The following is a 55,792-nucleotide window of genomic DNA, read 5'->3' on the forward strand; positions in this document are numbered from 1 at the left end:
CACCCAGCGCCTTCGCCCAGGCCGTGGTCGACGCCGACCGCCTCTGAGCAACGCTCGGCCCGGCCCGGGAGGAGCTCCCGACGAACGAAGCCGAAGGAGCCGTCCGGCCGCCACCGAGCGCGCGCGCCATCGAGCCGCGGGGCAGCTTTCGGACGACGCCCGTGAGCCCGGGACGGGAGCGGATCACACGAAAAGGGCCTCCACAGGCTCTCGCCTGCGAAGACCCTTCGCACCGTCGGGACGACAGGATTTGAACCTGCGACCCCTTGACCCCCAGTCAAGTGCGCTACCAAGCTGCGCCACGTCCCGGTGCCTGTCTGACCTGGGGTTTCCCCTGGCCGAACGCGCAGAGAAACCATACCGCACTCGGGTCGGTGGTCGCGCACTCCTTTCCCGCTTGACCTCGAGTTCGGTTGAGGTTGCACGATCGTCCGCATGACGATCACCGAGGAACGCGGACGGACGTACGACTACGAGGACCTGCCCCGGCTCATGGGGCTGATGACGGGCGACGAGAAGCACGGACCGGCGGCCACGTCCACGCTGGACGTGCTGTGGGTGCTCTACGACCGCGTGCTGCGGGTGCGCCCCGAGCGACCGGACGACTCCGGGCGGGACCGGTTCCTGCTGTCCAAGGGGCACGGGCCGATGGCGTACTACGCGGTGCTGGCCGCGAAGGGCTTCGTGCCCGTGGACTGGCTGCCCGGGTTCGGCTCCTACGACTCGCCGCTCGGCCATCACCCGGACCGCGTGCTGGTGCCGGGAGCCGAGATCGGCAGCGGGTCGCTCGGCCACGGACTGCCGATCGGCGTCGGCACCGCGCTGGGGCTGCGTGCCCAGGGCATCGACGATCCGCGGGTGTGGGTGCTGGTCGGGGACGCCGAGCTGGACGAGGGCAGCAACCACGAGGCGATCGCCTTCGCCGGGCCCGCCGGACTCGACCGCCTGAACACCGTCATCGTCGACAACTCCTCCGCCAGCCACGCCCGGCCGGGCGGGATCGCGGCCCGCTTCGAGGCCGCGGGCTGGTCCGCGGTCACGGTGGACGGCCGTGATCACGAGGCGCTGTTCGCCGCCTTCACCACGCCGCATCCGGGCCGTCCGCACGTGGTCGTGGCCCGCGTAGAGCCGAAGTCCGCCTGAAGATCCCGCTTCCGAGAGAGGTTCACAGCTCCATGGACACCATGCGTGAGCGTTTCACCACCGTCGTCTCGCGGCTGCTCGACGAGGATCCCCGGGTCGCCGTCGTCCTCGCCGAGATCGGCAGGGACGGCTTCACCGAGGCGGCGCACCGGCACCCCGACCGGGTCGTCAACGTCGGCATCCGCGAACAGCTCCTCGTCGGGGCGGGCGCGGGCCTGGCGCTGACCGGGCTGCGGCCCGTGCTGCACACGTTCGCCAGCTTTCTCGTCGAGCGGCCCTTCGAGCAGGTCAAGCTGGACCTCGGCCACCAGGACGTGGGGGCGGTTCTGGTGAGTGCGGCCGCGTCCTTCGACTGGCCCGCGGGCGGATACACGCACATGGCACCCGGCGATGTGGCCCTGCTGGACACGCTCGACGGCTGGACGGTCCATGTGCCGGGGCATCCGGACGAGGCCGAGACCCTGCTGCGGCACGCCGTCGCCGCGGGCGACGACAAGGTGTACGTACGGCTGTCGCTCCAGGCCAACCGGGAGGCGCTCCCCGTCGACGCCGAGCGGTTCCACACCGTGCGCCAGGGACGCTCCGGAGTGGTGGTGGCGGTCGGGCCGATGCTCGACAACGTGCTCGCCGCCACGGAGGGCCTCGACGTGACCGTCCTGTACGCGACGACCGTACGGCCCTTCGACGCGGCCGCGCTGCGCCGGGCCACCGGGGCGGCGGGCGCCGATGTCGTCCTGGTCGAACCGTACCTGGCGGGCACGTCGACCGCGGCGGCGAACGACGCCCTGGCCGACGTACCGCACCGGGTGCTGGGCCTGGGCGTGGGCCGCGGTGAGCTGCGGCGGTACGGCACGATCGAGGAGCACGTCACCGCCCACGGGCTGGACGTACGGTCGCTCCGGGAGCGGGTCGGCGCCTTCCTCATCCCCTAGGCAGCCCCAGCTCCGGATAGGCGTCGAGCAGCCGGGACGAAGCCGCCTGGCGCCAGGAGTCGGCGAGGATGTCCCGCAGTTCGCCCTCGTCCTCGATCGCGGAGAGACGGGCGCGCACCCACGCGAACTGCGCCTCGTGGCCGGCGATCCAGAACTTCCCCGGTTCGGCCAGCACCAGCTCGTCGCGCTCCTCCTTGGGGCAGCGCACGGCGATGGAGGTCTCGTCCTCGGGCAGCGTGGCGAACATCTTGTCCGCGACCCGGAACGTGGGCATGCCCCAGGCGATCTTCTCCGTCGTGTCCGGCAGGGACAGGGCGATACGGCGTACGTCTTCGGCGTCCGGCATGACAGGCACCGTAGCCGCTGCCTCTGACAATCACCTGGTCGGAGCGGTCGCCCCGAGCCGCTTGTAGTAGAGGGTGGCCGGCCGCAGCACCCCGGCGGGATCGGCCGCGTAGTCGGGGATGACACCGGCCCGGGTCCAGCCGGCCGAGCCGTAGAGGCGCTCGGCGGGGCTGTCGGTCTCGGTGTCCAGGTGGAGCAGGGTGATTCCGGCCGCGCGGGCGGCCTCCTCCGCGGTGCCGAGGAGCCGGCGCCCCAGGCCCTGCCCGCGCGCGTCCCGGCGCACCATCAGTTTGACCAGCTCCGCGCGGTGGCGGGAGTTGGGCTTGTCCGGGAAGGCGAGGCTGACGGTGCCGACCGCGCGGTGACCGTCGTACGCCGCCCAGACCACCAGGTGCCCCGCGGCCACCGCGCCGACGCGCTCCTTCCACCAGGCGACGGCCGCCGCGCGGTCCATCGGTGCGAGGAAGCCGATGGAGGAGCCGCCGTCCACGGTGTCGACCAGAAGATCGGCCAACTCCTCTATTCGATCCGACAGTTGGGCCTCGTCGAGGCGGGTGACGTTCACGGCAGGACCACCGCCAGCACGTATCGCGCCGCGTCGGGGCCCGCGCACCGGAACCGAGTCGGTCCCCACACCCGCAGCCGCAGACAGTCCCCGGTGCCGAGGTGGTGCCTGACGTCCTGGGCGGTGACGTCGAGCGCGCCCTCCAGAACCCAGATGTGCTGCTCCAGGCCGGGCACGGGCGGCCGGTCGTAGGCGATGTCGGCACCGGCGGCGAGCCGGCCCTCGACGAGTTCGCCGCGCAGCCCGGAGTGCGGCGGCGACACGGACCGCCGTACGAACCCGGAGGCCCGGTCCTCCCACACCGGCTGGTCGGCGCCCCGGACCAGCAGTGCGGGCTCGGCCTCGACCTCGCTGAGCAGCTGGGACATGGTCCGCCCGTACACCCCGCACAGCCGGTTCAGCAGCGCGGCGGTGGGGCTGATCTCGGCGCGCTCGGCGCGGGAGAGGGTGGACTTGCTGACTCCGCTGCGCTCGGCCAACTCGCCCAGGGACCAGCCGTGTTCGGCCCGCAGCTCGGCGAGCCGGACGCCCAGGCGGGTGTCGACGGGGTCGGGCCCGGACTCATCGTGTTTCACATTCGGGATGTTATCCCAAGTACGAGACCCCTTCTACTCCCTGCCTCCGAACGCCGCCAGCGTCCGCTCCAGTGCGGGCATCGCGCGCACCACCCGCTTCGACCGGATCAGCAGATCCCACGCGGGCTCGAACTTCTTCCAGCCGCCCGCGTACGCGAGGTGCCGCAGCCGTTCGTGGCGGCCCGGCTGGGCGGCGGAGCCCCGCCAGATGTTGGACCAGCGGTAGAAGTCGCGGTACGCCCGCCAGTAGCCGTCCTCCAGCTGACGCGGCGTCATGCCCTTGGGCCGGTAAACGACATGGCGGGTGTCGTACAGATCCCAGTCGCGGTGCACGATGCGGTCCTCGGACTCCAGCTGCTTCCAGAGGCCGGTCGAGGGATACGGCGTCATGATGTGGAAGGTCGCCGTTTCGATGCCCTGCTCGACCGCCCAGGCCACGGTCCGGTCGAAGACGTCGGGGCCGTCCTGGTCGAGCCCGAAGACGAAGCTGGCGTTGACCATGACCCCGGCGTCGTGCAGCCGCCGTACCGCGGCCGCGTAGTCGGCGCCGATGTTCTGGTTCTTGCGGCGCTCGGCGAGGTTGGCGTCGTTGACGGTCTCGAAGCCGACGAACAGACTGCGCAGTCCCGCCTCCACCGCCCGCTCCAACAGGTCCGGTGCCAGTACCGAGTTGACCGTCCCCGCCGCCTGCCACAGCCGCCCCATGCCCTTCATGCCGTCGAGCAGGGCCTGCGCGAAGCGCCGGTTGCCCAAGAGGTGGTCGTCGAGGAAGTAGAGGTGGCGGCCGGGCAGTCGGTCGATCTCGGCCAGGGCGTCGTCGACGGCCTGGGTGTAGAAGGACTTTCCGCCCTCGAAGAATGCGTCCTTGTAGCAGAAGTCGCAGTGGTGCGGGCAACCGCGGGAGACGACGATCGAGTTGGGGACCAAATAGAGGTGACGCTTGATCAGGTCCCGTCTGATCGGCGGCAGTCCGGCGAGGGAGCGCTGCTTCGAGTCATAGCGACGGGCCGGGACGCCGTCGCGGAAGTCCTTGAGGAACAGCGGCCAGGTGTCCTCCCCCGGGCCCGTGAAGATCGTGTCGGCGTAGGCGGCCGCCTCCTCGGGCAGCGAGGTGACGTGCAGGCCGCCCATCGCGACATGCACACCCCGGGCACGGAAGTGGTCGGCGATCTCGTAGCTGCGGCGGGCCGAGGTGATGTACGGCTGGACGACCAGGAGGTCGGGGGTGTCGAGGGCTTCGAGATCGATCCGCTCGACGTGCTCGTCGTGGAGGGTGACCTCGTCGCCGGGGTCCACATAGCCGGCCAGGGTCGCGAGGCCGAGCGGCGGGAACAGCGAGTACTTGATGGGCCGGAACAGCGGGCTGGTCGCCTCGGTCAGGGCCGGAAGGATCATCGTCACACGCATGACAACCCAGACTGCGTTCGAGTCGTGGCTGGTTCCCTACCCCTCGGATACGGCTGCGAGCGCGTCGAGGACGGGACGGATCAGGGGATGCTCCTCGGCTCCGCGCCGTACGGCGGCGAAGACCCGGCGGGTCGGCGCCACCCCGTCCACCGGCCGTACGACCACTCCGTCGAGGTCCATCCCGATCAGTGCCGAACGCGGCACCAACGCCACTCCCGCGTCGGCCGACGCCAGCGCGACGACCGCGCGGAAGTCGTCGGAGGAGTGCTCCAGGCGTGGCTGGAAACCGGCGTTCTCGCAGGCGAGGACGACGACGTCGTGGCAGGGGTTGCCCGGGTAGGGGCCGATCCACGGGTCCTTGGCCAGCTCCGCCAGCGGCACCTCGCCCGCGTCGGCCAGCCGGTGGCTCACCGGCACCACCGCGTCGAAGGGCTCGGCGTACAGCGGCACGTGCGCCAGGCGGGGGTCGTCGGCCGGCGGGGCCCCGCGGTACTCCACCGCGACCGCCACGTCGACCTGCCGGTCCAGGACCATCGGCAGACTGGCGTCGCCCTCGGCGTCCTGGACGCGGAGGTGGATGCCGGGGGCCGTCGATGCGAGGCGGGCCACCGCGGGCGCCACGACCAGGGCGATCCCGGTCGCGAAGGAGGCGACGGTGACCGTGCCGGCCGCGCCCGAGCTGTAGGCGGCCAGCTCGGCCTCGGCCCGCTCCAGCTGGGCGAGGACCGCGTTGGTGTGGCTGAGCAGGATCTCCCCCGCGGGAGTCAGCCGTACGCCCTTGGCACCACGCTCGACGAGCCGGTGGCCGGTCTCCTGCTCCAGGGCCGTGAGCTGCTGCGAGACCGCCGAGGGCGTGAGATAGAGCGCGGCGGCTGCCGCAGTGACCGTGCGGTGGTCGGCCACCGCACGGAGGATGTGGAGCCGCCGCGCTTCGATCATGGGATCGATTATCGCAAGACGTCTGTCGCGATACGTCCGGACTAGGCCGCCAGCTCGGCCCTGGCCGCGACGAAGGCGTCCACCGCGCGGTTCACGTCGTCCGTGGAGTGCGCGGCCGACAGCTGCACGCGGATGCGCGCCTGCCCCTGCGGTACGACCGGGTACGAGAAGCCGATCACGTACACGCCCCGCTCCAGGAGCAGCTCCGCGAGGCGTCCCGCCTGCGCCGCGTCGCCGATCATCACCGGCGCGATGGCGTGATCGCCGGGCAGGACGTCGAAGCCCTCCTCGGTCATCCGGCGCCGGAACAGCGCGGTGTTCTCCCGCAGCCGCACCCGCAGGTCGTCCGCGGACTCCAGCAGGTCGAGGACCTTGAGGGAGGCCGCGGCGATCACCGGGGCGAGCGTGTTGGAGAACAGGTACGGCCGTGAGCGCTGGCGCAGGAGCGCGACGATCTCGGCGCGGGCGGCCACATAACCGCCGGAGGCGCCGCCGAGCGCCTTGCCGAGGGTGCCCGTGATGATGTCGACACGGTCCATGACGCCGTGCAGCTCGGGGGTGCCGCGGCCGCCGGGGCCGACGAAACCGACCGCGTGCGAGTCGTCGACCATGACCATGGCGTCGTAGCGGTCGGCGAGGTCGCAGACGTCCTTGAGCGGCGCGACATAACCGTCCATCGAGAAGACCCCGTCGGTGACGACCAGCTTGCGGCGGGCCCCCGATGCCTCCTTCAACTGCCGTTCCAGATCGGCCAGATCACGGTTGGCGTAGCGGAAGCGGCGGGCCTTCGACAGCCGGATCCCGTCGATGATCGACGCGTGGTTCAGGGCGTCGGAGATCACCGCGTCCTCGGGGCCCAGGAGGGTCTCGAAGACACCGCCGTTGGCGTCGAAGCAGGAGGAGTACAGGATCGTGTCCTCCTGGCCGAGGAAGGCGGAAAGGCGCGCCTCCAGCTCCTTGTGGACCTCCTGGGTGCCGCAGATGAAGCGAACCGAGGCCATGCCGTAGCCCCAGCGGTCCAGGGCCTCGTGCGCGGCGGCGACCACCTCGGGGTGGTCGGCGAGTCCGAGGTAGTTGTTGGCGCAGAAGTTGAGGACCTCGCCGGGGCGGCCGCCCGCGGAGACCCGCACGGTCGCGGACTGCGGGGTGTCGATCACGCGCTCGGGCTTGTGCAGTCCGGCGGCGCGGATCTCGTCGAGGGTGGCGCGCAGGTCGTCGCGCACGGAGTCGAACATCGTCAGTCCCTAAGTCAGTTGGTCCAGTCGAGGATGACCTTGCCGCCGCGGCCGCTCGCCGCGTCGGCGAACGCCGCCTCGAAGTCGCGGTAGCCGTACCGGCCGGTGATCACGGGGGCGAGGTCGAGGCCGCCCTCCAGGAGGACCGACATCGCGTACCAGGTCTCGAACATCTCACGGCCGTAGATGCCCTTGATGGTGATCATGGAGGTGACGATCCGGGCCCAGTCCACCGGGAACTCCGCGGCCGGCAGTCCCAGCATCGCGATCCGGCCGCCGTGCGTCATGTTGGCGATCATGTCGCGCAGGGCTTCGGGCCGCCCGGACATCTCCAGGCCGATGTCGAAGCCCTCGCGCAGCCCCAACTCCCGTTGCCCGTCGGCGATCCGGGCCTCGGACACGTTCAGGGCGAGACTCACGCCGATCTTGCGGGCCAGTTCCAGGCGCTCCTCACTGACGTCGGTGACGACGACGTTGCGGGCACCCGCGTGCCGGGCGACCGCCGCCGCCATCAGTCCGATCGGCCCGGCACCGGTGATCAGCACGTCCTCGCCGACCAACGGGAAGGACAGCGCGGTGTGCACGGCGTTGCCAAACGGGTCGAAGATCGCGGCCACGTCGAGTTCCACGGGGACCCGGTGCACCCACACGTTGGCGGCGGGCAGGGCGACGTACTCCGCGAAGGCTCCGTCCCGGCCGACGCCGAGCCCGACCGTGGCCCGGCACAGGTGTCGCCGCCCGGCGAGGCAGTTGCGGCACTTGCCGCAGACCAGGTGCCCCTCGCCGCTCACCCGGTCCCCGAGCTCGATCTCCGTGACATCGCGCCCGGTCTCCACGACCTCGCCGACGAACTCGTGCCCGAGCACGAGCGGCGTCCGGATCGCCTGCTGGGCCCACCCGTCCCAGGACCGGATGTGCAGATCGGTGCCGCAGATGCCGGTGCGCAGCACCTTGATCAGTACGTCGCCGGGCCCGACGGCCGGCTCCGGGACGTCCGCGAGCCACAGCCCGGGCTCCGCCTTCTCCTTGACCAGCGCCTTCAAGGTACGGCTCCTGTGGGTGCGAGGGGTGGAAACGCCCAGCAATCTGCCGTACGACACCGTCCTGGTCCATCGAGGATTTCTTAAGCGCCGCCACAGCTCCGCTTCACGCCGGGTGGGCGCCGTGGAAATGGGCGGCCGGGTGGGAGAGCGGGGGCGGGGTCTCACGTACGGGCGCCCGGACGGCGGTCACGGCGTGGTTCCGGGCGACTCACTCCTCGCGGACGCAGCCCGCCCCCCACACGAACCTCAGGAACTCGTCGACGATCAGCGGGCCCGCGCCGCTGGGCTCGGCGTCTTGCTCCGCTGAGGCGGCCGGCGCCCGTCCCGCGCGTGCCCGTCGGCCACCGCCGGCTCGCCCGGCACCCGGGTGTCGTCGCCGTACACCAAGGGGTCGCCGAACGCCCGCACCTGCCGGGTGTGTCCACCGGCCCGTCTGCCCGCGAGCAGCGCCTCGCGGGCGAGGTCGGTGCGGGTGTGGTCCGGGGCCAGGACGCAGACGGCACCGGCGCCCGGCCTCGGTCACCCGCCGCCGGTCGTCGATGCGGCGATCCGCCTCGGCCCGCCGTCCCAGGTCGTGTCGGCGACGCGGTCACGCGCGGTTCCCCCGGCCGGTTCGGTGGAGATTCCGGCCGGGGGAACCGCGCGGCCCATGGCCGAATGACACCGGGGCGCAGGCAGGGCATGCAGGAACATTCCGTGGCCGTGCGCCTCGGGCCGCTCGGCCAGGACGGCCCTAGTCGAGGCGGGAGACCTGATAGTGGCTGATGTACCAGCCGTCCCCCGCACGGGTCAGGAGAACCGCCAGTTTGACCGCGAGCGTGGGCCGGTCCGTGAAGGAGAACTCGACGTCCAGGTAGCCCAGGACCAGGCCGTCGGCGGGTCGCCGGGTCTCCAGGATGCGGTAGGCCGCCTTCATGCCGAGCGGCTGGGACTCGTAGTACTCGGCGACGCCCTGCCGTCCGACGCTGTAGGGATGCAGTCCCTGGAAGACGGCGTCCTCGGTGAAGAGGGCGGCCACGCGCGCCGGTTGGTGGGCGTCGACGCCGGACTTCCACCGGTCCAGGACTCCGCTCAGGATCGCCTTGTCGTCGACCGGGGTGGTCATGTCGGGGGTGGCTGGGGTGATCATGTCGGCTCCTTGGTGAGCGAGTTGACGATCCGTCAATGTCCGGCGCTCATACCGCCGTCGACGTGCAGGATCTCGCCGGTGACGAACGGCGCCGTCTCCAGGAAGAGCACGGCGTCGACGATGTCGCTCACTTCGCCCATCCGTCCGACCGGGTGCAGGGCGGCGAGGAACTCATGGGTCTCCTCGGCGTGCATGGGCGTCTTGACGGTGCCGGGCGACACGGCGTTGACGCGGATGCCGCGGGTGGCGTACTCGACGGCGAGGGACTTGGTCGCGGACTGCACACCGCCCTTGGTCAACGAGGCCAGGACGGACGGGACGTTGGAGTCGGCGTTGTCGACCAGGCTGGTCGTGATGTTGACGATGTGGCCGCCCCCCTGGGCGAGCAGGTGCGGGACGGCCCGATGGGTGAGCTGGAAGACACCGGCGACGTTGATGCCCGTCATGGTGGCGTAGTCCTCGGCCGTGTACTCGGTGAACGGCTTGGCGACGAAGACGCCCGCGTTGTTGACCACGGTGTCGATGCGGCCGAACCGCTCCACCGCGGCCGCGACAACGCGCTCCGCGGTGGCCGGGTCGGCGATGTCGCCCTGAACGGTGAGGACGTCCGCGTCATCGACGGGTGCGATGGTGCGCGAGGTGGCGACGACGGCGTACCCGAGCTTGCGGTAGCCCTCGACGAGGGCGGCGCCGATACCCTGCGAGGCACCCGTGACGATGGCGACCTTCTGGCTCTGCGTGCTCATGGTGACCTTCTTCGAGTCGGTGACCGGTACTAGCCGACCGGTCGACTATTTGGAAGGTAGGCCGGCCCACCGGGAGACGGAAGGATCGGCTTCCTCCCGTCTGGAAGGCGCTGGCTCCCAGGGCAGGTCAGCGCAGGTCAGAGGGCTTCGCGTACGGATCGTCGGCGGGCAGCCAGACGTCCGGGGCATGGATGCCGAGGTCGCCGACGCCCTCGCACAGCGCGTCGACGACGGCCTGGACACCGGCCCGGTCCTCCTTCTCGCGCCACACCAGGGACCAGGTCCAGTAGACCTTCGGCGCGACGATCTCGCGGCGGACCAGATCCGGCGGGATCGGACTGGTCTGCCCCTTGGGCGAGTTGACGACCGGGCGGGTGCAGCGGCGCACATGGTCGAAGAAGGCGGGGCCGGTGATCGCGCCGTCGCTGATGCGTACCGTACGGGCGCCGGTGGCCTGCGCGAGCTCCTCGGCGTACACGTTCCAGGCGGCCCAGGCCGTGAGGTCGTCGTCGACAAGCACATCAGTGTCGCGGGCCGTCACTTCGGGTACGTCGCCGCTGTCGCCGCCCCTGGACACGGCGTAGAGCCGGTCGGCGCCGATCAGCCGGGCCCGCAGCCCGAGCCGCTGGAGGTCCTCGGTGCGCAGCCAGCACACGGCGAGGTCCAGGCTGCCGTCGGCGACGCGCGCGGCCTGGGTGTGGGAGGGGGCGACCCAGGCGTCGATGTGCACCTGGGCCACCGCAGCCGTACGCGACATCAGGTCCGCGGGCAGCCAGTTGACGTATCCGAGCCGCACCGCCTGCGAACCGGACAGGCGGCCGGCCCGGCGTTTGAGGTCGTCGGCGCGGTCCAGCAGGGCGCGGGTGTGCGGGAGGAGGGCGGCACCGGCCGGGGTGAGGGAGACCTTGCGGCGGTCGCGGTCGAACAGCCGGACACCCAGATCCCGTTCGAGCGCCTTGATCTGCTGGGAGAGCGAGGGCCCGGCGATGAGCAGCCGCTCGGCGGCCCGGCCGAAGTTCAGCTCCTCGGCGACCGCGACGAAGTACCGCAGCTGGCGCAGTTCCACGGGCGCCATCGTACGCGCGCTGGGAGGCTGCGCCTATCAGCAGCGAGGCAGCCGGTCGTGGCATCGGTGCAGGTGACGCGAGCACGATGGGCTCACCAACGACGAGCGGAGCGCGTCATGCGAGAGTTCCTGGTCGAGATCACCACCACCGTTCCCGAGGGCACCGCCCAGGAGGAGGTCGACCGGCGTCGGGCCGCCGAGGCCGTACGCGCGAAGGAACTGGCCGCGACCGGCAACCTGGCCCGACTGTGGCGTCCGGTGGGCGAGTTGCGGAGCATCGGCGTGTGGCGGGCCGCCGACGAGGAGGAACTCCACGCGAAGGTGCTCGGCACCCTGCCGCTGCGCCCGTGGATGACTCTCACCGTCACTCCACTGGAGTCGCACCCCAACGACCCCGGTACGAAGTGAGCGCTCCGTCCCCCTGGGGTCATGTCACCCGGGCCGCGGCCGCGCTCGCGGCGGCCATGGGAGTGGGCCGCTTCGTCTACACCCCGATCCTGCCGCTGATGCACACCCAGGCGGCCCTGTCCGCCGGGGCCGGCGCGAACCTGGCCACCGCCAACTACGCGGGCTATCTCGTCGGCGCCGTCGCGGGCATCCTGGCCCCCGTACTGGTCCGGTCCCGCGCCGTACTGCGCGCCTGTCTGCTCCTGCTGACCGGCACGCTCGCCGCGATGCCCCTCACCCACAGCACCCTCGTCTGGGGCCTGCTGCGGCTGGCGGCCGGTGTGGCGAGCGCCCTGGTGTTCGTCGTCGCGGCCGGATCCCTCCTGCACCACCTGCGGGAACACCCGCCGCACCGGTCCGGCTGGGCGTTCGGCGGGGTGGGCGGTGGCATCGCGCTGTCCGGTCTGCTGGTCCTGGTCGTGCGGCCCGTCGCCGACTGGCGCACCGCCTGGTGGGCCGCCGCCGTACTTGCCGCGCTGCTCGCCGCCGCCTCATGGAACCTACGGCCGGACGAGGGGCCGGCCGCCACCGCGGGCGGGGGCAGCGCGAGGCCCCGCACACGCCGCTGGTTCGGTGCGCTGTTCGTCAGCTACACGCTGGAGGGTGTCGGCTACATCGTCGCCGGAACCTTTCTGGTCGCCGCCGTCGGACAGAGCTCCCCCGGCTGGGTCGGCAGCGGCGCCTGGGTGCTCGTCGGCCTGGCCGCCGTACCGTCCTCCGCGCTGTGGGCCCGGCTGGGCCGCCGCTGGTCACGTCCCGGACTGCTGCTCACCGCACTCGTGGTCCAGGCGGTCGGCATCGCCCTGCCCGCCCTGGTCGGCGGTACGGCCGCGGCTCTCGGCTCGGCGGTGCTGTTCGGCGCCACGTTCATCGGCGTCAGCACGCTCGTCCTGGCCACCGGCGCCCATCTGCGCTTCCCCCGCTCGGTCGCCCTGCTGACCGCCGGATACTCGGTCGGCCAGATCCTCGGCCCGCTGGTCGTCGCCCCGCTCCTCCACCACGGCTACGACTGGGCACTGCTCCTGGCCGCCCTCACGGTTCTCACCGCGGCCGCGGCCGCCGCCGTGCTGCGGGTCGGCTTCCCGCACCACATGGTCGTAGAAGGACACGCGGTCCCCGAACAGCAGCGAGAATCGACCGAGGACGCCCGGCCCGCCGCGCCGGGCCCCTGAGCAACACCGCCGAACCCGGCCAACCGACGTGGAGCCGCTGATGACCACCGCACGGGACCTCGCGATCGTCGCCCTCGACGTGACCGCCGACAAGCCGGTCGAGCAAGGTGATCTCTCGCTCGCGCTCGCGGGAGCCGAACTGTTCGACCTTCTCGACGCCCACGCCCTCGTCCTGGACGGCGACCGCATCCTGCCCAATGCCCAATCCCCCACGGGTGACCGGCTGTTGGACGAAGCCGCAGAGTCGCTCGTACGGCAGGAGCCGTACGAGTCGGTCGAGGACTGGCTGTGGCGCCGGGGCCGCGGGCTGTCCTCCGCCTACGTCGACGACCTGGAGCGGGTCGGGCTGACGACCCGCTCGCGGGGCCGCCGGTTCCCGCTGCGGACCGGGCGGACGGAGCTGGTGGACTCGGCGGCCAGGCGACAGGCCCAGGAGCGGCGGGCGGCGGGCGAACCCGTCCTCGCCGCCCTGGCCGCAGCCGCCGGGGTCGGTGACGATCCGGCCGGGGAACTCGCCGACGTTGCGGCCACCGTGCTGGCCGCGGTCGGGGACGCGGTGATGGAACTGGAGGCCGTACGCCAGCGGAAGGTCATCGAGGACGCCGCGTTCGACAACGTCTGGCGCGGTTACTAGGAACCGGTGACACCCAGCAGGGCACGGCAGTTGTCCCACAGAGGGCTCAGGCGCTGGGGGCTGTTGTAGAGCTTGGCGAACATCACCTGGCCCTCCAACTGGGCCACCACCGCCCGCGCCGCCCCCCGGGCGTCGGACACGGTGACGTCGCCGCGGTCGAGGGCCTCGGCGACGACCGCCTCGACCATGTCGACCTGGGCGTCGAAGATTTCCTGCAGCCGCCCGCGCACGGGCTCGGCATGGTTGCTCAGCTCCAGAGCGAGGTTCCCGAACAGACAGCCCGACACCGTGCCGCAGCCCTCCTGTACGGCGCGCTGACCGGCCTCGGTCTGCTCGAAGAGGCCGCGCAGCCGCTGCAGGGGGGTGGTGTCCGCGCCCAACGCGTCTTCCCACTCCCGGCGTTGGGCCGCCCAGTGCTCGTCGACGACGGCGAGCGCGAGGGCCTCCTTGGATTCGAAGAAGTAGTAGAAACTGCCCTTCGGCACCCCGGCCGCCTTGCAGATCTCGGCGACGCCCAGCGCCGAGTAGCCGCGCCCCTCGATGAGCGAGCGCGCGGCACCGAGGATCTTCTGCCTGGCGTCACTGGTGCGTCCCACACCACGAGTGTACGTAGGTACTGGACCGGTCGGCTAGCTGTGGGCCGTCTCGCCCGTCACAGCACCGGGAGCCCGTCGGCCTCCCGTCGCTGCAGGCGTGCGACCAGTTCCGCCGCCGACGACTTGATGGTCTCCAGGCCGGACCTCCCCCAGGTCCGTGGCTCCACGTCCGCCGCGCACACCGTGCCAAGCACCATCCCCGTGGAGTCGATGAGCGGTGCGCCCAGATAGGAACGGATGCCGAACTCGTCGACGACCGGGTTGCCCGCGAACCGCGGGTAGTCACGGACGTCCTCCAGGACCAGCGCCTTGCGCCGGGCGACCACATGAGGGCAGAACCCATGGTCGCGCGCCATATAACGGCCCACTTCCGGCTTGGCCTCCTCGCCGTCGGCCGGGGGCCGGGCCGCAGGAATCCTGAGGCCGGCGAAGAACTGCCGGTGCTCGCCGAGGAAGTTGACCATCGCGTACGGCGCACCCGTGCGCTCGGCGAGCCGCTCGGCGAAGGCGTCGAGCACGGGCTCCGGATGCTCCCCCAGCCCGAGCAGGCGCAGCCGTCGCGTCCGGTCCGGGGCCTCCTTGTCCTCCGGGGTGAGCAGCAGTCGACCGGCCGGGCGCGGTGGGTCGTAGCTCATGGGCGGCCGTCGCTGTGGACGTCGGTCATATGCGGCTCCGTAGCGGTGTGTGCGGGGGTCACATGTGGGCGCCGTGGCTCGGCGCTGGCGCCGGGCTGTGGGCGATGAGATGCCGTACGAGGGTGAGCAGGGTCTGCACCCCGGAACTGGAGATCCGGGCGTCGCAGCGCACGATCGGGATCTCCGGCGGGAGGTCGATGGCGGCGCGGACCTCCTCGGGGTCGTAGCGGTACCCCCCGTCGAACTCGTTGATCGCGACGATGAATCCGAGGCCGCGCTGCTCGAAGAAGTCCACGGCCGCGAAGCAGTCCTCCAGTCTGCGGGTGTCCGCGAGGATCACCGCGCCGAGCGCACCCTCGGAGAGTTCGTCCCACATGAACCAGAACCGCTCCTGGCCGGGCGTACCGAACAGGTACAGGACGTGTTCCGGGTCGAGGGTGATCCTTCCGAAGTCCATGGCCACCGTCGTCTCGACCTTGTTCTCGATGCCTTCGAGACTGTCGGTCGCGGCGCTGACCGTGGTGAGCAGTTCCTCCGTGCTGAGCGGGGCGATCTCGCTGACCGCGCCCACGAAGGTCGTCTTGCCTACCCCGAACCCTCCCGCCACCAGGATCTTCAGTGCGGTGGGGAAGGGATCAGAGCTGTCGTCGTAGTCCATCGAGCACTGCCTCCAGAAGAGCCCGGTCAGTCGGGTTGTGGGTGAACTCGGGGGGCTTGGTGGTCAGCGCCCCGCAGTCGACGAGGTCGGACAGCAGCACCTTGGTGACCACCGCCGGCAGCTTGAGATGGGCGGCGACCTCGGCGACCGAGACGGGCGCACGGCACAGATCCAGCGCCTGCGCGTGCTCGGGGCCGAGATAGCCGATCGGGGTGGCACCGGTGGCCATCACGTGCGACAGGAGATCGAACGCGATGGACGGCCGGGTGCGGCCGTTGCTGACCGTGAAGGGCCGCACCAGCCGCCCGGCCGCGTCGTCGAGCCAGGGCCCGTCGCCGACCGCCGCCACGCTCAAGGCCTCATCGCCGGGGATTCGACGGCGTGCTGCCGGGGCGCGGTCACCAGGTAGGGGCGCACGCTCTTGACGAGCATCGCCATCTCGTAGCCGAGGACGGCGGCGTCGGCCTCGCGTCCCGCCAGCACGGCGAGACAGGTGCCGGAGCCGGCGGTGGTGACGAACAGCAGCGTCGAGTCGAGCTCGACGACGACCTGGCGGACGTCTCCGCCGTCGCCGAAGCGGACGCCCGCACTGCGGCCGAGGGAGTAGAGGCCGGAGGCCAGGGCCGCCATGTGGTCGGCGCTGTCCCCGTCGAGGCCGTGGACCGACTTCACGAGTCCGTCGCAGGACAGCAGAACCGCGCTGTTGGTGTGCGGCACGCGCTGCACGAGGCCGCTCATCAGCCAGTCGAGATCGGATACATGGCCGGTCGGCGCTTCGCTCGCCATGGTGGATCGACTCCTTGAGGTACGAAGGTCTGCGGGAGCGCTGGGGGGTGGGGTGAACGCGGGGGTGGTCATCCGGCGGGTGCGCTCCCGTCGTGCCGGGGGGTGGTGCGGTCGTGATCGAGCCGTTGCGTCTCGGGTATGTGGGGCCGCTCCATGGGGGTTACGTCGATGGCGGCGGCGTCGGTCGTGGGTGCGGCGTTTGTGTGGCTCGCGTCCGTGTGGCTCGCATCCGGGCCGATGTCGAAGTCGAAGGCGGCGGACGGGTCGGGGGACGGGGCGGGGCGGGGCTTTAGAGGGACGGATGCCGAGGAGCCGGTGTCGGTGCCGGCCGTGGCTGTGTAGGCGGTGTCCGTATGCGCGCGGCCCGTTGTGGCCGGGTCGGGGTGGGCCGAACCCATGTGGGCGGGGTCCATGTGGGCCGCGTCCACGGGAGCGGGCCCCATGGGGGTGAGGCCCATGGGGGCGGGCGCTGTGTGCGCCGAGTCCATGGGGCCGGCCTCCCTACGCGGCGACGGCAACGGCAACGGCGCAGTCCGGTCACCGTGCTCCGGCTCCAGGTGTTGCCGGGCCTCGGCGAGGCTGATCCCACGCTGGAAGGCCGCCATCAGTCCCGGGTCGTGGCCGGCGGGATACTCGGCGTCCTGCCGTGGTGCCGGTCCGCCGCGCAGTTGGGGTGCGATGTGCTCCTGGGCGCGGCGGCGCGGCAGTTGGGGCTTGCCCATGGTGCCGCGCACGGTCCCGGTACGCGGAGTGGGCGGCGCGACCACGTGCTCGGCCACCAGCCTCCGGTCGTCGGGCCTGATCCCGGGCACGGCTTCGGCCGGATTGGGCCGCGCCCCGCGGGCTCCGCGCACGGGCAGCGGAGCGGGACGCCCGGAGTGCGCTCCACCGCCGTTCGGCCCGCCTCCGCCACCGGGCTGCCGATCGGTCACCGTTCCCTTGCCACCGGCCAGGGGCCCGCTCCCGCCGGATACGGCCCCGCCCGCGACGTGCCCTTGCCCGCCGCCACTCGGTAGGACCGAGCCACCGTTCAGGGAGGACCCGCTGCCACTCGACAGGGAACGCCCGTCAGGCATCGGGCTACCACCGCCCGGTCCCCCCGAGCCGTTCAGAAGGGCTCCGCCGCCACCCGGCTGGGTATCACCGCCGGACACCCGACCGCCGCCCCCCGGTACGTCTCCGTCGCCGTTCGCGTGGGCTCCGACGCCACTGTGCAGGGAGTCGCCGCCAGGCATCTGGCCGCCGCCATCCGGCACGCCCCCGGGACCGTCCAGGGAAGAGCCACCGGACCCAGCGGGCGAGCCGTCACCCGGCAGGCGCCCGCCCTCAGTCGAAACGCTCCCGCCGCTGCCCGGTGCCCCCGAGCCGCCGTTCAAGAAGCGCCCGTCGCCACCGGGCTGAGGGTCACTGCCGCCAGCCCCACGCCCCGCACCACTCGACACGGCTCCGCCGTCGTCCGTCGCAGCCCCGTCGCCGACGAGTACGGCTCCGCCGCCACCCGGCGCGCGACCACGCCCGTTCAGACCCGGCCCATGGCCATGGTCTCCGTGCCGGGCGCCCTGCGGCACCGCCGCGCCGCTCTTCGCCGTCGGCGTCGCCCTGCCGTTCAGGCCGGACACCGTGCCTCGGGACTCCCGTCGTTGCGCATCGGCCCCGGGACGCGGCTCGGCGGGCACTCCCCGGTGTCGTGCCTCGTGCCCGGGCCGCGAACGGCCCGTCGCCTGCGGTGATACGGCCGCCCCCGCTGCCCCGCCCGTACCCGCCGCTTCCGGTGGCTGCGCACCGACAGCTCCCGGCGTCGAACCCAGCAGCGCCTGCGGCACGACGAGGACGGCCTGGACACCGCCGTAGATGTTGGTCTGGAGTCGCACATGGATCCCATGCCGCTTCGCGAGCTGCGAGACCACGAACAGTCCGATGCGCCCGTCCGCCAGCAGACTCGCGACGTTGACCTGGTCCGGGTCCGCCAACAGCGCGTTCATCCGATGCTGTTCGGCGACCGGCATGCCGAGCCCGCGGTCCTCCACCTCGACGGCGAGCCCGGAGGTCACCAGGTTGGCGCGCAGCAGCACTTGGGTGTGCGGCGCCGAGAACACCGTGGCGTTCTCGACCAGTTCGGCCAGCAGATGGATGACGTCGGCGACGGCGTGCCCGCGCAGCGTGCCGTCGATCGGCGGCACGAGCTTGACCCGGGAGTACTGCTCGACCTCGGCGATGGCGGAGCGCAGCACCTCCGTCATGGAGACGGGGTTGCTCCACTGGCGACGCGAGACGGCACCGCCGAGGACGGCGAGGTTCTCGGCGTGCCGGCGGATCCGGGTGGCGAGGTGGTCGACGTGGAAGAGCCCCTTGAGCAGGTCGGGGTCCTCGATCTCGTTCTCCAGCTCGTCGAGGATCGAGATCTCGCGGTGCACCAGCGACTGAAGCCGCCGCGCGAGGTTGACGAAGACCTCCAGTTTCTGTTCGCTGCCCGCCTGGCTGGAGAGCTGGGCGGCCTGGACGACGGCGGTGACGGCCCCGTCGTGGGCACGGGCCAGGTCGGCGGCGAGCAGTTCGAAGTCGTCGGCGTCGTCGGGCGGACCGCTGTGCGGGCCGCGCCCCTGCGGAACCTCGCCGCGACGCAGTCCCTCGACCAGGGCCCGCAGGTCGGCCTCGCGGCGCGCGCTGCTGCGACGCAACGCGCCGACGCGGTCGCTCACCGTTTTCGCGGCGCGGTCGGCCGCCACGGCGGCGATGAGGACGGCCGCGAGGGCCACCGAGACCGCGCCGGCCAGGACACCCCACAGGATGAGGCCGGGCTGTGCCCCGGTGGAACGGACGGTGAACAGGACGGCCGCGCAGCCGCTGAGGGCGACCGCGATCGGCGGCAGCACGGCCAGCCGCAGCAATTGCGGCCGTATGTGCGTCTCAGGCAGCGAGGGGGCGGGGCGGGCGACCGGCCGCCCGTGCCGCCCGCCCTCACGGCGGTCTGCGCGTGCGGCCGGTGCGCGGAGGTGAGACATCGGTGTCCTTGTACTGGTCCGTCGGTCCTGTCGGCCGGAGGGCTCCGGGCCGGCCGGCCCGGGTCGGCGGGCTCCGGCGCGTGCTCCTACGGGCTTCGGGGCGGGTTGCCGGGCGGCTCGCGCGGCGGCATGGTCGTCGGTCACCGGCGCGTCGCCTCCCTCCTCCCCGCACCTCGGCTGTTCGCCGTGGGCATGCGTCATGGCGTACCGGTCGCGGGAACCGAAGACTTCAACCCCTCGTCGCCCGGCGGACACTCACAGTAGTCGGCAACGCATCATGTGCGAGCGGCAGTTGACAAACTCCCCCGTGGAGCATCCCGCTCTGGTATGAGGACTCGCACGACAGACCGACAAGCCGACCGACCGAGCGTCCCCGAACGAGTGAATACCGATCACCACTGGTCAGAACCGGTCACGCGCGACCGACGAGGACTCAGGGCGTCCGCGCACCTCGGTCGTCGCGTCAGCCAGTTCCCCGGGTACGACGGCTCGCCGGTACCCCTCCAGAGCCTTGGCCCGAGCCTTCCGGATCGTCACTGAACGTGGCAGTCCGCCAAAGTGCCCGACCGCCTCGGCCACCCGGCCGCGACGCGTCGGCATCCCCTGCGCGTGAACGAGGCCGAGGCCCATCAACGCGTGCGCGCCCCTCCGGGTAGTCGGTGTCCTCACCCCCGGCACGGCAGGACGAATGTCCCGAGCCCGGTGTGGATCACACGCAATGCAGCTCTTGTTCGGCGCCACCCGCCCACCTCTCCCGCAGCGCGGACGGGGCGGGGCGCGGCGGGTGCTGCGGGCGTGGCACTGCCCCGGGATGGGCCCGCTCGGCCCCGGCTAGCGACAGGGACACCGGCGGCTCACTACGCAATCCGGCGCCCTTCGACGACGTCGTGGGCCTACGGCCGTCTCCTGGCCGTAGCCACGGCCCTGACCGAACGAGGCGCGACGGGACGGCCATCAATGAAGGACCCAACGGCCCGGACGGCCAAAGGCGTCACCGTGACCCCGCCCCGCCCAGCCCGCAAGCACCGGCAACTCCGGGCATCGCCTTCTCGATGGTCTTCAACAGCGGCGTCCGGGGCTGCGTGACTCCTGATCCCCGGACCTCGGCGACCCCGCGCCTGTCAGCGCCGAGGCTCAGACCGCACGGCACCGCACCGCGCAACGCGATGACACCCCCGACCAGCACCACGCCAACACGAGCACCAGCACCAGCACCAGCCTCACGTCACCGCTCAGCCACCGGCTCCCGCTCCTCCACAGCCATGGGCAACTCGGCCCAGCCCCCGGCCGGCGCCCGCGCCACCCCCCGCCACCAAGGGTCGACCACCGGCATCGCCCCCGGCTCGAACGGCTCCCCCGGCCGCGGCGTGGCCATCGCGACCCCGGCCTTGTGGGACAGCAGCATCGTCTGCTCCGCGGGCTCCACCCAGGGATGCGTCGCGAGGTTGAAGGTGCCCCAGTGGATCGGCAGCAGCATCCCGTGCGCCGCGTCACCGCCCTGCAGGTCCAAATGGGACTGCACGGCCTCTTCGGGCGTCATGTGGATGTCGGGCCAGAACTCCGAGTAGGCGCCAAGCTGGATCATCGTGGCGTCGAAGGGCCCGAAGGCCGCGCCGATGTCCTTGAACCCCTCGAAGTACCCGGTGTCACCGCTGTGGTAGATGCGGTGCTCACCGCTGGAGACGACCCAGGAGGCCCACAGCGTGTGCTGGGTGTTCCGCAGCCCCCGTCCGCAGAAGTGCCGGGCCGGCGTGGCCGTCAGCGTCAGCCCGGCGACCTGGGTCGACTCGTGCCAGTCCAGCTCACGCAGCCGGTCGGCGGAGACTCCCCAGTGCTCGAGGTGGGCCCCCACCCCCAGCGGCACGGCGAAGACGGTGTCCGTCCCGGCCAGTGCCTTGATCGTGGGCATGTCGAGGTGGTCGTAGTGATCGTGGGAGATGACGACCACGTCGACCGGCCCGAGCGCGGCGAGCGGCAGCGGCACGGGGTGCAGCCGCTTGGGCCCGGCGAAGGGGAACGGGGAACACCGCTCACCCCACACGGGGTCGAACAGCACCCGGCGCCCGTCGATCTCGGCGAGCACGCTGGAGTGCCCCATCCAGGTCAGCCGCAGTCCGGTGGCAGGGGGCTTGGAGAGGTCGGCGAGCGTGGTGGCATGCACCGGGATCCGGCCTTCCGGAGCCCGCAGCCGTCGGCCGTCGCTGTCGAAGAACGTCCTGGCGAACTTCGCCGATCCCTCGGGCCGGATCCGGGCGATTCCGCCCGGGTTCTGGAAGACACCGTTCGCGAAGTGGGGGGATCTGCGGATACGCGCCATGCGCTCGCCGCTCGGGTCCGCACCGAAGGCCGCGGGCTGCAACGCGCGGAGCCCGGAGCTCAAGGGACGGAAGCCGGTCACGGTACCTCCAGGTGGAGTGGCTGAGGCATCCATTATGGGCCGCCCCTCTGACAGTGCCGGGGTCTGCCCGGTCACACCGGTAAGGACGCCGTCGGAACGGATCACGTTGACAGGCCGCACCCGGATACCAATACTGACCCCCCGTTCAGTAGCCCCTCGCCCGTACCGGAGTCCGTGTGACCACCCCCTTGCTGTCGCTCACCTGGACCGACCACGTCACCGGCCGCCAGGGCTTCCTGGTCGTCGACCGGCTGGTACGGGGTGTGGCCAGCGGCGGCCTGCGGATGCGCCCGGGCTGCACGCTGGAGGAGGTCACCGGGCTCGCCCGCGGCATGACCATGAAGGAGGCCCTGCACTACGACCCCGAGGCGCGGTACATCCCGCTGGGCGGCGCCAAGGGCGGCATCGACTGCGACCCCCGGGACCCGGACGCGTACGGCCTGCTCGTGCGCTACCTGCGCGCCATGCGGCCTTACGTCGAGAGCTGCTGGACGACAGGCGAGGACCTCGGTCTCAGCCAGGACCTGGTGGACCGGGCGGCCTCGGAGGCCGGTCTGGTCTCCTCGATCCAGGCGGTCTATCCGCTGCTCGACGACGAGACCGCGGCCCGGCGGCGGCTCGCGGACGCGTTCACCGTGGCGGTGGACGGCATCGGGCTCGACGAACTGGCGGGGGGCTGCGGGGTGGCCGAGTCGGCGCTCGCGGCCCTGGACGCGGCCGGGGTGCCGTACGCGGGCACGCGCGTGGCCGTACAGGGACTCGGCACCATGGGCGGGGCCACGGCCCGCTTCCTCACGCGCGCGGGGCTCGCGGTCGTGGCCGTCGCCGACATCAAAGGCACGATTTTCAACCCGGCCGGGCTCGACGTCGAGGCGCTGCTGGCCGCCCGCGACGCCCACGGCACCGTGGACCGTTCGGTCCTGCGCCGCGCCGACCGCGAACTGCCCGGTGAGGCCTGGCTCTCGCTCGACGCGGAGGTACTCGTGCCCGCGGCGGTCTCGTACGCGATCGACACCGGCAACCAGGAGCGGATCAGGGCCCGTTGGATCGTCGAGGCGGCCAACATGCCCGTCCTGCCCGCCGCGGAGGCACTGCTGGCCGCGCGGGGGGTGACCGTACTGCCCGACGTGGTGGTCAACTCCGGGACGAACGCCTGGTGGTGGTGGACCCTCTTCGGCGACATCGGCGCGGACGCGGACGAGGCCTTCGCGCACATACGCCGTTCCATGCGCGCCCTGGTCGAGCAGTTGCTGGCGCGCGCGGAGGCGGACGGCACCTCGCCGCGCGCCGCCGCGCACGCGCTGGTCGCGGACCGGTTGCCGGTGATCGCGGAGCGGTTCGGCTGGTACCGCTGACCTCGATCCCGTCGGTCGGTGCCCTGGGGGGCGACGGATTAGGGTGATCCCGTGGCGAGAGTGCGGTTGACAGTGGCCGAGCGGCGCGAGGAGCTGCTGCGGGCCGCCATCGAGCAGATCGAGGCGCGGGGCGTTGCGGCCGTCAGGATCGCCGACGTGGCCTCGGCGCTCGGGGTGAGCAACGCCCTGGTGCTCTATCACTTCTCCACGAAGGAGAAGCTCGTCGCCGCCGCGTTCACCTACGCCGCCGAGGACGACCTGGCTCAGCTGCGCAAGCTCCTCGGCCGCCGCACCAGCGCGCTGCGCCGGCTCCGGTCGGCCGTCCGCTGGTACGCGCCGACGGGCCAGGCCAAGGGCTGGCGCCTGTGGATCGAGGGCTGGGCGGTGGCCCTGCGCGAACCGGCTCTCCAGGAGGTCACCCGCGACCTCGACAGACGCTGGAAGGCGGCACTCACGGAGGTGATCGCCGAGGGCGTGGCCGCGGGCGAGTTCCACTGCCCGGACCCGCAAGCCACGGCCCTGCGCCTCACCGCTCTCCTGGACGGCCTGGCCGTCCAACTGACGTCCTACGCGGGCGCGGTGCCCCGGTCCCGGGCCCAGGAGTGGGTGGACGAGGCCCTCACGCGGGAACTCGGACTGGACGGAACAGGGTCCGCATAGCGGGACACGCGAGCCGGAGCACCCAGGAGTGCGACCGGGCCATGGACGCCGGGCGCACCCCGCACCGCCCGGCCCCGGCACCGCGCACGGCTCAAGCCACCGGAGCGATCCGCGTCTTGATGTCGTCCAGCGAGAGCACACCCTTGGCCGTCACATGGTCGCCGGAGGACTCGCCCCGCAGCCGACGCCCGATCCACGGCACCAGATACTCACGAGCCCAGTGCACATCGTCCCGGCGCACGTCCAACGGGCCGCGAGGGGGAAGCGGCGGCCAGGGCTGGTCCGGATCCGCCGGCACCTCCAGCCCCAGCACCTGTCCCGCGCGGAGCGCCACGCGCGTGTGCCCCTCAGGGGAGAGGTGCAGCCGGTCGCTGTCCCAGGCCCGCCGGTCCTGGATGGTCTTCAGGGACCACAGATCGAGCACCGGGCACCCGTACCGGTCGGCGACGGCCCGCACATGTCCGTTGTAGGTGGCGATCTTGCCGCGCAGGTGCTTGAGCACGGGCACATTACGGGTGTCGAAGCCGGTCGTCACCATGACCGTGCCGCACGCCTTCGTGAGCCGGGCGATGGCCCGCTCGAAACGCTCGGCGACCTCGTCGGGATCGGTACCGGGCCGGATGATGTCATTGCCGCCGGCGCAGAACGACACCAGATCCGGTGCCAGTTCGACGGCCTGCGGAAGCTGGTCCTCGACGATCTGGTCGAGGAGTTTCCCGCGTACGGCGAGATTGCTGTACCTGAAGTCGCCCTCGGGCCGCCGGTCCGCGAGAAGTACCGCGAACCGGTCGGCCCAGCCGACGAACGCCCCGTCGGGGCCGGGGTCGCCGACGCCCTCGGTGAAGCTGTCCCCCACCGCCACGTACGACCCGATCACTGAGCTGCTGTCATTCTTCGAATCGTCTGCCACAACCGTGCATGATTCACCTTCGAATGTGACCTACGCGACCGTAGGAAGGACTTGACGGGCGGTGAGATAAGCCACTCCTAAAGTGTTGACCAAACTAGGAATAGGCCTCTCATCAGGAGTGTTCACGCTGCGACCGCCACACCCTGAAGTCGCTGATCCGGAAGTGGCTCCAGGTGGTCCGGAACGCGAAGTGCCCGCTCGTGTAGGGCTCCGGGTCGGTGTAGTCGAAGACGAGCCGCCCGTTGTCCCACCACTGGACCGTGGAGCCGTCGGAGACGATCCGCACCCGGTTCGGCTCGTTGGCGACGAGCAGCGGTTCGGTGTAGTCGTGGATCAGCGGCCGCACACCCGGTTCTCCGACGTATCGGCGCAGCCGTGTCGTGGTGTTGTAGTTGGCCCCGTAACCGGAGTAGTAGGTCTTCAAGTAGTCGTACTCGACGAGCGCTCCGCCCCGACGCGTGGCGAAGAGGTCGTCGGGGGACCGGACGTCGACCGCGTTCCAGAAGTTGTTCAGGTCGGACACCCGGTCGTTGACGCCGCCCGCGGACACGGGCGTCGCGGTGTACTCCAGGACGTACGGCCCTTGGAGCGGCTGCCTGAACCAGATCGTCGCGCCGGCGGGCACGTCGACCTCCAGGACCCCGTGCCGCGCGGTGACCGTTCCGCCCTGCTCCAGCTCGACCACCCAACGGCCGAGGCCATGGCGGAAGTCGTCGTGAGCGATGAGGCGGCGGTGGCGGGGTGAGGCGCTCGCGGTGGCCGCGGGGGCGAGGGCGGCCAGGGCGGCGCCGGCGGCGAGGACTCCGAAGGCTCTACGCGTGGTCGTCATGGCGGACGGTTCCTTCCGTGAAGGGGGTGAACTCCAAAAGCCCTTAGAAAGCGCTTGCGCAGCTACGGAGTTCACTCTGCCCCGCCCCTCGCTCACCTGTCGACGCTCCGAGCAGGCCCGCCACAAGAACGCAACGAAGTGATCATGACGGCGCGGACAGGCACAGTCGATCTCATGCCCTGCGCGGGGAAACACCGAAGGCCGGACCCGGGGATCGGGGTCCGGCCTTCGGTGGCACAGGAGGGCGTCGTCAGCCGACGGCGACGCCCTTGGAGCGGAGGTAGGCGACCGGGTCCACGTCGGAGCCGTAGTCCGGCGTGGTACGGATCTCGAAGTGCAGGTGCGGGCCGGTCACATTGCCCGTCGCGCCGGAGAGGCCGATCTGCTGACCCTCGCTCACGGTCTGGCCGGCCGAGACGGAGAGCTGGGACAGGTGGGCGTACTGCGCGTAGTAGCCGTCGTTCAGCTTGATGACGACCTGGTTGCCGTAGGCGCCGCCCCAGCCCGCGGAGACGACCGTGCCCGCGGCCACGGCCTTGAGCGAGGTGCCGGTAGGGACGACGAAGTCGACGCCGGTGTGGTAGCCGCTGGACCACATGCTGCCCGCGACGCGGTAGCCGGTGCCGATCGTGGCGCCGCTGACCGGGAGGGTGTAGCCGCTGGAGCTGCTGGTCGTGTCGGAGCTCTGGGTGGCGGCCGTCGAGTTCGAGGACGACTTCTTCGGCTCCGCCTTCTCGGTCTTCGCCGAGGACGAGGAGGAGGACCCGGTCTTCGCCGTGCTCGCCTTGGCCTTCTTGCCGATCGAGAGCTTCAGGCCCGGGTGGATCAATGACGGGTCGTCGCCGATGGCCGCACGATTGTCGGCGTAGAGCTTCTTCCAGCCACCGCTGACGTTCTGTTCGTCGGCGATCTTCGAGAGATAGTCGCCGACCCGCACCGAATAGGTGCGCACGGTCGAGGTTTTCGCGCCCTTCTTGGCAGCCGTCTTTTCGGCGGACTTCTCGGCTGCCTTCTGCGTGACCGGAAGCGACTGAACGGCCTTTTCCGACACGGACTGAGGGGTGGCGGCGTGAGCGCCGGTGGCCCCCATGAGCGGCAGCGCGAGCGCGGCTCCTCCGGTGCCGGCGACGGCGATCGAGCGGGCGAAGCGCTGGGTCTTCGGGCGGCGGTGCTTACCCTTCGCGGGCATGACGAATTCCTCTCCGGCGCCTGCGAGGTGAGCTGTCGGGTGCGGGCTGGAGATGCCCGGCCGCGCCGAGACGCGACTAAACCCCAAGCCGTTCCGGAGACCGGAACAGGCGGAAATACCTGTGGGTCCCCCGCTCCTGCCGTGCACGGGTGAGTGAGTGTGGGGAATCCGTTCGGCGGCAGGATTGGGCGTCCGACCGGATCGGTGGCGAACGTAAACGAGCAAGACGCAAAGGGACAAGCGAGAGGTTGCCTGTATATGCGTTTCTCTTGATCCCGTACGAGAATTACCCGTCACCCTGCGTGAATCGGACGCCCTTCATCCATCCAATTCCCCTTGACCGGCCTGCGAATTACGTGAACATGACGGGCGACACACCGTCACCGATATGACGCTCCTCACGTCACGAATTCACAGGCCCCCTCATCCCGGAAGGAGTGGGAAGGAATCTATCAATTCGGACAGAAGCCCTAGATGCGACGCAGTCGGATAACCGTCGCATCAAGGTCTCCCCGCAAACCGGTACGAAGTCCGTGATGCAGCAATACGGCACCTCGGTGAACTTCGCCCGTTTCGGGGCATTCATACGATGCCGTCGGGTCGAGTCCCCGCAGCCGCAGCGAGGGGACGGGCTCGCCGTACTTCTGCGCCTGAAGCCAGGCGAGGACGACGGTCTCGTCCCCGAGGACGTACTGCACCGCGCTCAGCCCGCCCTGTGGAGGCCGCAGCCGGTAGAGGTCGCCGCGCTGCACCAGGGGCCGGATCTTCTTGTAGAGATCCACCCACCGACCCGCCTCGGCGAGTTCGTCCTCGGTCCACTCCGAGAGGTCACCGCCGACTCCGAGCACCCCGGCCATCGCGCTCACGAACCGGAACCGCAGCGAGCTCACCCGGCCGTTGAGCTGGATGTTGGGACTGTCGGTGACCCAGGCGGCCATCACGCGCGCGGGGTGGATCTGGCTGAAGCCGTACTGAATGGCGAGCCGGTCGAGGGGGTCGGTGTTGTCCGAGGTCCACACCTGGTCGGTACGGCTGAGCACCCCGAGGTCGATCCGGCCACCACCCCCCGAGCAGGACTCGAAGGCCACGCCCGGGTGAGCCTCCCGCAACCGGTCCAGGAGGGCGTAGAAGCCGCGCACATGGTCGACCCACAGGCGCTGCGGGTACAGCTCGCCGGGCCAGCCCGCGTCGGTGAAGCAGCGGTTGAAGTCCCACTTCACATAGTCGATCGGGGCCGCGGAGAGCAGGGCGTCGAGCTGCTCCCACAGGTACTCCTGGACATCCTCGCGCGCGAGGTTCAGTACGAGTTGATTGCGGAACTCGGTCCGCTTTCGCCCCGTTTGGTACTGCACCCAGTCGGGGTGGGCTCGGTACAGCTCGCTGTCCGGGTTGATCATCTCCGGCTCGACCCAGATGCCGAACTGCATGCCGAGCGCGCGCACGTAGTCACCGAGCGGCTTGAGGCCGGAGGGGAAACGGTCGGGGTTGGGCGCCCAGTCGCCGAGCCCGGCCCGGTCGCTGGTGCGGGCACCGAACCAGCCGTCGTCGACCACGAACAGCTCGACGCCCATCGCCGCGGCCCGCCGGGCGAGGGTGCGCTGCTGCTCCTCGGAGATGTCGAAGTTCGTGGCCTCCCAGGAGTTGAACAGCACGGGCCGGTCCTGTTCCGCGTCCGGGATGACGTACGCCCGCTGGTAGGCGTGCCAGGCGCGGCTCGCGCCGCCGAAGCCGCCGTCGCTCCAGAGACCGGCGAAGAGGGGCGTCGTGAAGGACTCCCCGGCCGCCAGCCGGAGCAGACCCGAGTCGTCGTAGCCGGCGCCGCCGGTGATCTGCACGCGCGCGTCGGGCAGTTGCGCCACGGCGATCCGCCAGGACCCCGACCAGCCGAGGGCGACACCGTAGACCTCGCCCCGCTCCTCGGTGGCATCGGTGTCGAGCGCGACCCACGGCAGGTGCTGATGCCCGGTGTGGCCGCGGCGGCTGCCGATGACCTTCTCGCCGTAGGTGAGGGGGGTCTGGGTGAGCAGGGACTCGGCGGCCCAGCGGCCGTGCAGCTGGGACAGCCGCCAGCCGTCCTCGCGGTCGGGCAGCGTCCAGGTGGCGGAGTCGGCGCGCAGCAGCTCGACCGGGGCCGGCCCCTGGTTGTCCAGGGTCACCCAGCGCTCCAGGATGTCGTCGCGCATCCGGTAGTGCAGCGTGATGGCCAGCCCGCCGTCGCGGAACCGCAGCCGCAGCTCGTCGCCCTCGGTGTCGTACGCCTCGAAGCTCCACTCGGTGCCGCGCCGCTCGTCGGTGCGCACGGACAGGGCGGGCCGGGTGAAGCGGGGCCCGCCCTCGACGGGGTACTCCTCGCGTCCGTCGAGCGGGGACTCGAAGGGCCAGTACTCGGGCAGTGGACGCACGGCGAGGGCCTCGGCGTCGGCCAGGGCGATCCTCGGACCCCAGTGCAGGTGCAGCAGCTCGTCCTCGGCGGTGAGGTGCAGGGCATAGCTGCTGGCCGGCCCGGACAGAATCCACGTACGGCCGTTCTCGGCGATCTCCAGCATGGTGTCCCTCACAGAGTCGAACAGGTGCCAACAGGTGCACTCAGGCCCCAACATCATCAACGGCCTACAGCCCTGGCTGCAACGGCTGTGGACAAGTCGTTGTCGGCCCTGTGGACAACTCATTGCCCCAGGAATCCATGTCGTATCGTCGAGAGCGTGCCCCGTCGACGAGCCGCGTCGGCGGAGCCCGGCTGGGAGGAGCCCCCGTGACGCAGCAGATCCCGTCGACCGAACCCGAACTGGCAGGTGTCCGCAACTTCCGCGATGTGGGCGGACTGCCGACGGCGGACGGGCGGCGGGTGCGGTACGGAGTGCTGTTCCGCAGCGGTCACCTCGCGCACGCGACCGAGGACGACGCGGCCTTCCTGGCCTCCCTCGGGCTGCACACGATCTTCGACTTCCGCAATGCGGCGGACCAGAAGCTGGAGGGCCCGGACGTCGACCTGCCGGGCGTCACCAATGTGAACCTGCCGCTGAGCGACCCGGCGGAGGGCACCTGGTTCTGGAAGATGGTCCGTGACGGCGACATAGAGCAGCTGCGCGAGCTCCTCGGTGACGGCAAGGCCGCGCAGCGCATGATCGACTCCTATCGCACGATGGTCAAGGAGCGCACCGCCGAGCACTCCGAGGTGCTGCGCTCCCTCGCCGAGGACAGCGTGCCCGCCCTCATGCACTGCGCGGCCGGCAAGGACCGCGCGGGTCTGTCCATCGCCGTGACCCTGCTCGCCCTGGGGGTGGAGCGCGAGGCCATCGTCGCCGACTACCTGGAGTCGAACGCCAGGCACCGCCGCTACAAGGTCCGCCGCACCAGTACCGCCGCCGACGCCTACTCCCCCGAGGTCATGGAGCTGCTCAGCCCGTTGTTCGAGGCGCGCGCCGAGTATCTGACGGCGGCCTTCGAGACGATCGAGGAGACGTGGGGCGGCGTCGAGGCGTATCTGGAGGAGGGCCTCGGCCTGACTCCCGAGATCCGTGAGCGGCTGCGGGAGCGCCTGCTCGACTGAGCCGTACGGCCGCTACCGGACGCTTGCCCGCGCTCCACCCTTCAGGGGGGAGGTGTAGGGCATCCTGCCGGGAGGACGGCAGTGGTATGGCCAAGACCGCCTCGTCCGGACGACCAAGTTGTCGGTTCTACCGCCGGACGGGTGGGAAGTGACGCCTGTGGAGGCCCCTGTGAGACCGAGCCCCTCGAAGACCCGCAAGGGCCGGTGAAGCGGGAACCCGCGGTGGTACCGCGTAGCGGTGCGGACCGGAATCGCCTGCCCTCGGGCCGGCGAGGGCGTCACTGCCCGGCTCCCACCTCGAAGAGGAAGTAGATGAAGGCCGCGAAGACGTGGCCGACCGCGAGGTAGATGATCAGGCGCACCCACAGGGCGCGGGGGAACTTCTCCTCCATGTCACTCATGACGTCTCTCCAGGGGTGGGGCCCAGGCACAGCGTGGCCGTGGGACTCTGCAACAAGGTGTGGACGAACAGGAGCTCGACGCCGTCGGGATCCTGGGCGGCGATGCGGTGCGGGGTCAGCGAGTCGAAGTGCGCGCTGTCGCCCGGGCCGAGCCGGTGCGTGCTGTCCCCGAGGCGGAGCCGGAGCCGCCCCTTGAGGACGTACAGCCATTCCTCGCCGGGATGCACCCGCACGATGTCGCCCTGGGAGCCGTGCGGCACCTGCACGCGCAGGGCCTGCATCCCACGGCCGGCCGCGCCCGCCTGGAAGTACGTCCAGCCGCCCGCCACGGTCGGTTCCATGTCGGTGGCGCGCACCACGGCGTCCCGGTCGGCGGCCGTTTCGCCGAGAAGTTCGGAGACCGTCGTACCGTAGATACGGGCCAGCGCGAGCAGCATCGGCAGTGAGGGCTGGCGCTGACCGGTCTCCAGCCGGGAGAGGTGGGCGGGCGACAGCCCCGCGGCACCGGCCGCCGCCTCCAGGGTGAGGGAGGCGCGACGGCGCAGCGCGCGAAGCTGGGGAGCCACCGAGGGCAGCTCCGTGAAGGCTTCCGGGGAGGTCATGCCTCCATTGAGCCGGAGATTTGCCTCTGCGGCAATTTTCTTGCCTCAGAGGCAAAAGCCTCCCGGGTGGGCGGCTACCGGTTGGCCACCGCCTGCTTCACCAGCGTCTTGCCGAAGTCCCACATGAGCCCGCCACCGCTGTGCGCGTCGTCCATGACGTCGGTGAAGGCGTCGACGAACCGGTCCACCTCCTTCTCCCCGACGACGAGCGGCGGGATGAGCTTGATGACCTCCAGGTGGTCGCCGGAGACCTGGGTGAGGATCCGGTGCCGCTGGAGGAGGGGGACGACGACCATCTGCGCGAACAGGCCCTTGCGCGCGGCCTGGAGCATGGTCCAGCGACTGCGCAGCTTGAGCGACTTCGGCCTGCCGAACTCGATGCCGATCATCAGGCCCCGGCCGCGGACGTCGGCGAGCAGCTCGTACTTGTCGATCAGTGCCGCGAGCCGGGATCTGAGCAGGTCGCCGGTGGCGCGGGCGTTCGCGACGATCTGCTCGTTCTCCATGACCGACAGGACGGCGAGCCCGGCCGCCATCGCCTGGGCGTTGGAGCCGAAGCTCGCCGAGTGCACCAGCACCCGGTCCATCGACGAGTAGACCTTCTTGAAGATCCAGTCCTTGCCGAGGGTGGCGCCTACCGGGACATAGCCACCGGAGAGCGCCTTGGCCACGCACACCAGGTCGGGCTCGACCCCGTCGTCGTGCTGGTAGGCGTAGAAGTCCCCGGTCCGGCCGAGCCCGGTCTGCACCTCGTCGGCGATGAGCAGCGCCTTGTGCTTGCGCAGCAGCTCCTGCGCCGACCGAAGGTACCCTGGCGGCGCCTCGTGCACCCCCTTGCCCTGGATCGGTTCGACGACCAGGGCGGCGACGTCGCCCTTCTTCAACTCCCCGGCCAGGGCGTCGAGATCGCCGAGGGGTACGGCGGTGTCGGGCAGCAGGGGCGCGAATCCGTCCCGGAAGCCGGACTCGCCGTTGACCGAGAGGGAGCCCGTGGTCAGCCCGTGGAAGGCGTGGTCGCAGTACAGGACGCGGGGCTTCCCGGTCGCGTACCGGGCGAACTTCAGCGCGGTCTCCACCGCCTCGGTGCCGCTGTTGCCGAAGAACACTCGGTCCAGGTGCGGGCTGAAGGTGAGCAGCTTCTCCGCGAGCAGCCCGGGCAGCGGTTGGCAGTCGAAGCGGGTGAGGTCGGCGAGAGAGGCGTCGAGGACGTCGTGCAGTGCCTTGCGGACGACGGGGTGGTGGCGCCCCAGGCCCATCACCCCGAACCCGGCGAGCATGTCCAGGTAGTCGTTGCCGTCCGCGTCCCAGAAGTAGGCGCCCTCTCCGCGCTCGTAGACCTTGTCGAAGCCGATGGTGTGCAGCATGCGCGGCAGCTGGTGGTTCAGGTACCTGCCGTGCAGCTCGTAGCGCTCGGCTCCGCGCTCGGCCAGGAGTCTGCCGAGGTCGAACTCCGTGGTCATTCAGCTGTCTCCTTGACTTCGACCTGCGCCTTCACGGCCAGGCTCGCGCTGATCCGTCCGGCGACCTCGACCGGCGTGAGGCCGATGTCGGCGAGCACCTCGCCCCGCTTGGCGTGCGCGAGGAACTGCTCCGGGATCCCGAACCGCCGTACGGGCACATCGACTTCGGCGTCCCCGAGCGCCAGCGCCACCGCGGCCCCGACCCCGGCGGCCCGGCTGTTGTCCTCGACGACGGCGACCAGCCGGTGTTCCGCGGCGAGGCCGGGCAGCGCGGGATCGACGGGCTTGACCCAACGGGGGTCCACGACCGTGCAGTTGATGCCCCGCGCTTCCAGCAGCTCGGCGGCCTGGAGGCAGACGGTGGCCATCACGCCGACGGCGACCAGGAGAACGTCCGGCGCGTCCGCGGAACGGTGCAGGACGTCCAGGCCGCCCACCCGGTCGATCGCCGGAACCGCCGGCCCGACCGACTCCTTCGGGAACCGCACCAGGGTAGGCGCGTCGTCCACGGCGACCGCCTCCCGCAGCTGCGCCCGCAGCTGGTCGGCGTCGCGGGGAGCGGCGATCCTCAGTCCGGGCACGACCTGGAGGATCGACATGTCCCACATACCGTTGTGGGAGGCCCCGTCGACACCCGTCACACCCGCCCGGTCCAGGACGAACGTGACCCCGCACCGGTGCAGGGCGACGTCCATCAGGAGCTGGTCGAAGGCCCGGTTCAGGAAGGTGGCGTACACGGCGACGACCGGGTGCAGGCCACCGGTGGCGAGACCGGCAGCGGAGACCGCCGCGTGCTGCTCGGCGATGCCGACGTCCCACACCCGGTCCGGGAAACGCGCTGCGAACTTCCCAAGGCCCACCGGGTGCAGCATGGCCGCCGTGATCGCCACGACGTCCTCCCGTTCCTCCCCGATCGCGGCGATCTCGTCGCCGAACACCGAGGTCCAGGAGGGCCCGTTGGACGGGGCGAGCGGCTCGCAGGTCAGGGGGTCCATCACACCGACGGTGTGGAAGTGGTCCTCCTCATGGGCGAGGGCGGGCTCGTAACCGCGCCCCTTCTCCGTCAGGCAGTGCACGAGCACCGGTCCGTGGAAGCGTTTCGCCCGCCTCAGCGCCGACTCGACGGCCCCGATGTCATGTCCGTCGATCGGGCCGACGTACTTCAGCCCGAGATCCTCGAACATGCCCTGCGGCGCGAAGGCGTCCTTGAAGCCCTTCTTCGCGCCGTGCAGGGACTCGTAGACGGTGCTGCCGACCAGCGGGGTCTTGAGGAGTACGTCCTTCCCCCAGGCCAGCACCTTCTCGTAGCCGTCGGTCGTGCGCAGGGTGGCCAGGTGGTTGGCGAGGCCGCCGATGGTCGGCGAGTACGACCGCTCGTTGTCGTTGACGACGATGATCAGCGGCCGGTCCTTGGCGGCCGCGATGTTGTTCAGCGCCTCCCAGGCCATCCCGCCGGTGAGGGCGCCGTCGCCGATGACCGCGACGACGTGTCCCTTCTCCCCCCGCACCTGGCGGGCCTTGGCGAGGCCGTCGGCCCAGCCGAGCGCGGTGGAGGCGTGGCTGTTCTCGACGATGTCGTGCTCGGACTCCGCGCGCGAGGGGTAGCCCGACAGGCCGCCCTTGGAACGCAGCTTGGAAAAGTCCTGACGCCCCGTCAGGATCTTGTGCACATAGCTCTGGTGGCCGGTGTCCCACACGATGCGGTCGACCGGCGACTCGAAGACCCGGTGGAGCGCGATGGAGAGTTCCACCACTCCCAGGTTGGGCCCGAGGTGGCCACCGGTCCTGGCGACGGCGTGCACCAGGAACTCCCTGATCTCCTCGGACAGTTCACCGAGATCCGACTCGGACAGCGCCTTCAGGTCGCGTGGTCCCCGGATGTTCTCCAGCTTCGTCACGCTCGGGCCCCCTTCGGTCCGTACTGTTCAACTCACGGTGACGGCCGGCTCCCCCGCCGCGACGCCGTCCTGCTCCATCTGTTCGGCGATCTTCATCGCCTCCTCGATGAGGGTCTCCACGATCTTCGACTCCGGGACGGTCTTGACGACCTCGCCCTTCACGAAGATCTGCCCCTTGCCGTTGCCGGAGGCGACCCCCAGGTCCGCCTCCCGCGCCTCGCCGGGACCGTTGACCACACACCCCATCACCGCGACCCGCAAAGGCACCTCCATGCCTTCGAGACCTGCGGTGACCTCGTCGGCCAGCTTGTAGACGTCCACCTGTGCGCGCCCGCAGGACGGGCACGAGACGATCTCCAGCCGACGCTGCCGCAGGTTCAGCGCCTGAAGGATCTGGATGCCGACCTTGACCTCCTCGACCGGCGGGGCGGACAGCGACACCCGGATGGTGTCGCCGATCCCCCTCGACAACAGCGCCCCGAAGGCCACCGCCGACTTGATCGTCCCCTGGAAGGCGGGCCCTGCCTCCGTGACCCCGAGGTGCAGCGGGTAGTCGCACTGCTCGGCGAGCTGCTGGTAGGCGGCCACCATCACCACGGGGTCGTTGTGCTTGACGGAGATCTTGATGTCCCGGAAGCCGTGCTCCTCGAACAACGACGCCTCCCACAGCGCCGATTCGACGAGCGCCTCCGGGGTCGCCTTCCCGTACTTCTGGAGAAGCCGCCGGTCCAAGGACCCCGCGTTGACGCCGATCCGGATCGGCGTGCCGTGGTCCTTCGCGGCCCGCGCGATCTCCTTCACCTTGTCGTCGAACTGTTTGATGTTCCCGGGATTGACGCGTACGGCCGCACAGCCGGCCTCGATCGCCGCGAACACGTACTTGGGCTGGAAGTGGATGTCCGCGATCACCGGGATCTGCGACTTGCGGGCGATGGTCGCGAGAGCGTCCGCGTCGTCCTGCGTGGGGCAGGCCACGCGGACGATCTGGCAGCCGGACGCGGTGAGCTCGGCGATCTGCTGGAGAGTGGCGCCGATGTCCGACGTACGGGTCGTCGTCATCGACTGCACCGACACCGGGGCCCCGCCCCCGACCGCCACCGGCCCGACGTGGATCTGCCGCGACAGGCGCCGCTCGGCGATCGGCCGGACCGGCACCTCGGGGACGCCCAAGGAAATGGCGGTCATGGCGCTACTCGCGGTTTCCGGAGACCGTCTCGCGCATGGCGCGCAGCGATTCCTTGAGCGAGCCCATGGTGGCCAGAACGGCGGTGGGCTCGTAACCGCAGTGCGCCATGCAGTTGGCGCAGCGCGGGTCCTTGCCGCGGCCGTACTTGTCCCAGTCGGTCTCCTCGATGAGTTCGCGGTACGTCGGCACGTACCCGTCGCTCATCAGGTAGCAGGGGCGCTGCCAGCCGAACAGGGAGTAGTTCGGGATCGCCCAGGCCGTGCACGGGAAGTCGACCTTGCCCTCCAGGAAGTCCAGGAAGAGCGGGGAGTGGTTGAGCCGCCACTTCTTGCGGTTGCCGCCCGCGAAGGCCTTCTTGAACAGTTCGCGGGTCTGCTCCACGCCCAGGAAATGCTCCTGGTCGGGCGCCTTCTCGTAGGCGTAGGCGGGCGAGATCATCATCTCGTCGACCTTGAGGTCGTCGTTGAGGAAGTTGAGCACCTCGATGATGGTCTGCGGGGTGTCGGTGTTGAAGAAGGTCGAGTTGGTGGTGACCCGGAAGCCGCGCCGCTTGGCCTCCTTGATCGCCTCCACGGCCTCGTCGAACACGCCCTCCTTCGCGACGGACTCGTCGTGCCGCTCACGCAGCCCGTCGATGTGCACCGCGAAGGCGAAATAGGGAGAGGGCGTGAACTTGTCCATCTTCTTGCGCAGCAGCATGGCGTTGGTGCAGAGGAAGACGTACTTCTTCTTCGCCACCAACTGCCGCACGATCTCGTCGATCTGAGGGTGCATCAGCGGCTCTCCACCGGCGATGGACACCATCGGGGCACCGGACTCCAGCACCGCCCCGACGGCCTGCGCCACCGGCATGCGCTGCTTGAGCACACCCGCCGGATGCTGGATCTTGCCGCAGCCCTCGCATTTGAGATTGCACGCGAAGAGGGGCTCCAGCTCCACGATCAACGGGAACTTCTCCCGCTTGCGGAGCTTCTGTTCGGCCAAGTATGTAGCGACCTTGATGGACTGACGCAGCGGCATGGCCATCGGGCTCACCTCCTGGGGAGCAGCAAGGAACGGTGCCATTCATGGAAAGCGGGAAGGACGGAACGAAGGACGCGGAAGGCTGATATTCCACCGCGTACCGTGCCGATCCGGACGAGTTCATGTTGGGGAGCGTCCACGACCACCCGGACGGCCGCAACGGGGCGCTCGCCCGCGCGCACGGCGCTCAGGAGCGTGGCCGCGGACTCCATGTCGACCGCGATCGCGCCGGTCGCGAGCAGCTCGGACCGCTCGTGACCGCGCACGACGTGATCGGAGCCGGTGAGGGGCCCGGTGTGCACGGTACGTCCCGGTAGCACCCGTACGAGCTCCTTGACGAGCAGGTCGGTCTCCACACAGGGAACGGTTCCGTCCGGGTCCCGGGTCTCCTCGGCGACGACCAGGTCGCCGGGGTGCATCCCAGGAGCGAGACCGGCGCAGAAACCGGTGGCCAGTACGGCCGCCCCGGCGAGCGCGGGGTCGGCCAGGCGGCGGGTGACGGACCGTTCCGCCGCCTTGGGGCCCATGCCCGTCCGGAGCAGGGTGACCGGCCCGCCCGCCCCACCGCGCTCGGCCGTGCGCAGGGCGAGGTGCTCGATGCCGAGCGCGCAGGCGATCAGCAGCGGGGCGGTGGCGGGCCGGGTGCTCATCAGGCCGCCTCGGCCCGGGAGAAGGGTTCTCCGTGAACGTAACGGCCCAGGGCGGTGAGGGGGAAGACCTGCCGGTAGAGGTGGTAGTTGATGGAGAAGTCCCAGGGGAAGCCGGTGCCGGTGAAGTAGGGCTCGTCCCAGGAGCCGTCCTCGCGCTGGGTGCTCGCGAGCCACTCGACGCCGCGCTCGACGGCCTTGGAGTCCTTCTCCCCCGCGGCCAGCAGCGCCATCAGGGCCCAGGCCGTCTGGGAGGCGGTGGAGGCGCCGCGACCGCTCCACTCCTTGACGTACTTGTAGGAGCGCAGGTCCTCGCCCCAGCCGCCGTCGTCGTTCTGCACCTTCTCCAGCCAGGCCACCGCCCGCCGGATCGCCGGGTGCGAGGCGGGCAGACCGGCGGCCGTCAGCGCGGGCACCACCGAGCCGGTGCCGTAGATGTAGTTGACGCCCCAGCGCCCGAACCACGAGCCGTCCGGCTCCTGTTCGGCGAGCAGCCACTCGATGCCGCGCCGGGTGCGCGGGTCGTGGGAGAGCCCCTCGATCGCGAGCATCTCCACCACGTGCGCGGTGACGTCGGCGGACGGCGGGTCGATGACCTCACCGAAGTCGCAGAACGGCAGCCGGTTGGGGAACGGACTGGTGTTGTCGACGTCGAAGGCGCCCCAGGCCCCGTTCTTCGACTGCATCCCGAGGTTCCAGCGCACCCCGCGCCCGATCGCCTTCTCCACCCGCTCGGGGTCGTGATGCCGGACCCGGCGCAGGGCGAGGACGACCTCCGCGGTGTCGTCGATGTCCGGGTAGTTGTCGTTGTGGAACTCGAACGCCCAGCCACCCGGCGGGAGTTGAGGTCGCTTGACCGCCCAGTCCCCGGGCCGCACGATCTCCTCGCCGAGCATCCAGTCCGCGGCCCTGACGAGCTGCGGGTGGTCGGCGGGCACGCCCGCGTCGGCGAGCGCGATGGTGGCGAGGCAGGTGTCCCACACCGGCGACTGGCAGGCCTCGATCATCCGGGACCCGTCCTCGCGCCAGATGGCGAACCGGTCCAGGGACTCGAGCCCGGCCCGCATGACCGGGTGCTGGAGGTCGTAGCCGAGCAGGTGCAGGGCGATCACCGAGTACACGGCCGGGGGCTGGATGCCGCCCCAGCAGCCGTCGTTCTCCTGCCGCTCGATGATCCAGCGGGCCGCGCTGTTCATGGCGGCTCTGCGGAGTCTGCGCGGGGCGACCTTGCGCAGCTGGTGCAGCGCCTTGTCGAGACGCTGGAAGGCACCGTCCCAACTCGCCACCGGCGCCAGGGGCTTGGCCGGGTTCGGGTCGGCCGGGTCGATGTGCAGCTCGTCGAGCGGGAAGGGCGCGGGCCGGACCGGACGCTTCGCGGACACGATCGTCAGCGGGACGATGGTCTGACGGGCCCAGCAGCCGAAGTCGTAGATGTTGAGCGGGAACCACTTGGGGAAGTAGATGAGCTCCGGCGGGAGTTCGGGCAGGTCCTCCCACTTCCACCAGCCGAACAGGGCGAGCCAGATCCGGGTGAACACGCGGGCGGCGGCGATACCGCCCTGTGCGCGGATCCACGCGGAGGCCTTCGCCATGTGCGGGGCGTCCAGGGCGTCGCCGTCCAGCCGGAGGGCGACGTACGCCTCGACTGTGGTGGAGAGTTCGCCGGGCCCGCCGTAGAAGCTGGCCCAGGTACCGTCCTCGCGCTGCTCGCCGCGGATGAACTTGGCGGCTGCCCGGGTGGTCGACTCGTCGCGGATGCCCAGGAACTGACGGAGCAGCAGGTCCTCGGCGTCCATCGTGACGTTGGTCTCCAGGTCGCCCTTCCACCAGCCCTCGGCGTCCTGCCGGGCGAGCAGGTGGTCGGTGGCGCGCTGGACGGCACGCACGGCGGCTTCTTGTATCCCGGCCGCCACGGGGGTGTCGAGGTGGATTTCGCTGGCCGCGGCAGCGCGGGGCGGCAGGGCCCCGGTGCTTCCGTCGGTCGTCGCTGTCATGGCTTCCCCTTCGTGCAGTGTGCAATGTGGTGCTCTGCTGTGGGTCCGCCGTCGGCCGGTGCCTTTCCTTTCCTCGCAGCACCGGCCGGCGACTACGCGAGGGCTGTTCGACCGATAGTGATCATCTCTTTCGTACGACGACGAAGTCGGCGAGCGCCGTGAACCGGTCCCGTACCCGGTCGGGCATGTCGACGGCGTTCAGGGCTTCGATGGCGATGGCGTGCTGACGGCGTGCCTCTCCGGCCGTCCACTCACGGCCTCCCGCCTCCTCGATGAGGGCGGCGCGGGCCGCGAACTCCTCCTCGGAGAAGTTCTCGAAGTCGCTGCTCTTGGCGTCGGCGGCGAGCATCTCGCCGAGCCGCTCGGAAGCGGCACCGCCCGCCGCGAGCGCGGCCACGACCGGCAGGGACTTCTTGCGCTGGCGCAGATCGCTCCAGGTCTGCTTGCCGGTGGACTCCGGGTCGCCCCAGATGCCGAGGAGGTCGTCGACGGCCTGGAAGGCGAGGCCCAGGTGGTAGCCGTACTTCTCCAGGGTGTCGGCGGTGCGGTCGTCCGCGCCGCCGAGCACGGCACCGATGGAGCTGGCGCAGGCCAGCAGGGCGCCGGTCTTGTTGCCCTCCATCTCCAGGCACTCCTCGACGCTGACGCGGTCGCGGTGCTCGTAGGAGATGTCCTGGGCCTGGCCGTCGATCAGGGCACGGGTGGCGGTGGTCAGACGGCGGGTGGCGCGGCCGGCCTCGACGGTGCCGAGCTCCAGCAGGACCTCGTTGGCCAGGGCGAACAGGGCGTCGCCGACCAGGATGGCCTGGGCGGGGCCGTGCACCTTCCAGACGGTGTCGCGGTGGCGGCGCTGCTCGTCGCCGTCCATCAGGTCGTCGTGCAGGAGCGAGAAGTTGTGGACCAGTTCGACGGCGACGGCCCCGGGGATGCCGGTCTCGGGCGCGGCGCCGGTGACCTCCGCCGAGAGGACGGCGAGGGCGGGGCGCACGGCCTTGCCACCGTCCCCGTCCGCGGGGTTGCCCTGGGCGTCGATCCAGCCGAAGTGATAGGCGGAAACAGTGTCCATCGGGGATGCGAGACGGTCGACGGCCGCCTTCAGCACCGGCGTGGCCAGGGTCCGGCCGCGCTCCAGGAGCGCGGTCACGTCCACCGCGGACCTCGCAGCGGCCGTCTCGGCCGGGGGCACAGTGGGCACAGTCTCTCCTCTTGTAGCGGTACCGGAGGTGCTGGGGCCGGATACGCCGTGCTGGTCGAGCATCACGCGGCCTCCTCGAACTCGAAGAGACGGGCGGGGCGGGGCCGGCCCAGGGCGGCGAGGGCGGCGTCCGCCGCACTCACACCACTGCGGACCGCACTCTCCATGGTCGCGGGCCACCCTGTGGCGGTCCACGCGCCGGCCAGGTAGAGGCCGGGGGCTTTCGTACGGGCGCCGGGCCGCAGCCGTCCGACACCGGGGGTCGGGGCGAACGTAGCGGTGCGCTCCCTGGTCACGAAGAAGTCCTTCACCTCGGCGCCTCGCGCGAGGGGCAGCAGCCGCTCCAGCTCGGGCAGATAGCGCGCGCGCAGTGCGGCCACCGGCTCGTCGATCTCGTCGTGCGCGGCCGACTGGGACAGGGCGAGGTACTGGCCCTCGCGCAGCCCGGAGGCGTCGGTGCGGTCGAAGACCCACTGCACCGGGGTGCCGAGGGCCGCGAAGAACGGCTTGTCGAGGACCTTGCGGTCGTAGACGACATGGACGTTGAGGATCGGCGCCGTGCCGATCTCCCGAAGATTTTCCGGGGCGTCCAGCGCGCCCTCCGGCAGCAGGTCACCCGCCTCGCCCTGGGCGACGGCGAGCACGACCGCGTCGGCCCGGAGTGTCTCCCCGGGAACCTGAACGCTCCAAGTGCCGTTCTCGTCAGTAGAGATGGAGGTGACGCGTGTACGGACCTCGGTACGTACGCCCGCGGAGTCGAGCGCCTTGCGGGCGAGCCGGTCATGCAGTTCACCCAGCGGGACGTGCGCCCAGCCGATGTCGGCCGCGCCTGGGTCGGACAGCAGACCGGTCTTGAACACCATCGCGGCGAGCCCCAGCGAGGCGTCGCCCGCGACCGCGTTGAGGGTGGCGACCCCGACCAGGTCCCACAGGGCCTCGACGGCACGCGCCGACTGACCGTGCGCGGTCAGCCAGCTGCCGAAGTCCTGTGCGTCCAGGCTCGGATCGGCGAGGTCGAGCCCCTTGAGCGCGAGCGCGGCACGCCCCACAGCGGCCCGCTCGGCGAGGGAGAGATGCGGGTAGGTCGCGAGGCTGCGCCCCAGATGCAGGGGCACCGGCAGCGCGTCGCGCCGCAGCCTGCCGAGCCGTCGGCCCTCGGGCCGGGCCAGGTCGAGTACGGGCACGTCGAGACGATCCTGCAGCGGCGCCAGCGCCGTCCCCTCGATGCGGTCGAGGAACCAGCGGTAAGCGGTGCAGCAGCGCAGGTAGACATGCTGTCCGTTGTCGACGGTCAGTTCGCCGCGCTGGAAGGAGAAGGCGAGCCCGCCCAGGCGTGGCCTGCCTTCGAGCAGGGTGACGCGCACCCCGGCGTCGGCGAGCGCGAGCGCGGCGGTGATACCGGCGAGCCCACCGCCGATCACGACGGCGTCCCGTCCGGACCGCTGTCCGTCGGTCATCGCACACCCTCCCCTGCCCGGACGCCGTGGTGCTCGAACGGTGCACGGCCGGCCGTCGCAGTCAGGGACGCCGTCCTTGAGCGGAGGGTTGCGTGCCGTTTTTCTCCGCCGGCATCACCTTGGACCGAATTGTCCACCTCGCCCATCAAGCGCGCCTCCTGACGGTCCGCCGCGTCACATGCCGGGTGTCCAGGCCGGACAGGCCGCGGACGGCGACGTACGCCTTCTCACGGCCGGGCAGCGAGACCCGGCCGCGCAGCACCGCCTCGGGGTCGCGCTCGATGCGGTCGAGCAGCCGGCGGTAGATACCGGCCATGGCGGCGACGCAGGCTCCGCTGCGCCGGTCGAGCATGGGCAGCAGCCGGTAGCCCTCGGCGAAAAGGGCGCGGGCCCGTCGCACTTCGAAGTGCACGAGGCCCGCGAAGTCGGCGCCCTCCGGTGGTTTCGGCCCCTTGAACCCGGCCGAGCAGCCGAACTTCGCGAGGTCGTCGGCGGGCAGATAGATGCGCCCGTCCTCGGCGTCCTCGCGGACGTCTCTGAGAATGTTGGTGAGCTGGAGCGCGAGGCCGAGCGTGTCGGCATACTCCGGCGCGCGTTCGGCGGCTCGCGCCCCCGGTTCGGTGCCGAACACGCCGAGCGAGAGCCGTCCGATGGCGCCCGCCACACAGCGGCAGTACACCTTCAGGTCGTCCCAGGTCTCGTAGGTCTCGCCGCGTACGTCCATCAGGACGCCGTCGATCAGCTCGTCCAGGCCGCCCAGCGGGATCGGAAAGGTCTCGGCGGCATGAGCGAGGGCGACGGCCACCGGATCGGTGTCGTCCTCGTCGACCGAGCCCTCACGCACCCGGGTCAGCATCGCCCGGGTGTCCTCGAGTCTCGCGGCCTTGACATCGCCCGCCAGCGCGCCGTCGCCGATGTCGTCGACGCGCCGCGAGAACGCGTAGAGCGCCGACATCGCACGCCGCTTGGACGTCGGCAGCAGCCTGATGCCGTAGGCGAAGTTACGGGCCTGCTGTCCGGTCACGGCCTCGCAGTAGCTGTAGGCGGCGAGTACCGGTGCGGACGCGTGCGGTGGTGACTCCACGGTCCGGATCACCCCTCTCCTCGCAGAGTGACGCCCACCTCGCGCAGCAACTGGAGCTTGCCGGGCTTGGGCGGGCCGGGAAGTACGTCGTGCTCGGCGGCGGCGATCGCACGGAGCGCCGCCCTTCCCCCCGCCACGAATCCTGCGAGCAGCAGCTTCAGTCTGCCGTGGACGCTACCCACCAGGGGGGCGCCTTCATTCAGGAGTTCGCGGGCGCGTTGCGCCTCGTATGCAACCAGAGCGCGCACCGATGCGCCCGCGGTTTTCGCGGCGAGATCCGCTTCCTGGACGTGAAAGCGCTTCATGTCCGCGGCGGGCAGATAGATCCGGTCGCGGCCGAGGTCCTCGGCGACGTCCTGGAGGTGCTCGACGACCTGGAGGGCCGTGCAGATCGCGTCCGAGAGGCGGATCCGCTCGGGGCTCGAGGTGCCGGTGACGGCGAGCACGAGACGACCGACGGGGTTGGCGGACAGCTCGCAGTAGGCGAGCAGGTCGTCGTAGGTCTCGTAGCGGGTGACGAGCTGGTCCTGGCGGTTGGCGGCGATCAGGCCGAGGAAGGGCTCGGGGGTGAGGGAGCGGCGGCGTACGGTGGGCTGGAGGCGGCGCAGCAACGGGTGGCGGGGCGCTCCGGAGAAGACGCGGTTCAGGTCGGTCTCGAAGGCGTCCAGCAGGACCAGCCGGTCCTCGGCCTCCTCGGGCGACACGCCGAGCAGCCGGGCGTCGGCGCCGCCGGGGGCCAGGTCGCCGTCGCCGATGTCGTCGACCAGGCGCGCGAAGCCGTAGACCGCCATGAGGTCGGTGCGCCAGTCCTTGGGCAGGAAGAACGGAGCCACGGGGAAGTTCTCCGCCGCGGCCTTGTCGAGCGTTCCGCGCTCCGTCACTCCGGGGCGCGTCGTGCCGGTCTCCGTCATCGCGGCCTGCCCGGGGCGGGGACGGCACGTGCTGCGTTGAGCTGGGGAGTTTCCGTAGCCATCGCCGTCACATCTCCCGTTCTACACCGCCGACCCAATACACACTATTTCGGACACGCCGCCCAGCCTTCCGCGCGGCGCCCCAGTGATCGGGTGTCGCGCATTATCGCCCCACTTGCTGCGATTCGGCACCGGTACAGCTTACGTTGTACAACGCGGCAAGGATCGTCGGGGTGTCCTGCACATCACAACAACACACCGATTGGCCCCAAGATTCCTAAGGGGGGCCGAAGTTGACGTTTCCTTTGCAGACGTGTGGCCCCGCCGGAACAGTTCCGACGGGGCCAGGTCGAGTCGAGCGGAGCGGTGTCTTTCGTCCGGGGCGGGTGGACTACTTGCCCGTGAACTTCTCGTACTCCTTGATGACCTCGTCGGTCGGGCCGTCCATGCGCAGCTCGCCGCGCTCCAGCCACAGGACGCGGTCGCAGGTGTCACGGATCGACTTGTTGTTGTGACTGACGAGAAACACCGTGCCGGCCTCCTTGCGCAGTTCGCGGATGCGTTCCTCGGAACGCTTCTGGAACTTGCGGTCACCGGTGGCCAGCGCTTCGTCGATCATCAGGACGTCGTGGTCCTTGGCGGCCGCGATGGAGAAGCGCAGACGGGCCGCCATGCCGGAGGAATAGGTGCGCATCGGAAGGGTGATGAAGTCCCCCTTCTCGTTGATCCCGGAGAAGTCGACGATCTCCTGGTAGCGCTCCTTGATCTGCTCCCGGGACATACCCATGGCGAGCCCGCCCAGGATGACGTTGCGTTCGCCGGTCAGGTCGTTCATCAGAGCCGCGTTGACGCCGAGCAGGGAGGGCTGGCCGTGGGTGTAGACGCGGCCGCTCTCGGCGGGCAGCAGGCCGGCGATGGCGCGCAGAAGGGTCGATTTGCCGGAGCCGTTGGAGCCGATCAGGCCGATCGCCTCGCCCTTGTAGGCGACGAAGGAGACGCCCTTGACGGCGTGCACCTTGCGCACGCCCCGCGCCGCGTCGTCGGAGCCCCGCTTGAGGATGCGGCTCAGCGCGGCGGTCGCGCTGCCCTTGCCGGTCTTGGCGCCGTTGACGCGGTAGACGATGTGCAGCTCGTCCGCGATGACAGTGGGGGTGTGCTCGTCCCTGAGGTCCTCAGCCACGGCCGTACCTTTCCTCCGCCTTCCAGAAGTACACGAAGCCGCCGAGCGCGAAGAGCGCGGCCCAGCCGCCGGCGGCCGCCCAGACGTGGTCGGGCAGGTTCTCGGCGCCGTACTCGTCCATCAGGGCAAAGCGCATCAGGTCCATGTAGATGGCCGCCGGGTTCCACTGGAGCACCGTGGCGAGCCACTGCGGCTTGTCGGCCAGCATGATCGGGATCGAGAACATCACGCCGGACGCGTACATCCACGTACGCATCACGAACGGCATGAGCTGCGCCAGGTCGGGCGTCTTGGCACCCGCGCGGGCCATGATCAGCGCGAGGCCGGTGTTGAAGAGGAACTGCAGGATCAGCACCGGGACGATCAGCGCCCAGGACAGGTCCGGGTAGTGGCCGAAGCCGATGGCCACGGCGAACAGCACGACCATCGAGAACAGCAGCTGCTGGAGCTGCTGGAGCGCGAAGGAGATCGGCAGGGACGCCCGCGGGAAGTGCAGCGCGCGGACCAGGCCGAGGTTGCCGGAGATGGCGCGCACGCCCGCCATGACGGAGCTCTGGGTGAAGGTGAACACGAAGACACCCGTGACCAGGAACGGGATGTACACGTCCTTCGACATGCCCCGGCTGGCGTTCAGGATGACGCCGAAGATGAAGAAGTACACGCCCGCGTTCAGCAGCGGCGTCGCCACCTGCCACAGCTGGCCGAGCTTGGCCTGGCTGTACTGGGCGGTCAGCTTCGCCCGCGAGAACGCGAGGATGAAGTGGCGCCGGTCCCAGAGCTGGCGGACGTACTCGACGAGTGAGGGCCTGGCGCCGCTCACGGACAGACCGTACCGGCCGGCGAGCTGCGCCGCCGTGAGGCCCTCGTCGGGCGACGCGGGCGCGCTCACCGCGACCGTGCCGTCGTGCGTTGTCTCACTCACTGATGGATAGCTTTCCTCTTCGGGATGCCTCGGGCTGCGCGGCCTCTTGGGCAGGGCATGAGCGTGGGGCCGTGGTGCGGCCGGCCGCTCTCAGGAACGAGCTTGTCAGATGACCGGGGGCCGGCCCAGTCGGGTCAGTCGCCAGACGGTACGCCACTTCATCGGCCTGCGCGGACCGCACGGCGTGCTCCAGCCCTCCCTGAAGCCGCCGAACCAGGCCTTCAGGGCGGGCCGTGAGGGGCGCCGCACGAGGGTGAGCAGCATCCAGACGCCCAGGTATACCGGGACGAGGAGCGCGGGCAGGTTGCGGCGGGCGAGCCAGACGCGGTTGCGGGCGACCATGCGGTGGTAGACCGCGTGCCGCGAGGGCGCGGTCGTCGGGTGGTACAGCACCATGTCGGACCGGTAGTCGATCATCCAGCCCGCGTCGAGGGCCCGCCATGCCAGGTCGGTTTCCTCGTGGGCGTAGAAGAACTCGTCCGGGAGGCCGCCGACTTCGGCGAACACCTGGGTGCGTACGGCGTTGGCGCCACCGAGGAAGGTGGTGACCCGGGAGGAGCGCATCGGGTCGGCGGCTCGCAGCCGGGGGACGTGCCGGCGCTGGGTGACCCCGGTCTCGGGGTCGGCGATACGGAAGCTGACGATGCCGAGCGCGGGGTCGGCCGTGAAGGCCTGGCGGCACAGTTCGGCGGTGTCGTGGTTCGGGAGGAGACCGTCGTCGTCCAAGAAAAGCAATATGTCGACGTCGCGGCCACTGGGGCCGAAGGCCTCGATGCCGACGTTGCGACCGCCGGGGATGCCGAGGTTCTCGGGCAGCTCGATGGTACGGACGCCGTCGGGGACGTCCGGGACGGGCGAGCCGTTGCCGACGACGACCACCTCGACCGGGTCGCCGTCCTGCTTGGCGACCGAGTCGAGCAGGGCGCGCAGCTCCTCGGGTCGGTTGCCCATGGTGATGATGACCGCGCCGACCTTCATGCCGGTGCTCACTTCAGCCTGCTGGAGGCGAGGATCGACACGAGGTGCAGCAGGGTCTGGAGCAGGGCGATACCGGCCATCACCGCGACACCGAGCCGCGAGAAGAAAAGGTCGTCGCGCGCTTGGTCCACGATCGCGAGGACCAGGATCACCAGGGACGCCTCGATGCCGAGGATCAGCCGGTGGAACTTGAAGGCGGCGGCGGCCCGGCGGGCCAGCGCCATGCCGGAGGAGCGCATCTCGGCGGCCGCCTCCTGCACGGGCGGCTTGCCGGCCTGGTGGCGGGCGACACCGACGAGGTCTGTCTCCGCCTTGATCAGGATCGCGCCGAGCGCGGCCAGGGTGCCGAGGAAGGCCCACAGCCAGTCGATACGGCCGCTGCCGAACAGGTCGGCGGCGCGCAGACCGAAGCCCACGAGCACGGCCGCGTCGGTCAGGTACGCGCCGACGCGGTCCAGGTAGACGCCGTTGAGCGAGTACTGCTTCTTCCAGCGCGCGATCTCGCCGTCGACGCAGTCGAGCAGCAGATACATCTGGACGCACACCACGCCGAGCACGGCCCCCGGGATCCCCGGCACCAGGAGTGCCGGGGCCGCGAGGACACCGAAGACGGTCATCAGGTACGTGAGCTGGTTGGGCGTGACCCTGGTGTTCACCAGGTAGCGGTCCACCCGCAGGGACACCTCACGCATGTAGAGGCGCCCCATCCAGTGCTCACCGCTGCGCCGGTCCTTGACCCCTGCGGGGTGGACGACCGGACGGAGTTCAGCTACCGATGGCCTTGACATAGTCGGTGTAGATGTCCTTGATCTGGTCGGTCTTGAGGTCGAGGTGTTCGAGGATGGTGTAGCGGCCGGGGCGGGTCTGCGGAGCGAACTCCACGGCGCGGACGAACTCCGCGGGCGTGAAGCCGATCTCCTCCGGCAGCACGGGAAGGCCGTGCCTGCGCAGTACCTCGGCCATGTACGCCGATTCCTCGTGGGCTCCGCGCAGGTACATCGCGAAGGCCGCGCCCAGGCCGCACTGCTCGCCGTGGGCGGCGGCACGCTTGGGGTAGAGCAGGTCGAACGCGTGGTTGATCTCGTGGCACGAGCCGGACGCGGGCCGTGAGTCGCCCGAGATCGACATCGCGACCCCGGTGAGGACCAGGGCCTCGGCGAGCACCTGGAGGAAGTCGTTGTCCCCGACTCCGCCCGGGTGCCGGAGTACGGCCTCGCCGGCCTGGCGGGCCATGGCGGCCGCGAGTCCGTCGATCTTCTCGCCCTTGACGCGGTTCGCCAGCTCCCAGTCGGCGATCGCGTTGATGTTGGAGACCGCGTCGCCGATGCCCGCGCGCACGAAGCGCACCGGGGCCTCGCGGATGACGTCGAGGTCGATGACGGCCGCTATCGGGTTGGGCACGCCGTAGGAACCGCGGCCCGCGTCGTTGTCCAGGGTCGCGACGGGCGAGCAGAGGCCGTCGTGCGCGAGGTTGGTCGGTACGGCGACCAGGGGCAGGCCGACGCGTGCCGCGGCGAACTTGGCGCAGTCGATGATCTTGCCGCCGCCGAGGCCGACGACCGCGTCGTAGTGACCGGCCTTCATGTCGCCGGCCAGCCGGATCGCGTCGTCGAGGGTGCCGCCACCGACCTCGTACCAGGTGGCCCCGGGCAAGGAGGGCTCAAGGCGTTCGCGCAGCCTCGCGCCCGAGCCGCCGCTGACCGCGACGGCCAGCTTTCCGGAGTGCGAGATCCGCTCGTCTGCGAGCACGCAGGCCAGGTCCTCGAGGGCACCCGGGCGGATGTCCACGACGACCGGCGAGGGAATCAGCCTTGTCAGTACCGGCACGCGATCTCCCGTCCACGGGCGAGGTCGTCGTGGTTGTCGATCTCCACCCACGGGACGTCGCCGATCGGCGCGACGTCGATGCGGAAGCCGCGGTTCACGAGCTCCTGGTAGCCATGCTCGTAGAACTGCTGCGGGTCGGTCTCCCAGACCGTCTTCAGGGCGTCGGCCAGTTCGGGGGCGGCGTCGCCCTCGATGAGGGTGACACCGATGTACTCGCCGGTGGCCTCGGCGGGGTCCATCAGCTTGGTGATCTTCGTCATGCCCCGCTCGGGGTTGACGACGACCTTCATCTCCTCGTCGGCGAGGTTCTTCACCGTGTCCAGGGCGAGGATGATGCGCCGGCCCTCGCCGCGGGCGGCGAGCAGTGTCTTCTCGACGGAGACGGGGTGCACGGTGTCGCCGTTGGCGAGGATCACGCCGTCCTTGAGGGCGTCACGGCCGCACCACAGGGAGTAGGCGTTGTTCCACTCCTCGGCCTTGTCGTTGTCGATGAGGGTGAGCTTGAGGCCGTACTTCGCCTCCAGCGCCGCCTTGCGCTCGTACACGGCCTCCTTGCGGTAGCCGACGATGACCGCGACCTCGGTCAGACCGATCTCGGCGAAGTTGCCGAGGGTGAGGTCCAGAACCGTCGGTTCGCCCTCTATGCCCGCGGGGCCCACCGGCACCAGAGCCTTGGGAAGGCTGTCGGTGTAGGGACGCAGACGCCGTCCGGCGCCGGCCGCCAGCACAAGGCCGATCATGCGGTTTCTCCTTCGTCGTGTACGGCGGGCGCCCCAGCGGACACCCAGAAGCGGATGCTCTCGGCGACCACCACCAGGGCCACGGCCACGGCCATGACCGTGAGCGCGACCGTGAACTGCGAGGCGCTGAGCAGCGCCGCCAGGACGGTGACGAGCAGCGTCCGTCCTTCATGTCCCCCGACAACGCGCACCAACCAGGCCGGGGGCGCTCCGGCGTTGCCGCGGATGCGGTACACCGTGTCGTAGTGATGGTAGGCGACGGCGGCCACCAGGCCGAAAGCCGCGGGAAGGGCTCCGTTCACGTCCGCTTTCACCGCCAGGGTGAGGACGGTGCCGTATTCGGCGGCGCGGAAGAGCGGGGGGACGAGCCAGTCGAGGGAGCCCTTGAGGGGGCGGTACAGCGCCTGACCGGCGGCGACCGCGTAGACGAAGGCACCGGCGACGGGTGCCCAGGTGACCCCTGAGAAAAGAGAGACCGCGAGGACGGCGGTCCCGGCCGCCGCGACGAGCAGCGGGGCGCCGAGGCGGGCACGGGTGGCACGCGCCACGAGAGAGGCCAGCGGGCCGTTGTCCGCCAGGTCCGCCAGCGCCTGCGCCGCCCGGTCCGTCCGCTGTGCCTTCCGGGTCAGCGAGCGCAGCACCCGGCCCGCCGTGGTGTACGTCGCCGCGAAGGCGCACCCGACGAGAAGGACGTAGAAGGTGATCCGCGGAGTCGTGACCGCTGTGAGCACCGCGATCATCGCCCAGCGCTCGCCGATGGGCAGGACGATCATCCGCCGTACCCAGACCGTCCAGCCGACGCTGTCGAGCTTGTCCGAAAGGGCCGCCGTGGGGCTGGTGTTGGCGGTCGCGTCGTGGTTGGCCTCGTTGAAGGAGAAATCGACGACGTGGCGGCAGGTCTGGAGGATCATCGCGCCCAGCGCGAGGGCCCATACGTCATCGCCGCCGCGGGCCGCTCCGAGCGCGAGGCCGGCGTAGTAGGCGTACTCCTTGGCCCGGTCGAAGGTGGCGTCCAGCCAGGCGCCGAGCGTGGAGTACTGCAGGGAGTAGCGGGCGAGCTGGCCGTCGGTGCAGTCCAGGACGAACGAGGCGATCAGCAGGACGCCCGCCGCGATGAAGCCGCCGCGCGTACCCGTTGCCGCGCCGGCCGCCGCGATGAGCGCGGTGAGCAGGGAGGCCGTGGTGACCTGGTTGGGGGTCAGGCCGCGGCGGGCGCACCAGCGGGCGAGGTAGCGGGAGTACGGGCTGATGCAGTAGGTGGTGAAGAAGCCGTCCCGTGACTTCACGGCCGACTTCAGGCGTACCGCCTCGTCGTCGACGTCCGCGACGGCCTGCCGTGCCTCGTTGCGGGCCTGCGGGTCGGCGGGGACGGCGGCGACCAGGCTGCCGAGCTCGGGGCGGTACACCTCGGCGCCGTCGCCGGCCAGCGCGGTGACGACACGGTCGGGGAGGCTGTCCACGGCGACCGCCGTGCCGCCGCCCGTTGAGTTCTCGCGGGCCAGGGCCCTGGTGAGCGTCGTCCGGCCGTCGGGCTGCGCGGTGACGGCACCGGGCAGCGCGGCCAGCGAGAAGCGCGGGTCGGTGAGACCCAGGCGCAGCGCCTGCACGTGGCCGACGAAGCGGGCGTCGACGAGGGCGACGCGCTGATCACCGGGTGCCTCGGCGACCAGCCGCTCGGCGTCGGCGGCGTCCACGGCGACCCGCACGTCGAAGCCGAGGGACCGCAGATCACCCTCGATCGACGAACCGGGGACCGGCTGACCGGTGAGGATGGCGGTCGACAACCGAACTCACTCCCTGGGTGCCGACGCGCGGGCGCCGGTCATGTGCACGATGGGGGCGCCCCTTGGCTGGACCAGGCGGGCGGCATGTCGGCAGAGGCTATCGGATGCCAAGAAGGCGGCGTTCACCGCCCGTTAACGGACCGATCAACAGCGTCTCCCCCGGCCTTTGCCGCGATCATCATCGGTGATCCGGGCCCCCGCCCACAAACCGCGCCCCACAGAGCGGACATCCAGGACATCGTGAGGGTCCGGGAGCCTCGGCATAGGGTGGACGACCATGACGTGGCTGATCACCGGCGGTGCCGGATACATAGGGGCGCATGTGGCGCGGGCCATGACGGGGGCCGGGGAACGGGTGCTCGTCCTGGACGACCTCTCGGCCGGGGTGCCCGCGCGGCTCCCCGCCGACGTGCCGCTGATCCGGGGCTCTTCGCTGGACGGCGGCCTGCTGAAGCGGGTGCTGGCCGAGCACGCGGTGACGGGTGTGGTGCATCTCGCGGCGCGCAAGCAGGTCGCCGAGTCGGTGGCGCAGCCGACCCGCTACTACCAGGAGAACGTCGGCGGGCTCGCGACCCTGCTGGAGGCGGTCGCGGAGGCCGGGATCGAGCGCTTCCTCTTCTCCTCGTCGGCGGCCGTCTACGGCAACCCCGCTGTGGAACTGATCACCGAGGAGACGCCCTGCGCCCCCGTGAACCCCTACGGCGAGACCAAGCTCGCCGGGGAGTGGCTGGTGCGGGCGGCCGGACAGGCACACGGGATCTCCACCGTGTGCCTGCGCTATTTCAACGTCGCCGGGGCCGCGGTGCCGGAGCTCGCGGACACCGGCGTCTTCAACATCGTCCCCATGGTCTTCGACCGGCTCACCCGCGGCGAGGCCCCGCGGATCTTCGGCGACGACTATCCGACGCCGGACGGCACCTGCGTCCGTGACTACATCCATGTGTCCGACCTTGCCGAGGCGCATCTCGCGGCGGCCCGGCGGCTGTCCGACGGCGGACAGCGCGGGGATCTGACGGTCAACATCGGTCGCGGCGAGGGCGTGTCCGTACGCGAGATGGTCACGGTGATCGGCGAGGTGACCGGAGACCGACGGCCCGCGGTCGTGGAGCCCCGGCGTCCCGGGGACGCCCCGGTCTCGGTGGCCTCGGCCGCCCGGGCCGCCGAGACGCTCGGCTGGAGCGCGCGGCGAGGGGTGCGCGAGATGATCGAGTCCGCCTGGCGCGGCTGGCTGCTGCACCACGACTGAGGCTCTCCCTGACCTGCGCTTCGTTTCCGCAGGTCAGGGCACATGACAACGGTGTTCAGTGCCGCGTTGCCCGATACCCCCCACCCGTAGTTCACTGTGATCCCGGGCAGGCTGTTCCGGGTCAACGCGTAGGAGGCGGCTTCCATGGGGGCAGGGCACGATCACGGGCACGCGCACTCGCACGCGCCGACCGGCGGTACGGCGACCGCCGCGTACGTCGGCACGCTGCGGGTGGCGTTGTCGATCACGCTCACCGTCATGGTGGTCGAGATCGTCGGCGGTATCGTCGCCGATTCCCTCGCCCTGGTCGCGGACGCGGCGCACATGGCGACGGACGCGCTGGGCCTCGGCATGGCCCTCCTCGCGATCCACTTCGCGAACCGCCCGCCGACCGGCAACCGCACCTTCGGGTACGCCCGCGCGGAGATCCTCGCGGCCCTCGCGAACTGTCTGCTGCTGCTCGGCGTCGGCGGCTACGTCCTCTACGAGGCGATCCAGCGGTTCGTCACGCCGGCCGACACCGAGGGCGGGCTGACCATCGTGTTCGGCGCGATCGGCCTGGTCGCGAACATGATCTCGCTGACCCTGCTGATGCGCGGCCAGAAGGAGAGCCTCAACGTGCGTGGGGCGTTCCTGGAGGTCGCGGCGGACGCGCTGGGCTCGCTCGCGGTGATCGTCTCGGCAGCGGTGATCCTTACCACGGGCTGGCAGGCCGCCGACCCGATCGCCTCGCTCGTCATCGGCGTGATGATCGTGCCGCGCACCTTCAAGCTGCTGCGCGAGACGCTGGACGTCCTGCTGGAGTCGGCGCCCAAGGATGTCGACATGACGGAGGTGCGGAACCACATCCTGGCCCTGGACGGCGTCGAGGACGTCCACGACCTGCATGCCTGGACGATCACCTCGGGCATGCCGGTACTGTCCGCCCACGTGGTGGTGCGCTCCGACGTCCTCAGCGCCATCGGCCACGAGAAGATGCTGCACGAGCTCCAGAACTGCCTCGGCGACCACTTCGACGTGGAGCACTGCACCTTCCAGCTGGAGCCGGGCGGGCACGCGGAGCACGAGGCGCACCTGTGCCACTGATCGCTGCCGCACCACTGACACACATGTACGGTGCATGAAACGCCCGTTCTGACGGAATGCAGCGATCCGGCGCACCTTTGCGTCCTCCACCCCACAGCCCCGCCCCGAGCGGTTCCCCACCCGCCGCGCCGGGCACGATCAACTGCCGGGAGTGCCGGAATCGTGCGGCACACTTGGGGCGCGAAGACCGATGTGAAGGATGGGTATGCCGACCACACCTGCCACCACGACGCACACTCCGTCGAACGGCGCCGCGAACGCGATCCTGCTGGAACTGGTCGACGAGCAGGGTGTGACGATCGGCACCGCGGAGAAGCTCGCCGCCCACCAGCCGCCGGGACAGCTGCACCGCGCCTTCTCGGTGTTCCTCTTCGACGAGCGGGGCCGGCTGCTCCTCCAGCAGCGCGCGCTGGGCAAGTACCACTCCCCCGGCGTGTGGTCCAACACCTGCTGCGGCCACCCCTACCCGGGCGAGGCGCCCTTCGCGGCGGCGGCCCGGCGCACCTACGAGGAGCTGGGCGTCTCCCCGTCGCTGCTCGCCGAGGCGGGCACGGTCCGCTACAACCACCCGGACCCGGACTCAGGCCTGGTCGAGCAGGAGTACAACCACCTCTTCGTCGGCATGGTGCAGTCCCCGCTCGGCCCCGACCCGGAGGAGGTCGCCACGACCGCCTTCGTGACCCCGGCCGAGCTGGCGGAGCGGCACGCGAAGGACACCTTCTCGTCCTGGTTCATGACGGTGCTGGACGCGGCCCGTCCCGCGGTCAGGGAGCTGACGGGCCCCTCCGCCGGCTGGTGAGGTTTCCGGGCCCTCAGAGCACGCGCACGGCCTTGAGCGGCAGGGCGGCCCAGATCACCTTGCCGCCGCCGGCCGTGTGCTCGACGTCGCAGGCACCGCCCGCCTCCCGGGTGATCTCGCGGACCAGGAGCAGTCCCCGGCCACCCTCGCCACTGTGGTCGGTCTCCAGGGCGGTCGGGCGGTAGGGGTGGTTGTCCTCCACGGACACCCGCACCCACTCCGCGCCCACGGCTACCTCCACGGCGAGCATGGGCGAGAGCAGGGCCGCGTGCCGGACGGCGTTCGTCACCAGCTCGGACACGATCAGCAAAAGGCCCTGGACGAGGTCGTCCGAGACGGGCACTCCCTGGCGGTACAGCAGGTCCCGCACGGCGTGTCGCGCCTGCGGCACCGACGCGTCGACAGCGGGGGCGGTGAACCGCCACACACCCTCGTACGGCAATGGATCCGGCGTGCGCGGGTCGAGGGGGCCCGGTTCGCGGGGGTCCGGGTTGCGGGGGTCCGGTTCGAGGGGGTCCTCTCCGCTGTCCGTCGGGCGAGGGCCGGACCCGCGCCCATGGTCGTCCATTCTTCGGTCGCCACCCTTGCGCTCGATTGTCACCACATGTCGAGTGTTGGTAGCGCGTCACTCCACTCCGGAGACCTGAACAGAAGTCAGCGCATATCGAGTGTCCCTGACCGATTCCGTACGGAACTCATCAAGTCGTGGCGATGTGGCGGCGCTCTCCTGCTGTTCGGTGACCGTACAGAGGATCTCGCGCACAGTACGGTCGAGGCGTACGGCTAGCATCCGACGCATGGAGCTCTCGGAGCCGCAGCTGCTGCACACCGTCGTCGACTCGGTCGCCACCGTCGTGGTCCACCATCCGGCCAAGCGTAATGCCATGACGGCCGCGATGTGGCGGGCACTGCCGCCGCTGCTGGACACGCTGGCCGCCGATCCGGGCGTCCGGGCGCTCGTGCTGACCGGCGAGGGCAAGACGTTCTGTGCGGGCGCCGACATCTCCACGCTGACTCGGTCACCGGAGGAGGCGCAGGGGCTCGCGGTGCGCGCCGAGGAGGCCCTCGCCGCGTTTCCGAAGCCGACGCTGGCGGCGGTCCGGGGGCACTGTGTGGGCGGCGGGTCGCAGCTCGCGGCGGCGTGCGATCTGCGGTTCGCCGAGGAGGGCGCGCTGTTCGGCGTGACGCCGGCGAAGCTCGGGATCGTGTATCCGGCCTCCTCCACCCGGCGGTTGGTGTCGCTGGTCGGCCCGGCCGCCGCCAAGTACCTGCTGTTCTCCGGCGAGTTGATCGACGCGGAGCGCGCGCTGCGCACGGGTCTGGTCGACGAGGTGCTGCCCGAGGGTGAACTCGAAAAGCGGATCGGGGAGTTCACCCGGATCCTGGCGTCCCGCTCGCAGCTGACGCAGGCCGCGGCGAAGGAGTT

General features: G+C 70.8%; 55 protein-coding genes, 1 tRNA gene and 1 riboswitch (2 of these 57 running past the window's edge). Of the genes, 13 read left to right on the forward strand and 43 right to left on the reverse strand.

The window, feature by feature from the left end:
- Positions 1-47, forward strand: the 3' end of a protein-coding gene (locus ABZT02_RS18370; protein ID WP_356018931.1) for an alpha/beta hydrolase. Its footprint begins 1,012 nt before the window's first position; the window shows 47 of its 1,059 coding nt (coding positions 1,013-1,059); its start codon lies off the left edge, out of view; its stop codon occupies positions 45-47.
- A 188-nt stretch (positions 48-235) separates the two neighbouring features.
- Here ABZT02_RS18370 and ABZT02_RS18375 read toward each other — a convergent pair.
- Positions 236-309, reverse strand: a tRNA-Pro gene (locus tag ABZT02_RS18375).
- 126 nt (positions 310-435) lie between these two features.
- On the opposite strand from ABZT02_RS18375, the gene ABZT02_RS18380 reads away from it, so the two are divergent.
- Both ABZT02_RS18380 and ABZT02_RS18385 read left to right on the forward strand, forming a co-directional pair.
- On the forward strand, positions 436-1,143 hold the full coding sequence (locus ABZT02_RS18380; RefSeq protein WP_356018932.1) for a transketolase: 708 nt from the start codon (positions 436-438) through the stop codon (positions 1,141-1,143).
- Positions 1,144-1,175: 32 nt separating this feature from the next.
- Positions 1,176-2,075: a transketolase gene (locus ABZT02_RS18385; RefSeq protein WP_356018933.1), complete on the forward strand. Its 900-nt coding sequence runs from the start codon at positions 1,176-1,178 to the stop codon at positions 2,073-2,075.
- Here the strand turns inward: ABZT02_RS18385 and ABZT02_RS18390 are convergent.
- The 10 genes from ABZT02_RS18390 to ABZT02_RS18435 form a co-directional block, all read right to left on the reverse strand.
- On the reverse strand, positions 2,065-2,421 hold the full coding sequence (locus ABZT02_RS18390; protein WP_356018935.1) for an MmcQ/YjbR family DNA-binding protein: 357 nt from the start codon (positions 2,419-2,421) through the stop codon (positions 2,065-2,067). The two genes, ABZT02_RS18385 and ABZT02_RS18390, sit on opposite strands and share 11 nt — an antisense overlap.
- Positions 2,422-2,451: 30 nt before the next feature.
- Entirely contained in the window at positions 2,452-2,985 is a 534-nt protein-coding gene (locus tag ABZT02_RS18395; protein ID WP_356018936.1) for a GNAT family N-acetyltransferase, read from the reverse strand.
- Positions 2,982-3,560: an XRE family transcriptional regulator gene (locus tag ABZT02_RS18400; RefSeq protein WP_356018937.1), complete on the reverse strand. Its 579-nt coding sequence runs from the start codon at positions 3,558-3,560 to the stop codon at positions 2,982-2,984. Before ABZT02_RS18400 ends, ABZT02_RS18395 begins: the two co-directional genes overlap by 4 nt.
- 33 nt (positions 3,561-3,593) lie before the next feature.
- Positions 3,594-4,967, reverse strand: coding sequence for a radical SAM protein (locus ABZT02_RS18405; protein ID WP_356018938.1), 1,374 nt, complete (start codon positions 4,965-4,967; stop codon positions 3,594-3,596).
- Positions 4,968-5,003: 36 nt separating this feature from the next.
- Positions 5,004-5,906 (reverse strand): LysR family transcriptional regulator, encoded by a 903-nt coding sequence (locus ABZT02_RS18410; protein WP_356018939.1) that lies wholly within the window; start codon positions 5,904-5,906, stop codon positions 5,004-5,006.
- Between the two features lie 41 nt (positions 5,907-5,947).
- Positions 5,948-7,141, reverse strand: coding sequence for a glycine C-acetyltransferase (locus ABZT02_RS18415; RefSeq protein ID WP_356018940.1), 1,194 nt, complete (start codon positions 7,139-7,141; stop codon positions 5,948-5,950).
- A gap of 14 nt (positions 7,142-7,155) precedes the next feature.
- Entirely contained in the window at positions 7,156-8,184 is a 1,029-nt protein-coding gene (tdh, locus tag ABZT02_RS18420) for an L-threonine 3-dehydrogenase (RefSeq protein WP_356018941.1), read from the reverse strand.
- Positions 8,185-8,917: 733 nt separating this feature from the next.
- Positions 8,918-9,289: a hypothetical protein gene (locus ABZT02_RS18425; RefSeq protein WP_356019022.1), complete on the reverse strand. Its 372-nt coding sequence runs from the start codon at positions 9,287-9,289 to the stop codon at positions 8,918-8,920.
- 56 nt (positions 9,290-9,345) lie between these two features.
- Positions 9,346-10,059, reverse strand: a complete 714-nt coding sequence (locus ABZT02_RS18430) for an SDR family oxidoreductase (protein ID WP_356018942.1) — start codon at positions 10,057-10,059, stop codon at positions 9,346-9,348.
- A 127-nt stretch (positions 10,060-10,186) separates the two neighbouring features.
- Entirely contained in the window at positions 10,187-11,134 is a 948-nt protein-coding gene (locus ABZT02_RS18435; RefSeq protein WP_356018943.1) for a LysR family transcriptional regulator, read from the reverse strand.
- A 108-nt stretch (positions 11,135-11,242) separates the two neighbouring features.
- Here ABZT02_RS18435 and ABZT02_RS18440 point away from each other — a divergent pair, with 108 nt between their 5' ends.
- Genes ABZT02_RS18440 through ABZT02_RS18450 form a run of 3 tightly spaced genes read left to right on the forward strand, consistent with a single transcriptional unit; the run spans position 11,243 to position 13,378 of the window.
- The gene (locus ABZT02_RS18440; RefSeq protein WP_356018944.1) at positions 11,243-11,533 is read left to right on the forward strand and encodes a muconolactone Delta-isomerase family protein; all 291 of its coding nucleotides are present in this window, start codon (positions 11,243-11,245) and stop codon (positions 11,531-11,533) included.
- Positions 11,534-11,589: 56 nt separating this feature from the next.
- Positions 11,590-12,744, forward strand: a complete 1,155-nt coding sequence (locus ABZT02_RS18445; RefSeq protein ID WP_356019023.1) for a YbfB/YjiJ family MFS transporter — start codon at positions 11,590-11,592, stop codon at positions 12,742-12,744.
- A 40-nt stretch (positions 12,745-12,784) separates the two neighbouring features.
- Positions 12,785-13,378, forward strand: a complete 594-nt coding sequence (locus ABZT02_RS18450; protein WP_356018945.1) for a GPP34 family phosphoprotein — start codon at positions 12,785-12,787, stop codon at positions 13,376-13,378.
- Here the strand turns inward: ABZT02_RS18450 and ABZT02_RS18455 are convergent.
- The 7 genes from ABZT02_RS18455 to ABZT02_RS18485 all read right to left on the reverse strand — a co-directional run bounded on the left by ABZT02_RS18455 (position 13,375) and on the right by ABZT02_RS18485 (position 21,453).
- Positions 13,375-13,974 (reverse strand): TetR/AcrR family transcriptional regulator, encoded by a 600-nt coding sequence (locus ABZT02_RS18455; protein ID WP_356018946.1) that lies wholly within the window; start codon positions 13,972-13,974, stop codon positions 13,375-13,377. The genes ABZT02_RS18450 and ABZT02_RS18455 overlap by 4 nt on opposite strands.
- Before the next feature lie 56 nt (positions 13,975-14,030).
- Entirely contained in the window at positions 14,031-14,609 is a 579-nt protein-coding gene (locus tag ABZT02_RS18460) for a GAF domain-containing protein (RefSeq protein WP_356018947.1), read from the reverse strand.
- Positions 14,610-14,667: 58 nt separating this feature from the next.
- Complete coding sequence (locus tag ABZT02_RS18465) at positions 14,668-15,267, reverse strand: ATP/GTP-binding protein (protein ID WP_311716253.1); 600 nt, start codon at positions 15,265-15,267, stop codon at positions 14,668-14,670.
- Positions 15,245-15,616, reverse strand: a complete 372-nt coding sequence (locus ABZT02_RS18470; RefSeq protein ID WP_031052041.1) for a DUF742 domain-containing protein — start codon at positions 15,614-15,616, stop codon at positions 15,245-15,247. Before ABZT02_RS18470 ends, ABZT02_RS18465 begins: the two co-directional genes overlap by 23 nt.
- A 2-nt stretch (positions 15,617-15,618) precedes the next feature.
- Positions 15,619-16,053, reverse strand: a complete 435-nt coding sequence (locus ABZT02_RS18475; RefSeq protein WP_306973703.1) for a roadblock/LC7 domain-containing protein — start codon at positions 16,051-16,053, stop codon at positions 15,619-15,621.
- A 68-nt stretch (positions 16,054-16,121) separates the two neighbouring features.
- Positions 16,122-19,055: an ATP-binding protein gene (locus ABZT02_RS18480; RefSeq protein ID WP_356018949.1), complete on the reverse strand. Its 2,934-nt coding sequence runs from the start codon at positions 19,053-19,055 to the stop codon at positions 16,122-16,124.
- Positions 19,056-20,280: 1,225 nt separating this feature from the next.
- Positions 20,281-21,453 carry an MBL fold metallo-hydrolase gene (locus ABZT02_RS18485; RefSeq protein ID WP_356018950.1) on the reverse strand — a complete coding sequence of 391 codons (1,173 nt, stop codon included), beginning with the start codon at positions 21,451-21,453 and terminating at the stop codon, positions 20,281-20,283.
- 176 nt (positions 21,454-21,629) lie between these two features.
- Here ABZT02_RS18485 and ABZT02_RS18490 point away from each other — a divergent pair, with 176 nt between their 5' ends.
- Positions 21,630-22,808 carry a Glu/Leu/Phe/Val dehydrogenase dimerization domain-containing protein gene (locus ABZT02_RS18490; protein ID WP_356018951.1) on the forward strand — a complete coding sequence of 393 codons (1,179 nt, stop codon included), beginning with the start codon at positions 21,630-21,632 and terminating at the stop codon, positions 22,806-22,808.
- A gap of 51 nt (positions 22,809-22,859) precedes the next feature.
- Positions 22,860-23,468 (forward strand): TetR/AcrR family transcriptional regulator, encoded by a 609-nt coding sequence (locus tag ABZT02_RS18495; RefSeq protein WP_356018952.1) that lies wholly within the window; start codon positions 22,860-22,862, stop codon positions 23,466-23,468.
- A 91-nt stretch (positions 23,469-23,559) separates the two neighbouring features.
- Here ABZT02_RS18495 and ABZT02_RS18500 read toward each other — a convergent pair whose 3' ends face one another.
- The 4 genes from ABZT02_RS18500 to ABZT02_RS18515 all read right to left on the reverse strand — a co-directional run bounded on the left by ABZT02_RS18500 (position 23,560) and on the right by ABZT02_RS18515 (position 28,942).
- Entirely contained in the window at positions 23,560-24,345 is a 786-nt protein-coding gene (locus ABZT02_RS18500) for an SGNH/GDSL hydrolase family protein (RefSeq protein WP_356019024.1), read from the reverse strand.
- Between the two features lie 145 nt (positions 24,346-24,490).
- A complete protein-coding gene (locus ABZT02_RS18505; RefSeq protein WP_356018953.1) occupies positions 24,491-25,207 on the reverse strand; it encodes a DUF6250 domain-containing protein in 717 nt (238 codons plus the stop codon).
- Positions 25,208-25,457: 250 nt separating this feature from the next.
- Positions 25,458-26,396 (reverse strand): LysM peptidoglycan-binding domain-containing M23 family metallopeptidase, encoded by a 939-nt coding sequence (locus ABZT02_RS18510; protein WP_356018954.1) that lies wholly within the window; start codon positions 26,394-26,396, stop codon positions 25,458-25,460.
- Between the two features lie 4 nt (positions 26,397-26,400).
- A riboswitch (cyclic di-AMP (ydaO/yuaA leader) is annotated at positions 26,401-26,558 on the reverse strand.
- A 308-nt stretch (positions 26,559-26,866) separates the two neighbouring features.
- Positions 26,867-28,942 carry an alpha-galactosidase gene (locus tag ABZT02_RS18515; protein ID WP_356019025.1) on the reverse strand — a complete coding sequence of 692 codons (2,076 nt, stop codon included), beginning with the start codon at positions 28,940-28,942 and terminating at the stop codon, positions 26,867-26,869.
- A 206-nt stretch (positions 28,943-29,148) separates the two neighbouring features.
- Between ABZT02_RS18515 and ABZT02_RS18520 the strand changes: the two genes are divergently transcribed.
- Positions 29,149-29,946 (forward strand): tyrosine-protein phosphatase, encoded by a 798-nt coding sequence (locus ABZT02_RS18520; RefSeq protein ID WP_356018956.1) that lies wholly within the window; start codon positions 29,149-29,151, stop codon positions 29,944-29,946.
- 278 nt (positions 29,947-30,224) lie between these two features.
- On the opposite strand, the gene ABZT02_RS18525 is transcribed toward ABZT02_RS18520, so the two are convergent.
- The 20 genes from ABZT02_RS18525 to ABZT02_RS18620 form a co-directional block, all read right to left on the reverse strand.
- Positions 30,225-30,347 (reverse strand): DUF6126 family protein, encoded by a 123-nt coding sequence (locus tag ABZT02_RS18525; protein WP_037716072.1) that lies wholly within the window; start codon positions 30,345-30,347, stop codon positions 30,225-30,227.
- Complete coding sequence (locus ABZT02_RS18530; RefSeq protein ID WP_356018957.1) at positions 30,344-30,949, reverse strand: XRE family transcriptional regulator; 606 nt, start codon at positions 30,947-30,949, stop codon at positions 30,344-30,346. Before ABZT02_RS18530 ends, ABZT02_RS18525 begins: the two co-directional genes overlap by 4 nt.
- 74 nt (positions 30,950-31,023) lie before the next feature.
- Positions 31,024-32,409, reverse strand: coding sequence for an aspartate aminotransferase family protein (locus ABZT02_RS18535; RefSeq protein ID WP_356018958.1), 1,386 nt, complete (start codon positions 32,407-32,409; stop codon positions 31,024-31,026).
- Complete coding sequence (dxs, locus tag ABZT02_RS18540; protein WP_356018960.1) at positions 32,406-34,307, reverse strand: 1-deoxy-D-xylulose-5-phosphate synthase; 1,902 nt, start codon at positions 34,305-34,307, stop codon at positions 32,406-32,408. Before dxs ends, ABZT02_RS18535 begins: the two co-directional genes overlap by 4 nt.
- 27 nt (positions 34,308-34,334) lie before the next feature.
- A complete protein-coding gene (gene ispG, locus ABZT02_RS18545; RefSeq protein WP_356018961.1) occupies positions 34,335-35,492 on the reverse strand; it encodes a flavodoxin-dependent (E)-4-hydroxy-3-methylbut-2-enyl-diphosphate synthase in 1,158 nt (385 codons plus the stop codon).
- 4 nt (positions 35,493-35,496) lie between these two features.
- Complete coding sequence (gene hpnH / locus ABZT02_RS18550; RefSeq protein ID WP_355732819.1) at positions 35,497-36,519, reverse strand: adenosyl-hopene transferase HpnH; 1,023 nt, start codon at positions 36,517-36,519, stop codon at positions 35,497-35,499.
- 5 nt (positions 36,520-36,524) lie between these two features.
- Entirely contained in the window at positions 36,525-37,166 is a 642-nt protein-coding gene (locus tag ABZT02_RS18555; protein ID WP_356018962.1) for a 1-hydroxy-2-methyl-2-butenyl 4-diphosphate reductase, read from the reverse strand.
- Complete coding sequence (gene shc / locus ABZT02_RS18560; RefSeq protein ID WP_356018963.1) at positions 37,166-39,157, reverse strand: squalene--hopene cyclase; 1,992 nt, start codon at positions 39,155-39,157, stop codon at positions 37,166-37,168. Before shc ends, ABZT02_RS18555 begins: the two co-directional genes overlap by 1 nt.
- A 121-nt stretch (positions 39,158-39,278) precedes the next feature.
- Positions 39,279-40,343 carry a polyprenyl synthetase family protein gene (locus ABZT02_RS18565; protein WP_356019026.1) on the reverse strand — a complete coding sequence of 355 codons (1,065 nt, stop codon included), beginning with the start codon at positions 40,341-40,343 and terminating at the stop codon, positions 39,279-39,281.
- Between the two features lie 71 nt (positions 40,344-40,414).
- On the reverse strand, positions 40,415-41,809 hold the full coding sequence (hpnE, locus tag ABZT02_RS18570; RefSeq protein WP_356018965.1) for a hydroxysqualene dehydroxylase HpnE: 1,395 nt from the start codon (positions 41,807-41,809) through the stop codon (positions 40,415-40,417).
- Positions 41,806-41,955, reverse strand: coding sequence for a DUF6380 family protein (locus ABZT02_RS18575; RefSeq protein WP_356018966.1), 150 nt, complete (start codon positions 41,953-41,955; stop codon positions 41,806-41,808). Before ABZT02_RS18575 ends, hpnE begins: the two co-directional genes overlap by 4 nt.
- On the reverse strand, positions 41,955-42,905 hold the full coding sequence (gene hpnD, locus ABZT02_RS18580; RefSeq protein WP_356018967.1) for a presqualene diphosphate synthase HpnD: 951 nt from the start codon (positions 42,903-42,905) through the stop codon (positions 41,955-41,957). The genes ABZT02_RS18575 and hpnD overlap by 1 nt, the downstream gene beginning before the upstream one ends.
- A complete protein-coding gene (gene hpnC, locus ABZT02_RS18585; RefSeq protein ID WP_356018968.1) occupies positions 42,902-43,804 on the reverse strand; it encodes a squalene synthase HpnC in 903 nt (300 codons plus the stop codon). The genes hpnD and hpnC overlap by 4 nt, the downstream gene beginning before the upstream one ends.
- A gap of 391 nt (positions 43,805-44,195) precedes the next feature.
- Entirely contained in the window at positions 44,196-44,984 is a 789-nt protein-coding gene (locus ABZT02_RS18590; RefSeq protein WP_356018969.1) for an ABC transporter ATP-binding protein, read from the reverse strand.
- Positions 44,977-45,906 carry an ABC transporter permease gene (locus ABZT02_RS18595; protein ID WP_356018970.1) on the reverse strand — a complete coding sequence of 310 codons (930 nt, stop codon included), beginning with the start codon at positions 45,904-45,906 and terminating at the stop codon, positions 44,977-44,979. Before ABZT02_RS18595 ends, ABZT02_RS18590 begins: the two co-directional genes overlap by 8 nt.
- Positions 45,907-46,011: 105 nt before the next feature.
- Positions 46,012-46,884, reverse strand: coding sequence for a glycosyltransferase (locus ABZT02_RS18600; protein WP_356019027.1), 873 nt, complete (start codon positions 46,882-46,884; stop codon positions 46,012-46,014).
- 8 nt (positions 46,885-46,892) lie between these two features.
- On the reverse strand, positions 46,893-47,672 hold the full coding sequence (locus ABZT02_RS18605) for a CDP-alcohol phosphatidyltransferase family protein (RefSeq protein WP_356018971.1): 780 nt from the start codon (positions 47,670-47,672) through the stop codon (positions 46,893-46,895).
- Complete coding sequence (locus ABZT02_RS18610; protein ID WP_356018972.1) at positions 47,650-48,711, reverse strand: iron-containing alcohol dehydrogenase family protein; 1,062 nt, start codon at positions 48,709-48,711, stop codon at positions 47,650-47,652. Before ABZT02_RS18610 ends, ABZT02_RS18605 begins: the two co-directional genes overlap by 23 nt.
- Complete coding sequence (locus ABZT02_RS18615) at positions 48,699-49,451, reverse strand: phosphocholine cytidylyltransferase family protein (protein WP_356018973.1); 753 nt, start codon at positions 49,449-49,451, stop codon at positions 48,699-48,701. The genes ABZT02_RS18610 and ABZT02_RS18615 overlap by 13 nt, the downstream gene beginning before the upstream one ends.
- Positions 49,448-51,235, reverse strand: a complete 1,788-nt coding sequence (locus tag ABZT02_RS18620; protein WP_356018975.1) for a DUF5941 domain-containing protein — start codon at positions 51,233-51,235, stop codon at positions 49,448-49,450. The genes ABZT02_RS18615 and ABZT02_RS18620 overlap by 4 nt, the downstream gene beginning before the upstream one ends.
- A gap of 277 nt (positions 51,236-51,512) precedes the next feature.
- On the opposite strand from ABZT02_RS18620, the gene galE reads away from it, so the two are divergent.
- From galE to idi, 3 genes are all read left to right on the forward strand, one after another.
- Positions 51,513-52,481, forward strand: coding sequence for a UDP-glucose 4-epimerase GalE (gene galE, locus ABZT02_RS18625; protein WP_356018976.1), 969 nt, complete (start codon positions 51,513-51,515; stop codon positions 52,479-52,481).
- 144 nt (positions 52,482-52,625) lie between these two features.
- Entirely contained in the window at positions 52,626-53,567 is a 942-nt protein-coding gene (locus ABZT02_RS18630; RefSeq protein WP_356018977.1) for a cation diffusion facilitator family transporter, read from the forward strand.
- Positions 53,568-53,772: 205 nt separating this feature from the next.
- Positions 53,773-54,366: an isopentenyl-diphosphate Delta-isomerase gene (gene idi, locus ABZT02_RS18635; protein WP_356018978.1), complete on the forward strand. Its 594-nt coding sequence runs from the start codon at positions 53,773-53,775 to the stop codon at positions 54,364-54,366.
- Positions 54,367-54,379: 13 nt separating this feature from the next.
- On the opposite strand, the gene ABZT02_RS18640 is transcribed toward idi, so the two are convergent.
- On the reverse strand, positions 54,380-54,934 hold the full coding sequence (locus ABZT02_RS18640; protein ID WP_356018979.1) for an ATP-binding protein: 555 nt from the start codon (positions 54,932-54,934) through the stop codon (positions 54,380-54,382).
- Between the two features lie 229 nt (positions 54,935-55,163).
- On the opposite strand from ABZT02_RS18640, the gene ABZT02_RS18645 reads away from it, so the two are divergent.
- Positions 55,164-55,792, forward strand: the 5' portion of a protein-coding gene (locus ABZT02_RS18645) for an enoyl-CoA hydratase-related protein (protein WP_356018980.1). 136 nt of this gene lie beyond the right edge of the window; the window shows 629 of its 765 coding nt (coding positions 1-629); it begins with the start codon at positions 55,164-55,166; its stop codon lies beyond the right edge, outside the window.

It is taken from the genome of Streptomyces sp. NPDC005402 (assembly GCF_040606575.1).
Classification (GTDB): domain Bacteria; phylum Actinomycetota; class Actinomycetes; order Streptomycetales; family Streptomycetaceae; genus Streptomyces.

Excerpts from the sequence above, each read along its gene's own strand:
- ABZT02_RS18405 (WP_356018938.1), bottom strand. The coding sequence starts at position 4,967 with ATGCGTGTGACGATGATCCTTCCGGCCCTGACCGAGGCGACCAGCCCG.
- ABZT02_RS18505 (WP_356018953.1), bottom strand. The coding sequence starts at position 25,207 with ATGACGACCACGCGTAGAGCCTTCGGAGTCCTCGCCGCCGGCGCCGCC.
- ABZT02_RS18630 (WP_356018977.1), top strand. The coding sequence starts at position 52,626 with ATGGGGGCAGGGCACGATCACGGGCACGCGCACTCGCACGCGCCGACC.
- ABZT02_RS18600 (WP_356019027.1), bottom strand. The coding sequence starts at position 46,884 with ATGAAGGTCGGCGCGGTCATCATCACCATGGGCAACCGACCCGAGGAG.
- shc (WP_356018963.1), bottom strand. The coding sequence starts at position 39,157 with ATGACAGCGACGACCGACGGAAGCACCGGGGCCCTGCCGCCCCGCGCT.
- ABZT02_RS18385 (WP_356018933.1), top strand. The coding sequence starts at position 1,176 with ATGGACACCATGCGTGAGCGTTTCACCACCGTCGTCTCGCGGCTGCTC.
- ABZT02_RS18575 (WP_356018966.1), bottom strand. The coding sequence starts at position 41,955 with ATGGGCGAGGTGGACAATTCGGTCCAAGGTGATGCCGGCGGAGAAAAA.
- galE (WP_356018976.1), top strand. The coding sequence starts at position 51,513 with ATGACGTGGCTGATCACCGGCGGTGCCGGATACATAGGGGCGCATGTG.
- ABZT02_RS18640 (WP_356018979.1), bottom strand. The coding sequence starts at position 54,934 with ATGGACGACCATGGGCGCGGGTCCGGCCCTCGCCCGACGGACAGCGGA.
- ABZT02_RS18460 (WP_356018947.1), bottom strand. The coding sequence starts at position 14,609 with ATGAGCTACGACCCACCGCGCCCGGCCGGTCGACTGCTGCTCACCCCG.
- idi (WP_356018978.1), top strand. The coding sequence starts at position 53,773 with ATGCCGACCACACCTGCCACCACGACGCACACTCCGTCGAACGGCGCC.
- ABZT02_RS18435 (WP_356018943.1), bottom strand. The coding sequence starts at position 11,134 with ATGGCGCCCGTGGAACTGCGCCAGCTGCGGTACTTCGTCGCGGTCGCC.
- ABZT02_RS18445 (WP_356019023.1), top strand. The coding sequence starts at position 11,590 with ATGGGAGTGGGCCGCTTCGTCTACACCCCGATCCTGCCGCTGATGCAC.
- ABZT02_RS18430 (WP_356018942.1), bottom strand. The coding sequence starts at position 10,059 with ATGAGCACGCAGAGCCAGAAGGTCGCCATCGTCACGGGTGCCTCGCAG.
- ABZT02_RS18465 (WP_311716253.1), bottom strand. The coding sequence starts at position 15,267 with ATGGACTACGACGACAGCTCTGATCCCTTCCCCACCGCACTGAAGATC.
- ABZT02_RS18440 (WP_356018944.1), top strand. The coding sequence starts at position 11,243 with ATGCGAGAGTTCCTGGTCGAGATCACCACCACCGTTCCCGAGGGCACC.
- ABZT02_RS18415 (WP_356018940.1), bottom strand. The coding sequence starts at position 7,141 with ATGTTCGACTCCGTGCGCGACGACCTGCGCGCCACCCTCGACGAGATC.
- ABZT02_RS18390 (WP_356018935.1), bottom strand. The coding sequence starts at position 2,421 with ATGCCGGACGCCGAAGACGTACGCCGTATCGCCCTGTCCCTGCCGGAC.
- ABZT02_RS18515 (WP_356019025.1), bottom strand. The coding sequence starts at position 28,942 with ATGCTGGAGATCGCCGAGAACGGCCGTACGTGGATTCTGTCCGGGCCG.
- ABZT02_RS18450 (WP_356018945.1), top strand. The coding sequence starts at position 12,785 with ATGACCACCGCACGGGACCTCGCGATCGTCGCCCTCGACGTGACCGCC.
- ABZT02_RS18525 (WP_037716072.1), bottom strand. The coding sequence starts at position 30,347 with ATGAGTGACATGGAGGAGAAGTTCCCCCGCGCCCTGTGGGTGCGCCTG.
- ABZT02_RS18615 (WP_356018973.1), bottom strand. The coding sequence starts at position 49,451 with ATGATCGGCCTTGTGCTGGCGGCCGGCGCCGGACGGCGTCTGCGTCCC.
- ABZT02_RS18555 (WP_356018962.1), bottom strand. The coding sequence starts at position 37,166 with ATGAGCACCCGGCCCGCCACCGCCCCGCTGCTGATCGCCTGCGCGCTC.
- ABZT02_RS18410 (WP_356018939.1), bottom strand. The coding sequence starts at position 5,906 with ATGATCGAAGCGCGGCGGCTCCACATCCTCCGTGCGGTGGCCGACCAC.
- ABZT02_RS18605 (WP_356018971.1), bottom strand. The coding sequence starts at position 47,672 with ATGTCAAGGCCATCGGTAGCTGAACTCCGTCCGGTCGTCCACCCCGCA.
- ABZT02_RS18535 (WP_356018958.1), bottom strand. The coding sequence starts at position 32,409 with ATGACCACGGAGTTCGACCTCGGCAGACTCCTGGCCGAGCGCGGAGCC.
- hpnH (WP_355732819.1), bottom strand. The coding sequence starts at position 36,519 with ATGGCCATGCCGCTGCGTCAGTCCATCAAGGTCGCTACATACTTGGCC.
- hpnE (WP_356018965.1), bottom strand. The coding sequence starts at position 41,809 with ATGACCGACGGACAGCGGTCCGGACGGGACGCCGTCGTGATCGGCGGT.
- hpnC (WP_356018968.1), bottom strand. The coding sequence starts at position 43,804 with ATGACGGAGACCGGCACGACGCGCCCCGGAGTGACGGAGCGCGGAACG.
- ABZT02_RS18425 (WP_356019022.1), bottom strand. The coding sequence starts at position 9,289 with ATGACCACCCCGGTCGACGACAAGGCGATCCTGAGCGGAGTCCTGGAC.
- ABZT02_RS18480 (WP_356018949.1), bottom strand. The coding sequence starts at position 19,055 with ATGTCTCACCTCCGCGCACCGGCCGCACGCGCAGACCGCCGTGAGGGC.
- ABZT02_RS18530 (WP_356018957.1), bottom strand. The coding sequence starts at position 30,949 with ATGACCTCCCCGGAAGCCTTCACGGAGCTGCCCTCGGTGGCTCCCCAG.
- ABZT02_RS18510 (WP_356018954.1), bottom strand. The coding sequence starts at position 26,396 with ATGCCCGCGAAGGGTAAGCACCGCCGCCCGAAGACCCAGCGCTTCGCC.
- ispG (WP_356018961.1), bottom strand. The coding sequence starts at position 35,492 with ATGACCGCCATTTCCTTGGGCGTCCCCGAGGTGCCGGTCCGGCCGATC.
- ABZT02_RS18475 (WP_306973703.1), bottom strand. The coding sequence starts at position 16,053 with ATGGCGAGCGAAGCGCCGACCGGCCATGTATCCGATCTCGACTGGCTG.
- ABZT02_RS18380 (WP_356018932.1), top strand. The coding sequence starts at position 436 with ATGACGATCACCGAGGAACGCGGACGGACGTACGACTACGAGGACCTG.